The 54,649-nt window shown below is 57.7% G+C and carries 63 protein-coding genes; 23 read left to right on the forward strand and 40 right to left on the reverse strand.

All coding sequences use genetic code 11. The features are described from left to right. The first annotated feature begins 53 nt into the window (after positions 1-53). The 4 genes from AC2FIS_RS16620 to AC2FIS_RS16635 all read left to right on the forward strand — a co-directional run bounded on the left by AC2FIS_RS16620 (position 54) and on the right by AC2FIS_RS16635 (position 4,054). Positions 54-1,238 carry a glycine C-acetyltransferase gene (locus AC2FIS_RS16620; protein ID WP_496774460.1) on the forward strand — a complete coding sequence of 395 codons (1,185 nt, stop codon included), beginning with the start codon at positions 54-56 and terminating at the stop codon, positions 1,236-1,238. Positions 1,239-1,252: 14 nt separating this feature from the next. Further along, the gene (gene tdh / locus AC2FIS_RS16625) at positions 1,253-2,281 is read left to right on the forward strand and encodes an L-threonine 3-dehydrogenase (protein WP_496724273.1); all 1,029 of its coding nucleotides are present in this window, start codon (positions 1,253-1,255) and stop codon (positions 2,279-2,281) included. Positions 2,282-2,344: 63 nt separating this feature from the next. Further along, entirely contained in the window at positions 2,345-3,223 is an 879-nt protein-coding gene (locus AC2FIS_RS16630; protein WP_496774461.1) for a tryptophan 2,3-dioxygenase, read from the forward strand. A 3-nt stretch (positions 3,224-3,226) separates the two neighbouring features. Further along, a complete protein-coding gene (locus AC2FIS_RS16635; protein ID WP_496774462.1) occupies positions 3,227-4,054 on the forward strand; it encodes an alpha/beta hydrolase in 828 nt (275 codons plus the stop codon). Between the two features lie 148 nt (positions 4,055-4,202). On the opposite strand, the gene AC2FIS_RS16640 is transcribed toward AC2FIS_RS16635, so the two are convergent. From AC2FIS_RS16640 to pip, 9 genes are all read right to left on the reverse strand, one after another. Then, the gene (locus AC2FIS_RS16640; protein ID WP_496774463.1) at positions 4,203-5,042 is read right to left on the reverse strand and encodes a hypothetical protein; all 840 of its coding nucleotides are present in this window, start codon (positions 5,040-5,042) and stop codon (positions 4,203-4,205) included. Positions 5,043-5,272: 230 nt separating this feature from the next. Then, positions 5,273-7,756 carry a translation initiation factor IF-2 gene (gene infB / locus AC2FIS_RS16645; protein WP_496774464.1) on the reverse strand — a complete coding sequence of 828 codons (2,484 nt, stop codon included), beginning with the start codon at positions 7,754-7,756 and terminating at the stop codon, positions 5,273-5,275. Between the two features lie 8 nt (positions 7,757-7,764). Next, positions 7,765-8,388 carry an RNA-binding protein gene (locus AC2FIS_RS16650; RefSeq protein WP_496774465.1) on the reverse strand — a complete coding sequence of 208 codons (624 nt, stop codon included), beginning with the start codon at positions 8,386-8,388 and terminating at the stop codon, positions 7,765-7,767. Positions 8,389-8,410: 22 nt separating this feature from the next. Beyond that, positions 8,411-10,018 (reverse strand): transcription termination factor NusA, encoded by a 1,608-nt coding sequence (gene nusA / locus AC2FIS_RS16655; protein ID WP_496723469.1) that lies wholly within the window; start codon positions 10,016-10,018, stop codon positions 8,411-8,413. Then, positions 10,018-10,608: a ribosome maturation factor RimP gene (rimP, locus tag AC2FIS_RS16660; RefSeq protein WP_058276577.1), complete on the reverse strand. Its 591-nt coding sequence runs from the start codon at positions 10,606-10,608 to the stop codon at positions 10,018-10,020. Before rimP ends, nusA begins: the two co-directional genes overlap by 1 nt. A 165-nt stretch (positions 10,609-10,773) precedes the next feature. After that, a complete protein-coding gene (locus AC2FIS_RS16665) occupies positions 10,774-10,944 on the reverse strand; it encodes a hypothetical protein (RefSeq protein WP_496774467.1) in 171 nt (56 codons plus the stop codon). Positions 10,945-10,953: 9 nt separating this feature from the next. Beyond that, positions 10,954-11,871, reverse strand: a complete 918-nt coding sequence (locus tag AC2FIS_RS16670; protein ID WP_496774468.1) for a hypothetical protein — start codon at positions 11,869-11,871, stop codon at positions 10,954-10,956. 93 nt (positions 11,872-11,964) lie between these two features. Beyond that, entirely contained in the window at positions 11,965-12,786 is an 822-nt protein-coding gene (locus AC2FIS_RS16675; RefSeq protein ID WP_496774469.1) for an ABC transporter substrate-binding protein, read from the reverse strand. Continuing rightward, positions 12,783-13,760, reverse strand: a complete 978-nt coding sequence (gene pip / locus AC2FIS_RS16680; protein ID WP_496774470.1) for a prolyl aminopeptidase — start codon at positions 13,758-13,760, stop codon at positions 12,783-12,785. The genes AC2FIS_RS16675 and pip overlap by 4 nt, the downstream gene beginning before the upstream one ends. Before the next feature lie 48 nt (positions 13,761-13,808). Here pip and ubiG point away from each other — a divergent pair, with 48 nt between their 5' ends. Next, positions 13,809-14,555, forward strand: a complete 747-nt coding sequence (ubiG, locus tag AC2FIS_RS16685) for a bifunctional 2-polyprenyl-6-hydroxyphenol methylase/3-demethylubiquinol 3-O-methyltransferase UbiG (RefSeq protein WP_113789146.1) — start codon at positions 13,809-13,811, stop codon at positions 14,553-14,555. Between the two features lie 72 nt (positions 14,556-14,627). Here ubiG and AC2FIS_RS16690 read toward each other — a convergent pair whose 3' ends face one another. Genes AC2FIS_RS16690 through AC2FIS_RS16710 form a run of 5 tightly spaced genes read right to left on the reverse strand, consistent with a single transcriptional unit; the run spans position 14,628 to position 17,714 of the window. Beyond that, positions 14,628-15,398 carry a hypothetical protein gene (locus AC2FIS_RS16690; protein WP_496774471.1) on the reverse strand — a complete coding sequence of 257 codons (771 nt, stop codon included), beginning with the start codon at positions 15,396-15,398 and terminating at the stop codon, positions 14,628-14,630. 7 nt (positions 15,399-15,405) lie between these two features. Then, a complete protein-coding gene (locus tag AC2FIS_RS16695) occupies positions 15,406-15,846 on the reverse strand; it encodes a MarR family winged helix-turn-helix transcriptional regulator (RefSeq protein ID WP_472722373.1) in 441 nt (146 codons plus the stop codon). A 14-nt stretch (positions 15,847-15,860) separates the two neighbouring features. Next, the gene (locus AC2FIS_RS16700; protein ID WP_496774472.1) at positions 15,861-16,691 is read right to left on the reverse strand and encodes a carbon-nitrogen hydrolase family protein; all 831 of its coding nucleotides are present in this window, start codon (positions 16,689-16,691) and stop codon (positions 15,861-15,863) included. Further along, positions 16,691-16,948: a glutaredoxin 3 gene (gene grxC, locus AC2FIS_RS16705; RefSeq protein ID WP_058272991.1), complete on the reverse strand. Its 258-nt coding sequence runs from the start codon at positions 16,946-16,948 to the stop codon at positions 16,691-16,693. Before grxC ends, AC2FIS_RS16700 begins: the two co-directional genes overlap by 1 nt. 37 nt (positions 16,949-16,985) lie before the next feature. Next, on the reverse strand, positions 16,986-17,714 hold the full coding sequence (locus AC2FIS_RS16710; RefSeq protein WP_496774473.1) for a ComF family protein: 729 nt from the start codon (positions 17,712-17,714) through the stop codon (positions 16,986-16,988). 16 nt (positions 17,715-17,730) lie between these two features. Here AC2FIS_RS16710 and AC2FIS_RS16715 point away from each other — a divergent pair, with 16 nt between their 5' ends. Both AC2FIS_RS16715 and hemH read left to right on the forward strand, forming a co-directional pair. Further along, on the forward strand, positions 17,731-18,561 hold the full coding sequence (locus AC2FIS_RS16715) for a methyltransferase domain-containing protein (protein ID WP_496774475.1): 831 nt from the start codon (positions 17,731-17,733) through the stop codon (positions 18,559-18,561). 57 nt (positions 18,562-18,618) lie between these two features. Next, the gene (gene hemH / locus AC2FIS_RS16720) at positions 18,619-19,668 is read left to right on the forward strand and encodes a ferrochelatase (protein WP_496774477.1); all 1,050 of its coding nucleotides are present in this window, start codon (positions 18,619-18,621) and stop codon (positions 19,666-19,668) included. Between the two features lie 76 nt (positions 19,669-19,744). Here the strand turns inward: hemH and AC2FIS_RS16725 are convergent, their stop codons facing one another. Both AC2FIS_RS16725 and AC2FIS_RS16730 read right to left on the reverse strand, forming a co-directional pair. Then, complete coding sequence (locus tag AC2FIS_RS16725; RefSeq protein ID WP_010442520.1) at positions 19,745-19,927, reverse strand: hypothetical protein; 183 nt, start codon at positions 19,925-19,927, stop codon at positions 19,745-19,747. A 140-nt stretch (positions 19,928-20,067) separates the two neighbouring features. Then, complete coding sequence (locus AC2FIS_RS16730; RefSeq protein ID WP_496774478.1) at positions 20,068-20,667, reverse strand: L,D-transpeptidase; 600 nt, start codon at positions 20,665-20,667, stop codon at positions 20,068-20,070. Between the two features lie 169 nt (positions 20,668-20,836). On the opposite strand from AC2FIS_RS16730, the gene dalA reads away from it, so the two are divergent. Continuing rightward, entirely contained in the window at positions 20,837-21,352 is a 516-nt protein-coding gene (gene dalA / locus AC2FIS_RS16735; protein WP_496726756.1) for a divisome-associated lipoprotein DalA, read from the forward strand. Between the two features lie 61 nt (positions 21,353-21,413). Here dalA and AC2FIS_RS16740 read toward each other — a convergent pair whose 3' ends face one another. From AC2FIS_RS16740 to AC2FIS_RS16770, 7 genes are all read right to left on the reverse strand, one after another. Continuing rightward, entirely contained in the window at positions 21,414-21,878 is a 465-nt protein-coding gene (locus AC2FIS_RS16740; RefSeq protein ID WP_058273066.1) for a PTS sugar transporter subunit IIA, read from the reverse strand. Positions 21,879-21,938: 60 nt separating this feature from the next. Next, positions 21,939-22,502 carry a ribosome hibernation-promoting factor, HPF/YfiA family gene (gene hpf / locus AC2FIS_RS16745; protein ID WP_058273067.1) on the reverse strand — a complete coding sequence of 188 codons (564 nt, stop codon included), beginning with the start codon at positions 22,500-22,502 and terminating at the stop codon, positions 21,939-21,941. Positions 22,503-22,755: 253 nt separating this feature from the next. Further along, entirely contained in the window at positions 22,756-23,514 is a 759-nt protein-coding gene (gene lptB, locus AC2FIS_RS16750; protein ID WP_058272996.1) for an LPS export ABC transporter ATP-binding protein, read from the reverse strand. Continuing rightward, entirely contained in the window at positions 23,514-24,005 is a 492-nt protein-coding gene (locus AC2FIS_RS16755; protein ID WP_472722376.1) for an LptA/OstA family protein, read from the reverse strand. The genes lptB and AC2FIS_RS16755 overlap by 1 nt, the downstream gene beginning before the upstream one ends. 3 nt (positions 24,006-24,008) lie before the next feature. After that, positions 24,009-24,608, reverse strand: a complete 600-nt coding sequence (lptC, locus tag AC2FIS_RS16760; RefSeq protein ID WP_496774479.1) for an LPS export ABC transporter periplasmic protein LptC — start codon at positions 24,606-24,608, stop codon at positions 24,009-24,011. 15 nt (positions 24,609-24,623) lie between these two features. Further along, positions 24,624-25,586, reverse strand: coding sequence for a KpsF/GutQ family sugar-phosphate isomerase (locus AC2FIS_RS16765; RefSeq protein WP_282152832.1), 963 nt, complete (start codon positions 25,584-25,586; stop codon positions 24,624-24,626). Then, a complete protein-coding gene (locus AC2FIS_RS16770; protein ID WP_108861705.1) occupies positions 25,583-26,197 on the reverse strand; it encodes a ribonuclease D in 615 nt (204 codons plus the stop codon). The genes AC2FIS_RS16765 and AC2FIS_RS16770 overlap by 4 nt, the downstream gene beginning before the upstream one ends. 134 nt (positions 26,198-26,331) lie before the next feature. Here AC2FIS_RS16770 and AC2FIS_RS16775 point away from each other — a divergent pair, with 134 nt between their 5' ends. From AC2FIS_RS16775 to AC2FIS_RS16810, 8 genes are all read left to right on the forward strand, one after another. After that, positions 26,332-26,595, forward strand: coding sequence for a metal-sensing transcriptional repressor (locus tag AC2FIS_RS16775; protein WP_496774481.1), 264 nt, complete (start codon positions 26,332-26,334; stop codon positions 26,593-26,595). A 3-nt stretch (positions 26,596-26,598) separates the two neighbouring features. Beyond that, positions 26,599-27,831, forward strand: coding sequence for an MFS transporter (locus AC2FIS_RS16780; RefSeq protein ID WP_496774483.1), 1,233 nt, complete (start codon positions 26,599-26,601; stop codon positions 27,829-27,831). A gap of 34 nt (positions 27,832-27,865) precedes the next feature. Further along, complete coding sequence (locus tag AC2FIS_RS16785) at positions 27,866-28,294, forward strand: Lrp/AsnC family transcriptional regulator (protein WP_496774485.1); 429 nt, start codon at positions 27,866-27,868, stop codon at positions 28,292-28,294. 73 nt (positions 28,295-28,367) lie between these two features. Next, positions 28,368-29,057 (forward strand): lytic transglycosylase domain-containing protein, encoded by a 690-nt coding sequence (locus tag AC2FIS_RS16790; RefSeq protein WP_496774488.1) that lies wholly within the window; start codon positions 28,368-28,370, stop codon positions 29,055-29,057. A gap of 9 nt (positions 29,058-29,066) precedes the next feature. Beyond that, positions 29,067-31,154, forward strand: a complete 2,088-nt coding sequence (flhA, locus tag AC2FIS_RS16795; protein WP_496774489.1) for a flagellar biosynthesis protein FlhA — start codon at positions 29,067-29,069, stop codon at positions 31,152-31,154. Continuing rightward, positions 31,151-31,924: a flagellar biosynthetic protein FliR gene (locus AC2FIS_RS16800; protein WP_496774491.1), complete on the forward strand. Its 774-nt coding sequence runs from the start codon at positions 31,151-31,153 to the stop codon at positions 31,922-31,924. The genes flhA and AC2FIS_RS16800 overlap by 4 nt, the downstream gene beginning before the upstream one ends. Then, positions 31,921-33,006 (forward strand): flagellar type III secretion system protein FlhB, encoded by a 1,086-nt coding sequence (flhB, locus tag AC2FIS_RS16805; RefSeq protein ID WP_496774492.1) that lies wholly within the window; start codon positions 31,921-31,923, stop codon positions 33,004-33,006. The genes AC2FIS_RS16800 and flhB overlap by 4 nt, the downstream gene beginning before the upstream one ends. Then, a complete protein-coding gene (locus AC2FIS_RS16810) occupies positions 33,006-33,350 on the forward strand; it encodes a hypothetical protein (RefSeq protein ID WP_496774493.1) in 345 nt (114 codons plus the stop codon). The genes flhB and AC2FIS_RS16810 overlap by 1 nt, the downstream gene beginning before the upstream one ends. A gap of 37 nt (positions 33,351-33,387) precedes the next feature. Here AC2FIS_RS16810 and AC2FIS_RS16815 read toward each other — a convergent pair whose 3' ends face one another. Genes AC2FIS_RS16815 through AC2FIS_RS16855 form a run of 9 tightly spaced genes read right to left on the reverse strand, consistent with a single transcriptional unit; the run spans position 33,388 to position 37,954 of the window. After that, positions 33,388-33,915: a flagellar basal body-associated protein FliL gene (locus AC2FIS_RS16815; RefSeq protein ID WP_496774494.1), complete on the reverse strand. Its 528-nt coding sequence runs from the start codon at positions 33,913-33,915 to the stop codon at positions 33,388-33,390. 10 nt (positions 33,916-33,925) lie between these two features. Beyond that, positions 33,926-34,657 carry a flagellar basal body L-ring protein FlgH gene (flgH, locus tag AC2FIS_RS16820; RefSeq protein WP_496774495.1) on the reverse strand — a complete coding sequence of 244 codons (732 nt, stop codon included), beginning with the start codon at positions 34,655-34,657 and terminating at the stop codon, positions 33,926-33,928. Then, positions 34,657-35,073, reverse strand: coding sequence for a flagellar basal body P-ring formation chaperone FlgA (gene flgA / locus AC2FIS_RS16825; RefSeq protein WP_496774496.1), 417 nt, complete (start codon positions 35,071-35,073; stop codon positions 34,657-34,659). Before flgA ends, flgH begins: the two co-directional genes overlap by 1 nt. After that, positions 35,073-35,858, reverse strand: a complete 786-nt coding sequence (gene flgG / locus AC2FIS_RS16830) for a flagellar basal-body rod protein FlgG (protein ID WP_496774498.1) — start codon at positions 35,856-35,858, stop codon at positions 35,073-35,075. The genes flgA and flgG overlap by 1 nt, the downstream gene beginning before the upstream one ends. Positions 35,859-35,879: 21 nt before the next feature. Further along, positions 35,880-36,590 (reverse strand): flagellar hook-basal body complex protein, encoded by a 711-nt coding sequence (locus AC2FIS_RS16835; RefSeq protein ID WP_496774501.1) that lies wholly within the window; start codon positions 36,588-36,590, stop codon positions 35,880-35,882. Then, on the reverse strand, positions 36,590-36,862 hold the full coding sequence (locus tag AC2FIS_RS16840; RefSeq protein ID WP_496726699.1) for a flagellar biosynthetic protein FliQ: 273 nt from the start codon (positions 36,860-36,862) through the stop codon (positions 36,590-36,592). The genes AC2FIS_RS16835 and AC2FIS_RS16840 overlap by 1 nt, the downstream gene beginning before the upstream one ends. A gap of 4 nt (positions 36,863-36,866) precedes the next feature. Next, on the reverse strand, positions 36,867-37,157 hold the full coding sequence (fliE, locus tag AC2FIS_RS16845) for a flagellar hook-basal body complex protein FliE (protein ID WP_113789169.1): 291 nt from the start codon (positions 37,155-37,157) through the stop codon (positions 36,867-36,869). 11 nt (positions 37,158-37,168) lie between these two features. Next, positions 37,169-37,555 (reverse strand): flagellar basal body rod protein FlgC, encoded by a 387-nt coding sequence (gene flgC, locus AC2FIS_RS16850; protein WP_496774502.1) that lies wholly within the window; start codon positions 37,553-37,555, stop codon positions 37,169-37,171. A gap of 12 nt (positions 37,556-37,567) precedes the next feature. After that, positions 37,568-37,954 (reverse strand): FlgB family protein, encoded by a 387-nt coding sequence (locus tag AC2FIS_RS16855; RefSeq protein ID WP_282120922.1) that lies wholly within the window; start codon positions 37,952-37,954, stop codon positions 37,568-37,570. Between the two features lie 86 nt (positions 37,955-38,040). On the opposite strand from AC2FIS_RS16855, the gene AC2FIS_RS16860 reads away from it, so the two are divergent. From AC2FIS_RS16860 to AC2FIS_RS16885, 6 genes are all read left to right on the forward strand, one after another. Further along, a complete protein-coding gene (locus AC2FIS_RS16860) occupies positions 38,041-39,375 on the forward strand; it encodes a FliI/YscN family ATPase (protein ID WP_496774503.1) in 1,335 nt (444 codons plus the stop codon). An 87-nt stretch (positions 39,376-39,462) separates the two neighbouring features. Next, positions 39,463-40,299 carry a flagellar motor protein MotB gene (locus AC2FIS_RS16865; protein WP_496774504.1) on the forward strand — a complete coding sequence of 279 codons (837 nt, stop codon included), beginning with the start codon at positions 39,463-39,465 and terminating at the stop codon, positions 40,297-40,299. Positions 40,300-40,398: 99 nt separating this feature from the next. Beyond that, complete coding sequence (locus AC2FIS_RS16870) at positions 40,399-41,694, forward strand: flagellar hook protein FlgE (RefSeq protein WP_282152851.1); 1,296 nt, start codon at positions 40,399-40,401, stop codon at positions 41,692-41,694. Between the two features lie 34 nt (positions 41,695-41,728). Next, entirely contained in the window at positions 41,729-43,180 is a 1,452-nt protein-coding gene (flgK, locus tag AC2FIS_RS16875; protein WP_496774505.1) for a flagellar hook-associated protein FlgK, read from the forward strand. A 2-nt stretch (positions 43,181-43,182) separates the two neighbouring features. Beyond that, positions 43,183-44,190 carry a flagellin gene (locus tag AC2FIS_RS16880; protein WP_496774506.1) on the forward strand — a complete coding sequence of 336 codons (1,008 nt, stop codon included), beginning with the start codon at positions 43,183-43,185 and terminating at the stop codon, positions 44,188-44,190. Further along, positions 44,187-45,281 carry a flagellar basal body P-ring protein FlgI gene (locus tag AC2FIS_RS16885; RefSeq protein WP_496774508.1) on the forward strand — a complete coding sequence of 365 codons (1,095 nt, stop codon included), beginning with the start codon at positions 44,187-44,189 and terminating at the stop codon, positions 45,279-45,281. The genes AC2FIS_RS16880 and AC2FIS_RS16885 overlap by 4 nt, the downstream gene beginning before the upstream one ends. Positions 45,282-45,343: 62 nt before the next feature. Here the strand turns inward: AC2FIS_RS16885 and AC2FIS_RS16890 are convergent, their stop codons facing one another. Genes AC2FIS_RS16890 through AC2FIS_RS16925 form a run of 8 tightly spaced genes read right to left on the reverse strand, consistent with a single transcriptional unit; the run spans position 45,344 to position 52,827 of the window. Continuing rightward, a complete protein-coding gene (locus AC2FIS_RS16890; protein ID WP_282152855.1) occupies positions 45,344-45,988 on the reverse strand; it encodes a DUF1523 family protein in 645 nt (214 codons plus the stop codon). 11 nt (positions 45,989-45,999) lie between these two features. Next, positions 46,000-46,266: a hypothetical protein gene (locus AC2FIS_RS16895; RefSeq protein ID WP_496774509.1), complete on the reverse strand. Its 267-nt coding sequence runs from the start codon at positions 46,264-46,266 to the stop codon at positions 46,000-46,002. Then, positions 46,267-47,604, reverse strand: a complete 1,338-nt coding sequence (locus AC2FIS_RS16900; protein ID WP_496726709.1) for a DUF6638 family protein — start codon at positions 47,602-47,604, stop codon at positions 46,267-46,269. Further along, the gene (locus AC2FIS_RS16905) at positions 47,604-48,230 is read right to left on the reverse strand and encodes a hypothetical protein (protein WP_496726710.1); all 627 of its coding nucleotides are present in this window, start codon (positions 48,228-48,230) and stop codon (positions 47,604-47,606) included. Before AC2FIS_RS16905 ends, AC2FIS_RS16900 begins: the two co-directional genes overlap by 1 nt. Further along, positions 48,227-50,158 carry an AAA family ATPase gene (locus AC2FIS_RS16910; RefSeq protein ID WP_496774510.1) on the reverse strand — a complete coding sequence of 644 codons (1,932 nt, stop codon included), beginning with the start codon at positions 50,156-50,158 and terminating at the stop codon, positions 48,227-48,229. The genes AC2FIS_RS16905 and AC2FIS_RS16910 overlap by 4 nt, the downstream gene beginning before the upstream one ends. Positions 50,159-50,211: 53 nt before the next feature. After that, positions 50,212-51,336 carry a hypothetical protein gene (locus AC2FIS_RS16915; protein ID WP_496774552.1) on the reverse strand — a complete coding sequence of 375 codons (1,125 nt, stop codon included), beginning with the start codon at positions 51,334-51,336 and terminating at the stop codon, positions 50,212-50,214. Continuing rightward, a complete protein-coding gene (locus tag AC2FIS_RS16920; protein WP_496774511.1) occupies positions 51,323-51,745 on the reverse strand; it encodes a hypothetical protein in 423 nt (140 codons plus the stop codon). Before AC2FIS_RS16920 ends, AC2FIS_RS16915 begins: the two co-directional genes overlap by 14 nt. 2 nt (positions 51,746-51,747) lie before the next feature. Next, a complete protein-coding gene (locus AC2FIS_RS16925) occupies positions 51,748-52,827 on the reverse strand; it encodes a hypothetical protein (protein WP_113789182.1) in 1,080 nt (359 codons plus the stop codon). Between the two features lie 283 nt (positions 52,828-53,110). Here AC2FIS_RS16925 and AC2FIS_RS16930 point away from each other — a divergent pair, with 283 nt between their 5' ends. Then, positions 53,111-54,586 (forward strand): NAD-dependent succinate-semialdehyde dehydrogenase, encoded by a 1,476-nt coding sequence (locus tag AC2FIS_RS16930; RefSeq protein ID WP_496774512.1) that lies wholly within the window; start codon positions 53,111-53,113, stop codon positions 54,584-54,586. Positions 54,587-54,649: the final 63 nt, after the last annotated feature.

Consider the following 54,649-nt stretch of genomic DNA (forward strand, 5'->3'; position numbering starts at 1 on the left):
TGGGAATTATGTCCGCTATGTTAGATATGCGACTCAGATAAACGGAGACCGCCATGGCAGATGCATTCTTGTCCCATATTACGGACACCCTCGCGCAGATCGAATCTGAGGGTCTTTATAAGCGCGAACGAATGATCACCTCGCCTCAGGGCGGTGAGATTACGGTGGGCGACCGGAAGGTCATCAACCTGTGCGCCAACAATTATCTAGGTCTGGCCGATCATCCTGCTTTGATCGAGGCCGCCAAAGGCGCGATGGAACCCAAGGGGTTCGGCATGGCTTCGGTCCGCTTCATCTGCGGTACGCAGGACATTCACCGTGAGTTGGAACAGAAGCTGGCCAAGTTCCTGAACAAGGACGATTCGATCCTGTTTGCCGCTTGTTTCGATGCCAATGGCGGCCTGTTTGAGCCTTTGTTAGGGCCTGAAGACGCCATCATCTCGGACAGTTTGAACCACGCCTCAATCATCGACGGTGTGCGGTTGTGCAAGGCGAAGCGCTATCGGTACATGAACAATGACATGAACGATCTTGAAGCTTGGTTGAAACAGGCGCGCGAGGATGGCGCGCGACATATCATGATCGCGACCGATGGCGTGTTCTCAATGGATGGCTATCTGGCCAACCTGCCAAAAATTTGCGAGCTGGCGGACAAATACGATGCCATCGTCATGGTGGATGACTGCCACGCCACCGGCTTCATGGGGCCAAACGGGGTGGGCACGCCGGATCACTTCGGTGTCGACGTGGACATTCTGACGGGAACCTTGGGCAAGGCACTTGGGGGGGCTATCGGCGGTTACATCGCCGGGCCGCAGCCAGTGATCGACCTGCTGCGGCAGCGGGCGCGGCCTTATCTGTTCTCAAACTCGCTGCCACCCTCCATCGTCGCCGCCGGACTGGAAGCAATCCGACTGGTCGAAGAGGGCGACATGCTGCGCGCGCAACTGTTCGGCAACGCGAAATACTGGCGTGCAGGGTTGGAAAATCTGGGCTTTGACCTCCTGCCCGGCGAACACCCGATCATCCCAGTCATGTTGGGCGAGGCGCAACTGGCGCAAGATATGGCGTCGCGCCTATTCGACGAAGGCGTCTATGTCTCGGGCTTTTTCTTCCCTGTGGTCCCACGTGGTCAGGCACGGATCAGAACACAGATGAATGCGGCTCTAACAAAGGACGAATTGGACCGTGCGCTGACCGCCTTTGGCAAGGTCGGCAAAGAATTGGGAGTCATCTGATGCGCCCCAACACAATGAAAGCTTTGGAGAAATCCAAACCCGAGGAAGGCCTGTGGATGGTGCAGGCCCCTGTGCCCGAAATCGACGCGGACGAGGTTCTGATCCGCATCAACAAGACCGGCATCTGCGGGACGGATATTCATATCTGGAACTGGGATGACTGGGCTGCGGCCACCGTGCCGATCCCGATGATCACGGGCCACGAATTCGCGGGTGAGATCGTCGAAATCGGGCGAAATGTCACCGGTCTGGAAATCGGCCAGCGCTGTTCTGGCGAAGGTCATCTGATCACAACCGACAGCCGACAGAGCCGCGCGGGCAAGTTCCACCTGGACCCCGGCACACGGGGCATTGGTGTAAATGAACAGGGGGCCTTTGCCCAATACCTGAAACTTCCTGCCTTCAACGTGGTGCCCTTGCCCGAGGATGTTCCGGATGAGATCGGTGCCATCCTCGACCCGCTGGGCAACGCCGTTCATACCGCGCTCAGCTTCGACCTGTTGGGCGAAGACGTTCTGATCACGGGCGCAGGCCCTATCGGCATCATGGCAGCCGCTGTCGCCCGGCATGCCGGCGCGCGGCATGTGGTGATCACCGATATCAACCCGGATCGTCTAAAGCTGGCTGAACACGTCGTGCCCACCGTGCGGTCCGTGGATGTCAGCAAGGAAGACCTGCAAGACGTCATAACCGAGCTTGGTATGCAGCAGGGGTTTGACGTTGGCTTGGAGATGTCCGGTTCGCAAGCTGCACTGGACCAGATGGTCGAGGCGTTGGTGATGGGCGGTAAAATCGCCTTGCTGGGTATTCCCCCCGGAAAATCCCCGGTGGATTGGAGCCGCATCGTCTTCAAGGCCATCACCATCAAAGGTGTTTATGGGCGTGAAATGTTCGAAACATGGTACAAGATGATTGCCATGTTGCAGAACGGTCTGGACGTCAGCCGGGTCATTACGCACCAGATGAAAGTCGACGATTTCGCCGCAGGTTTTGACGCGATGAAATCAGGTCAGTCCGGCAAAGTTGTTCTGGACTGGACTTAACGCTCTGGAATTGCGCGGGATCAGACCCTAAACAGGGATGAACTCGCGCGTTTGGAGGAGCACATGGGCGACAAGGACCGGTATCTGGAACGCGGAATCGAGGACACTCTGGTCACCGATTTCGCGGAAACCCATCGCAAGAGTTATGGCGACTTCCTGCAGCTCAAGACCTTGTTGAACTTGCAAAAAACGTTTCAGGACCCTGCGCAGCCGGATGAAATGCTGTTCATCATCATCCATCAGGTAAGCGAGCTGTGGCTAAAGCTGATGCACCACCAACTGGTCGAGGTGCGCCGGTTCCTGCAACAGGATGAATTCGGCCCCGCGATGAAGAACCTCGACCGGGTCAAGGCGATTCAGCGGCAACTGATCTCGGCTTGGGAAACGCTGCTGACCATGACGCCAGCCGACTACATGACCTTTCGCGAGGCGTTGGGCAGCTCTTCGGGTTTCCAAAGCTACGGCTATCGTCAGATTGAGTTCATTTTGGGCAACAAGGATGCCTCGACCCTGAAGGTTCACGCACATGATCCCGAAGTGATGGCGATGCTAGACGCCGCACTGACGAAACCGTCCTTGTATGACGAAGTGCTGCATATGTTGTCCCGCCAGGGTTTCGATGTGCCGGATGATTTGTTGAACCGGGACTATGCGCAGCCTTATTCCGGCGACAACCGCGTGGTGAAGATATGGGGGCAGGTTTTCCGCGATACGGACCAGTATTGGGACCTATACGCGCTAGCCGAAAAGCTGATGGACGTCGAATCCCTGTTCCAACGCTGGCGTTTTGACCATGTGACGGCTGTGGAACGTGTCATCGGCAACCAACCTGGTACGGGTGGATCCAGCGGCGTGTCCTTTCTGCGCAAGGCCCTGGATTTACGCTTCTTCCACGACCTCTACGATGTGCGCACCGAATTGATGTATGCGGGGCAGGAGTAGGCGATGCTGTATCGAGGGTTCTCACAGGATGAGCTGGAGCGTGAATACTCCCCAAGTTCGATGATCGGTGGCGATCTGACACCTTATCTGGACAGCTACACCGCACTCAGCGCCCAGCACCGGGCAAGGATGGAGGTGCGGGAAAACCTTGCCTATGGCGATTCGCCGGCGCAAGTGCTGGATTTCTTTCCCGCGAAAGGAGCAGGCGCGCCGCTGCACGTCTTTGTTCACGGCGGATATTGGCAAGCGCTCAGCCAGCGCGAATCGGCGATGATGGCCCCCGCACTGATTGAGGCCGAGCAATCCTTTGCCACGTTGAATTACACGTTGGCCCCGGATGCGCGGCTGGATCAGATGGTCAACGAATGCCACGACGCCTTGCTTTGGCTGGCCGAAAACGCGTTCAATTTGGGCTTTGATCCATCGCGGATCACCCTTTCGGGACACAGTGCTGGCGCGCATCTGGTGGCCATGGTCATGGCGACCTCGGCGGATGCGTTGGCCCGCGCGGGTTTGCGCATGCGCGATGTTATTCTGATCAGCGGCGTCTATGATCTGGAACCGATCAGCCTGACCTCGGTGAATGACCCGCTGCAGCTGACCCCGGTCGAGGTACATGATCTGTCCCCGATCCTGCACCTGCCCCCCCCCGGTCCACGCTATCACGTGACAGTGGCAGAACGGGACACGCCGGAATTCATCCGCCAAAGCCGTGATTATGCGGAAGCCCTGCGCAAAGGCGGGCATTCGGTCAGTTTCGATTTGCTAAAGGGCATGCAGCACTTCGATATCATCATGCATCGAGGGACGTTTTTGCCGGCAAATCGGTAGTCAAAGGCATTGAAAATCAACTGATTTGGTATTTTCCCCGGAAATTAACACGACCATTACAACCTTACCTTTGTGGCCAAGGTTCGAACGCCCGGTTCGAGCCCAAAGTGACGCTTAATAATACAGATTCCAGATCGCGGAACTTACACTAATTCGCTTTTTCGGCGCTCTCCAAAAGGCTTTCATGATGTCTATACATCGCGCCTAGAACGTTTGCCGGGCATTGCAGCGAATAGTCTTCTAAGGTGTTTCTACAGTAAGCAGAGGCGCGCAGCAGGAAAGTCAGCTCGCTTTTGTCAGTAAACAATTCGTCGTTGCTTGTTTGCTTGCCGATGCTTTCCGACAAATCCAACGACGAAAAAACCGGTAGCACTCCAAGGGAAGATGGGACCATCCAATCTATGCACGCTTTCTGTTGTGTCACAGAAATTTCCGTGTCCACGACAAGCACGAAGGCATAGACCTCGTTGTTGTCGCTGGCTTTCCATGCCGCGAAGCAACCGGGACCTTGGATCGGCAAGCCTGCCGCAAGTAGCTTTCTGACTTCGGGGCGCGCGTTTTTGACGTTAAGATCAATATCTCGCCCAATGTAAACTACGGTGGCATTTCTGGCCTCCACGCCCTTCAATCGGCCAAAAACGATTACATAGTTCGCGTCCTGCCCAACGGTTTCCTTTGGTGAAAACCATCTTTTGGGCTCCCCCACAACGGTAAGATCGGCTTCGGCATGCCCGGACATTACTTGCAACAAAGATGTCGAATGAAAGCCTAGATCAAGTGGCACCTCTCCGACTGCTTCAAAGGCTATTCCCTCGGGCCAATAGCTTAATGTTAGAAGGTCAGCGTTTTCACGAATATATCGGTCCGTTGGCATTTCGAATTCGGAAAAGTCTTGACCGTAAGCTTGTGTCGCAAAAAGGAACAGGCAGATGAAATTACGGAAGAATGACATTTTGGCTCCTAAACCGGATGCCTCGGTTGTGATCATGCTTTTCAAGCTGGTCAACTCGAAAATCCAGATCTTGCCCAATGACGGCTAAGTCCGCACGGCCGACTTTGAAGTCAGACTCATCTCATAATTAGGACAGGATTGTAAAACGCACCGTACTGAGTGGATTCAGAAAATCTCATACGTACAATCGAAGGCTCGTAACCATTCACAAAAACAAAACAGCGGCCCGAGTGAGCCGCTGTTTTCTGTTTTACTGTACTACCGGATCAGTCCAGCGTCCGGGTGACCTCTTCGCGTTCGAAGATTTCGATCACGTCGCCTGCACGGATATCATCGTAGTTCTCGAACGCCATGCCGCATTCCTGACCCGACTGGACCTCGGCCACTTCGTCCTTGAAGCGTTTCAGCGTCTTCAGCGTGCCTTCGTGGATCACCACGTTGTCGCGCAGCAGGCGGACACCTGCGGAACGACGCGCCACGCCTTCGGTGACCAGACAGCCAGCAACTTTGCCGACGCCTGTAACCTTGAAGACTTCGCGGATCTCGGCGTAACCGATGAATTTTTCGCGGATCTCGGCGCTCAGCAAGCCCGATGCGGCGGCTTTCACGTCATCGACCAGGTCGTAGATCACCGAGTAGTAGCGGATTTCCACGCCCTTCTGGTTCGCCGTGTTCCGCGCCGACGCATTGGCACGCACGTTGAAGCCCAGGATCGGCGCACCGGATGCTTCGGCCAGACCGACATCGGTTTCGGTAATCGCACCAACGCCCGAGTGCAGCACGCGAACGCGCACCTCGTCGTTGCCGATCTTCTCCATCGCCTGAACGATGGCTTCAGCCGAGCCCTGAACGTCTGCTTTCATCAGAATTGGCAGTTCGTTGACGTTCTCGTCTTCCTTGGCCTTCTGCATCAGCTGCTCAAGGGTCGTTGCGGCGCCAGCGGCAGCGCGTTTGTCCTTGGCGGCCTGTTCGCGGTATTCTGCGATCTCGCGGGCCTGCGCTTCGGTCTCGGTCACGTTCAGAACGTCGCCAGCTTCGGGCGTGCCGTTCAGACCCAGAACCTCGACAGGAACCGAGGGGCCAGCTTCCTTGACGCGTTCACCCTTGTCGTTGATCAGCGCACGGACTTTACCGTATTGCTCACCCACGACGAAGATGTCGCCCTGACGCAGCGTGCCGTTCTGAACCAGAACAGTGGCGACCGGGCCGCGACCCACGTCCAGCTGCGCCTCGATCACGGCACCTTGGGCGGCGCGATTCGGGTTGGCTTTCAGCTCCAGAATCTCGGATTGCAGCGCGATGGCTTCCAGCAACTCGTCCAAGCCCTGACCGGTGATGGCAGAGACTTCGACGTCCTGAACTTCACCCGACATTTTCTCGACGATGACTTCGTGCTGCAGCAGATCGGTGCGCACCTTGTCCGGATTCGCGCCCGGCTTGTCGACCTTGTTGATCGCCACGATCATCGGCACTCCGGCCGCTTTCGCGTGGTTGATCGCTTCGACCGTCTGCGGCATCACCGCGTCATCAGCGGCAACAACCAGAACCACGATATCCGTGACCTGAGCACCGCGCGAGCGCATCGAAGTAAAGGCCGCGTGGCCCGGCGTATCCAGGAAAGACAGCGTGGTGCCGCTATCGGTTGTCACCTGATAGGCACCGATGTGCTGGGTGATGCCACCCGCTTCGCCTGCCACAACCCGCGCATCGCGGATCGCATCCAGCAGCGAGGTTTTGCCGTGGTCAACGTGACCCATGATGGTGATGACCGGCGGACGCGATTTCAGATCTTTGTCGTCGTCTTCGACCTCTTTGATGACGTCCTCGACATCCGAATCAGAGACACGGGTCACTTTGTGACCGAATTCTTCGATGATCAGCTCGGCGGTATCGGCATCAATGGTCTGGTTCTGCGTGACCATCATGCCCATGTTCATCAGCGATTTGACAACGTCTGCCACACGCTCGGCCATACGGTTGGCCAGCTCTGACACCGTGATCGCCTCGGGCAACTGTACGTCGCGGATTACCTTTTCGCGCTCGACCGTACCACCCATGGCTTTCTGGCGCGCCCGCTCCTGCTTGCGCTTCATCGCCGCCATAGAGCGGTGACGATTACCTTCGCCGCCCGTTGCCTGACCCAGTGTCAGCTTGCCGGACCGGCGGTTATCATCACGGCTTTTGCCACGATTTCCGCGCTGTTCACGCTCGCGATCGTTTTTCCGCGGCGTTGCAGCCGGTGCTGGCTTGTTGGCCGGGCTGCGCGGAGCAGCCGCCTTGGGCTCTGCCGGTGCAGCCGGAGCGGCAGCGCGTTGGGCCGCTATTTCAGCCTCTTTGCGCTTGCGATCTTCTTCTTCGGCCTTGGCACGTGCACGTTCTTCGGCCTCGCGCTGTTCGCGTTCCTTAGCCTCTTGCTCCGCACGACGACGGGCGCGTTCTTCTTCACGCGCTTTTTCAGCTGCCTCGCGGGCGGCGGCCTCTTCGACCTCGCGGGCCTTCGCGGCCTGCAGCGCCTTCATCCGGCGGGCCATCTCCGCATCGGAAATCCCGGCAGGGCGGCGCGACGGATCACCCGAGGGCGTTGCTCCGCCACCCGGTTTGCCGGCACCCGGCTTGGGAACCACCACGCGCTTGCGTTTGGTCTCCACCACGACATTCTTGGTACGTCCGTGGCTGAAACTTTGTTTCACATTTCCGGGGCGTGCCCCGCCACGAAGACCCAATGTCTTTTTGCCGTCATTATCGCTCATAAAGCTTCTTACCCTTCCGCGCGGCCCCTGCCGCCGTCATCCGTTTCGCGCAAGCCACGCAGGCGCTGCGCTTCCTCTACAACACGTTTGGCGAGTCCGCCAGAGGCGAGCGCCGCATGAATCACGGTTTGGCGCCCAAATGCCTGTCCCAGCTCGTCCGCCGTCAGCCAGCCGATGTATGTTCCGAAGTGCGGCGTGCTCAGTTTCGACTTGCCGCGCCCTGATCCATCAGAGGCTTGTATCAGTACCTGGGCCTCTTCCCGGTCCAGCCACGTCTTGACCTTTTCGTAACCGGCGATCGCATCACCGGATTTGCGCGCAAGGCTCACCAACTCGATCACACGGCGCGCAATCTGACGCTCAACTTCATCCGCGAGATCGTTAGGCACACTGACTTGCGCCTTGAAACCACGTGCAAACAGCTTTTTGCCCACGGCCTTGTCCAGCGCGCTGCGATCCGCCGCGACATAGACGCCACGTCCCGGCAGTTTTGCCGCGACATCCGGAAAGACCTGACCATCCGGCCCCGTCACAAAGCGGATCAACCCATATTTAGGTTGAACCTCGCCCGTGGCGATGCACTTGCGTTCAGGTCCGTCAGACCGATCCTTATGGACGCCACCGCGACCCATTTGCGCCACCCGAAGCCTGAGATCAGGCCTCGGCCTCCTCTTCGGTAACTTCTTCTTCGGCCTGCTCCAACTCAGCAGGATCGACCCAGCCCAGCATGATCCGAGCTGTCATGACCAGATCCTGCGCCTCTTCCAGCGTTACACCGAAAGGTTCCAGAACACCGTCATCTTTGATTCGCTGGCCGTCGACCGTGGTCCAACCACCGGCCAGTTCCCAGTCAGCGCAGGTGGCGAAGTCTTCCAGGTTCTTCACATCGTCCTTTGCCAGCGCTTCAACCATCTGGGGTGTCAGGCCTTCGAATTCAATAAGACTGTCTTCGACACCCAACGCGCGGGCGCTTTCCAACGCTGCCTTGGCCTGTGCTTCCAGGTGTTCGCGCGCCCGTGTTTGCAGCTCTTGCGCGGTGCCTTCGTCAACGCCGTCGATCACCAGCAGTTCTTCGATCTCCACATAGGCTACCTCTTCGAGGTTGGTGAAGCCTTCGGACACCAGCAACTGGGCAAAGAACTCATCCAGATCCAAGCTGTCCATGAACAGCTGGGTGCGGGCTTCGAATTCTTTCTGACGACGCGCCGATTCTTCGGCCTCGGTCATGATGTCGATATCCAGATTGGTCAGCTGGCTAGCCAAACGCACGTTCTGACCGCGGCGACCGATGGCGAGCGACAGTTGCTCCTCAGGGACTACAACTTCGATCTTGCCGGCCTCTTCGTCCAGAACCACCTTGGAAACCTCAGCAGGCTGCAGCGCGTTCACCAGGAAGGTCGGCTGATCTTCGTTCCACGGGATGATATCGATCTTTTCGCCCTGCAGCTCGTTCACAACGGCCTGCACGCGGCTGCCGCGCATACCAACGCAAGCACCAACGGGGTCGATCGAACCGTCATAGGAAATCACGGCGATCTTGGCGCGCGAACCGGGGTCACGAGCCACGGCCTTGACCTCGATAATGCCGTCATAGATTTCCGGCACTTCCATCTTGAACAGCTCGGCCATGAATTCCGGCGCGGTGCGCGACAGGAAGATCTGGTGGCCACGAACTTCGCGACGCACTTCCTTGATATACGCACGCACACGGTCATTCGGACGATAGCTTTCGCGACCGATCTTGTCATTGCGGCGCAGAACGGCCTCGGCACCGCCCAGATCGACGATGACATTGCCAAACTCTTCGCGCTTGACCGCACCGTTGATGATGGTGCCTGCACGATCCTTGAAATCTTCGTACTGACGGTCGCGCTCGGCTTCGCGAACCTTCTGCAGGATCACCTGCTTTGCGGATTGCGCCGCGATACGGCCCATTTCAACTGGCGGCACTTCTTCAACGAAGACGTCACCAACCGAAGGCGTTTCCATATACTGTTTGGCCTGCTCGACGGTCATCTCGGCCTGATAGTTTTCCAGCTCTTCATCCTCGACCACAGTGCGAACGCGGGTGAATGTCGCTTTGCCGGTCTTGCGATCGATGCTGACGCGGATGTCCATCTCGGCGCCGTAACGGCTCTTGGCGGCACGGGCGAGCGATTCCTCCATCGCTTCGACAACCAGACCGGGGTCGATCATCTTTTCGCGGGCCACGGCCTCGGCGGTCTGCAGCAGCTCCAGCTGGTTGGCTGAGGTGATTGCCATCAGTTCGTCTCCTCTTCGGACCCTTCGGTCTCAATCTCGTCGAAAGCGTTTTCGTTCAGGGCACCGGCGTCTTTGCGCTGGCGCAGCATTTCCTTGATCAGGTCGTCGGTCAGAACCAGCTTGGCATCGCTTAGCCAGTCGAATTGCAGTCCGATGGTGATCGTCTCGTCCCCCTCGGCGAGATTGATCAGGACCTCATCGCCTTCGATTCCGGCCAGCTCACCCTTAAAACGGCGGCGCCCGTCGATCAGTTCGGCGGTTTCGATCTTGGCCTCATACCCTTCGAACGCCTCAAAATCCTTGAGACGGGTCAGGGGGCGGTCGATGCCGGGGCTGGACACTTCCAGCGCATAGGCGTCAAGGATCGGATCCTCGACATCCAACGTGGCGCTGACCGCGTTCGAAATCTCGGCGCAATCATCCACTTCGATACCGCCATCAGGCTTGTCAGCCATGATCTGCAGCGTGGTTTGTTTGCCGCTCATCAGGCGAATACGCACAAGCTCATACCCCAGATCCTCGATCACGGGGGTGATGATCTCGGCCAGTCGCCGGTCGATGGCTGCTTTGGCTATCAGGTCATTTGTCATCTGGTACTCTACCCTGTCAGTCGGGCACAAAAAAACGGGCGCGCGGCCCGTCGATCTTTTCCGGTGGAGCCCCGGACCGAAGCCCGACACGCCGCTGTTAACGGCCATATAGCTGCCCACATGCGAGATTGCAAGCCCACAACACCCCCATCGGATATCACAATGTCATTCTGCGAGAACCCATTCGCCATCCATGCAGATATAAGGACCAACGCGATCCCCGTCTTCGTAGACTTCACCGTCAAATAGACATTGCCTGTACTGTGCCGCTGCACTGACGGATAAAGTGACTGTCACAAGCGAGATGAGAACGCAAAGAACAACAATCATCTTCATCAAAAACTCCTATTTCGCCGATGACGCAAAACGCGCAGGCTGCGTGTTGCGCGGGTAAATGATCACCGACAATGTGCCGCTGCCATAAAACTGCTCGGCGTCCGCAAACAGTGGTGGAAAGAGCAGATCGAAGGCTGCGCGATTCAACCCCAACTTCACTTTTGATCCGGACAGGAACTCCAAGGGTGTCACCGCGGAGCAGGCATGGAAAACCGCGTCCTGTTGTACCGTGAACTGACGCATGTTGTTGGAAGAACCACCCGTCGGTTTTACCAGAACGGTAATCCCCTGTTTCAGCAAACTGTCGGGACAGGTGAACACCATCGGCTTGTCGGATTCATCCGTGTCGGGCAGCAAGACACCCTCGGCCGTTATCTGGTGCTTGTACGGGCTGAATACGGTATCCTGTTCAATAAAATTTGTGTAAAGAGTCGCAAACAACTGACTGTCGTCATGCGGCTCGGCTTTTATCCCGTCATACAAATCGGCAATCGCTTGCCACATCCGAGAGTCGGCACCGCGCAAGGTTCCGGGTAACTTGAAGGGACCCTCCAGATCATAAAGCACATCCCGCAACTGGGCGGACAGAATATGATCTTTATCCAGACCGCGGATCCTGTGTGCCAGGGCCGAATCGTCCAGCGCATAGTATCCATGTGACTGTAATGTGCGCGTGAGCGCCCGCATTTCGGACTTCTTTCGTGCCTTGGTCGCAGCATCGTCTTCCGACGTCACTTCAACTGCCTCAAAACCCTTATCCAGCAACTGAGTCAGCGACTGCCCTTCGCGGGCATCCAGCTCTATCGTCCCGTTTTTGCTGACTTTTACGGTAACGTTTTTACCTGACTTCAGGGCAAACACCGCAACAACCGCCAATGCTACGGACAAAATGGAAATTGATATATTCTTTAAGCCTTCAACCCTCATGGGAATTCTCCCATTTTCGAAACAATTAAGCTAATACAGCGCGTACAATAGCAAAATTTTGCACAAAGTAGAAGTCAGGCGAAATTTCGGCGCTTAAATCAACCACCAACGCTCGGCAACACGGCCATCATCCAGGGGGCGATCCGTTCCGATCTGACGGGGCATGCCGACATGCCCTGCTACAGCCAGCGCCACATCGGATTCGCTTGGGAAAAAGCGCAATCCGCGGTGCGGGCTGAACCCTTCGCCCTGTGGCAGCGCCGCGATATCCACAAAGCCGTCCCGCAGCGCCTCGGTACGCACGCGAGCGTCAGGAATCACGATAACCTCCAGGGTTTCGGCCCAGCCAGCCAATCCATCCTTGTAGTGGCCCGCCACACGGCGCCCAAGGAAATGACGATCATCCTCCGCCCGTTCAACACGGTAGCATCCAGTGCCATTCGCGGCCTGCAAAGGCGTGACACCTTGCCCATTGCGCGTGATAACGAACCTGCTGTCGGCCAAAAGGAAGGGTAGACCCGGGTTGGCCTGAGCCAACTCCAGACGCACGCGATTATCTGACAAGGCGTCGACCTGCCCGACATCGCCCAGAACCGCCATCACATCCTTTACATCAAGGACTGCACCATCGTGAAAACGAGCGTTCTCGCGCAGATCAAAGCTCCAGATGCGGGCTTGGGAATCAGTTTGCCAACCGGTCGCAAGCTCTCCGCGCAAGGTGCCGTCGGGTGCAATCTCGGTCAGGGTGTCAAACACAGCCCCGCGGGCGACCTGCTCCAAACTGTCATCGCGCGGCACGGCAAGGCGCAGCGTACCACCCACCTTGGGCGTATCGGCCAAAGACGCACCGGTCGCCGCGAGCAGAGCGGCAGCAGCACCGGAAGCAAACAAAGCACGACGGTCGATGCGGGTCATAATGCGCCCTCCGCCACTCGGTCCATGATGCGAACCAATTCCGCGCTAATTCCGGGTTCGGACAGCGCATGCCCGGCTTGGCGCACCATCTTCAGCTCGGCATTGGGCCATAGCTGGGCAAGGTTCCACGCGGCCTGAGGCGGACAGATCATGTCATACCGCCCCTGCACGATATGCCCGGGGATATGTGCGATTCTGTCCATCTGGTCCAAAATCTGCCCGTCGCGTTCAAGGAACGCGCGGTTGATGAAATAGTGATTCTCAAGCCGCGCAAAGGCGCGCGCGTATTCGCCGGGGCTTTCCCCGGTTGCGCCATGTGAATGGATTGACGCCAGCGCATTTTCCCAACTGGACCAGGCCCGGGCATACAGGATCTCGGTAGCGCGATCCCCCGAGAACAGGCGCTTGTTAAATGCGCCTATGGTGTCACTCAGCTCATTGTCGGATAGCAGAGCGGTGAACTTCGCCCATTGCTCGGGCCAGAACTTGCCCGCGCCGCCGCCGTAAAACCAATCCAACTCGGCCTGCGTCGCTAGGAACACACCGCGCAGTACCAGTCGATTGACCCGATCCGGGTGGGATTGCGCATAGACCAGCGCAAGCGTCGCCCCCCAGCTGCCGCCAAAGACGATCCAGTCGTCGATATCCAGCAGGGTTCGCAGCCGTTCGATATCGTCCACCAGATGCCAAGTGGTGTTGTCCGTGACCGACGCATGCGGGCGTGACCGTCCGCATCCGCGCTGATCAAACAGAATCACCCGGTAAGCGTCCGGATCAAAATAGCGCCGCATCGCGGGGCTGCAGCCACCGCCCGGCCCACCGTGCAGAATCACCACCGGAACCCCGTTGGGATTGCCGCATTGCTCCATATAAATACGGTGCCCGTCGCCCACATCGACCATCCGCTGATCGAATGGATCGATCGGCGGGTACAGATATTGAACTGCGCGCTTTTGGTCCGGGTACTTGTCCATTATGGCCCTATATAGTCCTTAAGCGTAAAAGAGCATACGGAGACAGGAATGCAAGCGCATCCGAACACGGTTGACCCTTCTGAGATCGCAAAATTCGAAGCGATGGCCGCAGAATGGTGGGACCCGCATGGAAAATTCAAACCACTGCACATGCTCAACCCCTGTCGGCTGGATTATATCACACAGCAGATCGCGGGCGAATTCGATCGCGATTTGAAGTCGCCAAAGCCGTTCGAGGGCTTGCGTTTGCTGGATATCGGCTGCGGCGGCGGGCTGCTGAGCGAACCGATGGCCCGCCTTGGGGCCGAAGTGGTCGGAGCGGATGCCGCCGAAGGCAACCTGCCCGTCGCGCGCATCCATGCCGAACAATCAGGGCTGGAGATCGATTACCGCCACACCACAGCCGAGGACATGGCCGCTGCGGGTGAACAATTCGACGTGGTGCTGAACATGGAGGTGGTAGAGCACGTCGCCGACCCCCTTGGCTTTCTGACCGCATCGCAAGACTTGCTGAAACCGGGCGGATTGCTGATCTGTTCCACCATCAACCGCAACCCGAAATCTTATGCGATGGCCATCTTCGGGGCCGAGGTCGTCATGCGCTGGCTGCCGCGCGGTACGCATGAATGGAACAAGTTCATCACCCCCGATGAGCTGTTTGACCTGCTACGTCAGGCAGGGCTGGAGCCGGTGGATCGCAAGGGGTTTGTATTCAACCCAATCCTGTGGAGCTGGTCGATCTCGGACCGGGATTTGAGCGTCAATTATGTGACGGCGAGTGTGAAGCCGGGGTAGGATGGCTGCTTGCAGCCATCATTCCAACGACGATACAGACGCGATGGGTACAAGCACCCATCCTACGATTTCTTAAAATTCTAAACGGGTCAGTCCAAAAGCAGGGCCAAAACCAGCAGCTGTTAGCTCGCTGCCAAGTGCGTCACTAAGGAAAAAATACCTGAACATATTGGGATCAATCCAGACTGCCGGACCATTTACCGCGCTGGTATCTGGCACAAGGCAATCAGCAAATGAGGCATCTGGCTTAGGCTTAAACACCTCGCGCCCCGGCCACACAGGCACGACATCGCTCTTTGCTATATCGATAGCATGACCTTGATTCTGGAAAATCAGAGCATATGCAACATAATCAAGCGGGGCTTCCGCATCAGAACCAAAAAGTTGCGTTTTTTGCAGACGCGCCTGACCCAAATCATAGTGCTCAAAAATCTCTGCAACATCCGCACGCAACATTGGGTGCCCTGCACTGAACACCGGAAGTATAGTGCTCGGTGGTGCCTCGCTTAGGTTCCAATAGAGTTCATTCGGCACTGCTTCTGGGTCGACATGCTCGCCACGGGCATTCTTCTTATTTCCATCACTATGCTTCTTGGCGATTTCGACATCTTCGTCGCGAAACTTGATCGAAGTGATCTTGTTTCGCATTGGTTCAGTGACAAAACCAATGCTGAGCTCATGTCTTTGGTAAACATCGCTGACCCAGATTGCGCCACTCGGTTTTGCAGTCTTCAGGTGAGATCGATTTTGTTGATCTTCGTTAGCGGATGCCGCCGAAGATGTTGGCGAAGTCACGTTCTCTGAAAGCGCACTGGATTTCCGTCGCTTCCTAAACCAACGCATGACCTTCCTACTCCCCCTCCAACTGCAACCGCAAATCCCGCAACACGGGCAGCGTGCTGCGGACGCGCTCCAGCCCCAGCTCTCCGACCACGCGGTTGATCAGCGGGGCGATTGATGCAATCGCCTGATCCCGTGCCCTGCGGCCGGCAGGGCTGATCGCCACCATCTTGCGGCGGGCGTCGTCCCAGTCGGGGCGGATGTGGATGTATCCGGCCCATTCCAGCTTGGCCAAGGTGTTGGTCATCGCACCACGCGTGACGTGGAACGTATCAGCCAATTGCGCCGGGCTACGCTCGTTCCCGACAAAGACCAGATGGTTGAGCACCGAGAAATGCGAAATCTCCATACCCTTGGGCAGCACCCGGCTAAGCCGATTACGCAACAGCTGGTCTGCGGTCAGGATTTCGCTGAACAGCGTGACCGCAAGGGCATTGTGTTCGTCAGTCATGGTCCGGTTCTGGATCAGGGTCCGTCAAAGCGACGGACGTGAGTCAACGAGGGCACCCGACGGCGCGCCTCAGACACAGAACTATCATGCATATCGAAAATGTGAATGCCCGGATCGGTCCCTGCGTCGATGACGACCTCGCCCCACGGGGCGACAACCATGCTGTGGCCATAGGTATAGCGCGTCTTGCCGCGGGTTTTAGGGTGTTCGCCAGTTTGTGCGGGGGCCAGAACCCAACAGCCGGTCTCAATCGCCCGGGCGCGCAGCAACGATTCCCAATGGGCCGCACCCGTGACCGGCGAAAACGCGGCCGGAACCGTCAGGATTCGCGCCCCTGCGTGCGCCAACGCCGCATAGAGCGCCGGAAACCGGACGTCATAGCAGACTGTCATGCCAACCTTGCCAAAATCGGTGTCGGCAAACACTGCCTTGTCGCCAGGGCGGTAATTTTTGGATTCGCGGAAGGTCTCGGTTTCGGTGACCTGCACGTCGAACATGTGTATCTTGTCATACCGCGCCACGACCTGCCCTTGCGGGTCGATCATGAAGGACCGATTGGCAAACCGGCCGTCCGCATCATGGGTTTTGATCGCCAAAGACCCGATCAGCAGCCAAACACCCAGCGCGGCGGCCTGATCCCGCAGGCCGGCCAGCGATTGGTCATCTTCTTCGTGCTGCAGGACTTCGCGCTGCCGCGTGGTGCTGGTGGACACGCAATTCGTCACCTCGGGCGTCAGGATGAACCGCGCGCCTTGCGCCGCCGCTTCGGCCATCATGGCGCGCACCCTGTCCAGATTTTCGGCCGGATCATCCGACGAGGTGATTTGCAGCAGCGCGGTCTTCATCAGGCCGCGAGCAGGCGATCCAGCTTGCCCTGACGCTCCAGCTCATACAGTTCGTCACAGCCGCCCACGTGCTGCGCACCGATAAAGATCTGTGGCACGGTTCGTTTGCCACCGGCACGCTTGATCATCTCGGGCTTGCGCTTGGGGTGCATCAGCACGTCGACTTCCTTGAATTCGACGCCTTTCTGTTTCAGCAAGCGTTTGGCCGCGTGACAAAAGCCGCAGAGCGGCGAGGTGTAGATTTCTACCGGTTTCATATTCCGTACCTTCGCGTTTCGCATAATCTTGGGCGAATTAGGCATCCTTGGCAACGCGCGCTAGGGTCAACACGGAAATATGATTTGCTCCGGATGCAAGGCAGACACGCGCGCAAGCCGCCAGTGTTGCGCCGGACGTCATCACATCATCCACCAGCAGAATATCGCGGCCTCGCAAGCGGTCTTGCCGCTTTGGATGGGCGATGATCGAGCTTTTAAGAATTTCAGCCCGCTCTGCCGCTGTTTTGCCATCCAGAACAGGCGTCTTTCGGTGGCGAAGCAAAAGGTCCGGGCACACCTCAAGCCCAGCCTCTTTCCCAAGGTGTTGCGCCAAAAGGGCGGACTGGTTGTACCGGCGTTTCAACAATCGGGACCAGTGCAAAGGCGCCGGTGCAAGCAGCATACCCTCGCGAAACAGTTCTTGCCCTGCCCACGCCAGCCAGCGTGCGGCGGGGCGCGCCAGTTCGGGCCTGTCACCATGTTTCAAGGCCAGCACCAGCGACCGCGCTTTGCCATCGTACAAAAGAGCCGAACGCCCATCTTGCCACGGGCGCGGCGCAGCCAAGCAATCATCGCACTCAATCCGGTGACCGTCTGCGACCCCCGGTAACGGCACCCCGCAGCTTTCGCAAACAACTCCACCGATAAAGGGCGTCTCGCGCCAACATGACCCACACAGGCCGAAATCCGATTCGGTCAGGTCCCCGCATCCCAGACAGCGCGGCGGATAGATCAGCGCGACGGCGGTTTGAATCCGCTGCCACATGCGATAATTGCGCCCTATGAAACTGCCTGAGTCCAATGCACCCTCTTTGTTTGATCGCCAGGTCCTTGCCCTGCATCGCGTCCGCGCGAAGGATGAGGCCCTGTTCCTGCATCGTGCCGCTGTGGACGAAGTGCAGGATCGGCTCTCTATGGTTAACAAAACCTTTACGGCCCCGGCGATCGTGACACCATTTGCGCATATCTGGCAGGACGTACTGCCCGGGACACGGATCGTTGCGGATGATGAGGTTCTGGCCCTGACCCCCGGCGCGCATGATTTGGTCATCCACGCCATGGCGCTGCATTGGGCCAATGATCCAGTGGGGCAACTGATCCAATGTCGCCGCGCTCTGCGCCCTGACGGATTGCTGCTGGTTGTGTGTCTGGGCGGCGAAACCCTGCATGAGCTGCGCGCCGCACTGGGACAGGCCGAAATCGAAGTGGCCGGAGGCCTCAGCCCCCGCATCGTCCCGATGGCCGAGCTGCGCGATCTTGGCGGGTTGCTGCAACGGGCGGGGTTTGCGCTGCCGGTCGCCGACACCGCGCGCCTGACGGCGGAATACCGCGACTTGCTTCACCTGATGCATGACCTGCGCGCCATGGGTGAGACCAACAGCCTGTCCGGGCGCATGAAACAACCCACCAATCGACAGGTTTTTACGCGCGCACAGCAGGTCTATGCCGACAACTTCTCAACGCCCGGGGGACGGTTGGCCGCCACCTATGAATTGATCTGCCTGACCGGCTGGTCTCCCGATGACAGCCAACAGAAACCATTGCGCCCCGGATCAGCCAAAGCCCGGCTTGCGGATGCGCTGGGCACAAAAGAAGGTAAACTGTCCAATTGACGACCGGGCTTTTCCGGTTATCTCAGGCCAGTACAGAGAAATCTCAGGAAGCATCAGATGTTTGACGCCACTCGCCCCGATCATGCCGCCGCAGACCATCCAAAGGTCAAAATGGGCCGCGTCGGCATTCTGCTGGCCAATCTCGGTACGCCGGATGACTACAGCTATTGGCCGATGCGCCGGTATCTGAATGAGTTTTTGTCGGACCAGCGCGTAATCGACTATCCCAAGTGGAAGTGGCAGCCGATTCTGCAAGGCATCATCCTGTCCAAGCGCCCGTTCAGCTCGGGTGAGGCCTACAAGTCGATCTGGAACCACGACAAGGGCGAAAGCCCGCTTATGACGATCACCAAGGACCAGACAGCCAAGTTGCGCGATGCGATGCAAGAACGGTATGGCGATCAGGTGATGGTCGATTTCTGCATGCGCTACGGCAATCCCTCAACCAAATCCAAAGTACGTGAAATGGTGGCCGCGGGCTGTGATCGAATTCTGTTCTTCCCGCTCTACCCGCAATATGCGGGCGCGACCACGGCAACGGCCAATGACCAGTTCTTCCGCGCGTTGATGGACGAAGCCTGGCAACCTGCGTCTCGCACCGTTCCAGCCTATTTCGACGAGCCTGCTTATATCGACGCTTTAGCCGGGTCAGTGGAAAAAGCCTATACGGCACTGGAGACCAAACCGGACGTCCTGGTCTGTTCTTATCACGGCATGCCAGAGCGCTATTTGCAGCAGGGCGACCCCTATCATTGCCAATGCGCGAAAACGAGCCGATTGCTGAAGGAACGGCTGGGCTGGTCGGACGATCAGCTGGTCTCAACCTTCCAGTCGCGATTCGGTCCCGAGGAATGGCTAAAACCCTATACCGTGGATCATGTGGCTGATCTGGCGCGGCAGGGAAAGAAGAACATCGCCGTGATAGCGCCCGCGTTTTCCGCCGATTGCATCGAGACGCTGGAAGAGATCAACGAAGAGATCAAGGAAAGCTTTGAAGAGGCCGGCGGCGAGAGCTTTACCTATATCCCCTGCCTCAATGACGATGATTCGCACATTGGCGCACTAGGCAAGGTAATCGAAGATAATCTGAAGGGCTGGCTCGACTGACCGTTTCCCATCATCAAGAAATGAAAAAAGGCGGTGGATCGCTCCACCGCCTTTTCTCTAGATTTAGCTCGTCAAATTAGCTTGCTGCAACAGCTGCGGCAACTACGACCAGCAGGATCAGCGGCAGGATGATACCCTGCGACGAACCCTGAGTTTCCTCTACAACAACCGGTGCTTCAACAACCGGCTCTTCCAGGTTACCGGCATAAGCGGTCGAAGCAGCAGCAGTCAATGCAGCGGCGAGAACGAGTTTTTTCATATTAACCTCCAGAGTTTGCACGGCTCCATCAATCGGATCCGCACACCTAAGACTTACCTCGTGGTTTTTTTCTAATCAGCTATATGGCTGGAATGCAATTGCAACTTGAGCCACAAGCGGGTTCGTGCGCGAAAATGTCGTCAAATAAGCAACACTTGCGTGCCGACCTTCGCCATCGAGAACAGCTCAGCGATATCTTCGTTGAATAGGCCGATGCATCCGTTCGATGACCGGCGACCAATTTTGCGCGTGTCATGCGTTCCGTGAATCCGGTAGTATTTCCAACTCAGGTATAAAGCATGTGTTCCTAATGGGTTATCCGGGCCCGGCGGAATATGGTCCGGCCATTCGGGATTTCGCTTCTTCATAGAAGGTGTCGGCGACCAGCTGGGCCCTTCAACTTTGCGGATGACGCTGGTGCGGCCCCGGCGGGTCAATTCTTCGGTCAGCGGAACGGATGAGGGGTAGAGTTTGTATACAGATTGATCATCTGACCAATAATGCAGCGCTCGGGACACCGTATCGACCAGAATGGCCCCATTATTCGTATTCGAGAAATACGGCTGCCAATCCAAGGCGCGGAACCCCGAGACATTGCGACGCACGTCTGGCTCGGCCTCGGGTGGTGGGCGCAGTGGGTCACCTGGAATGTACTGGGCAATCGCCGGCGATGCCAGCAGGGCCGAAGCACCGGCCAGAAATCCTCGGCGGCTTGATGAGTGAATGGGTTTCTTGACCATATTGAACGGTCCTTTGCGAAAGATGACCTGAAATTTTCACGTATTTTATTGCCAGAATGCGTCAATCGCAAATCAAACCGGCAGAAACATGCAAGAATCAGCCATTGCAGGTTTGCCGAAGGCTGCATGGCGCGCTATGCCGTATGTCGACACAATAATCAGGTCGATCATGACGCGTATTATCACATTACTGTTTCTTTGCTTTGTTGCGCTGGCTGCATGTACCCCAAGCGGCACCCCAACTTACGGATCAGATGGCCGTCCACTACCATCGGTCTACAAGATTCGCGGCAACCCCGAAAAGCTCCAGTTCCGTATGCTGGATTCGGTAAATGCCTTGCGCCAGGCTCAGGGTTTGCAGGCGGTGCAGCTGAACTCACAGCTGAATGCTGCGGCCGCGACCCACTCCAAGGATATGGCGCGCCAGAACCGCCCATGGCACTTCGGTTCGGACGGATCGTCTCCCATAGATCGCGCGCAACGCGTCGGTTATTACGGGACTTTCCTGGGTGAGGCGATCTCGGAAACCTATGAGACCGAAACCGAAACCTTGGCCGCCTGGATGCAGGAACCTGGCCCCCGAGCCGTGATCATGGACCCCAAAGCCTCACAAATGGGCTTTTCCTGGCATCAGGAAGGTGGCGGGAAAATCTGGTGGACACTGGAAATGGGAGCAGGCGGGTAACAAAAAGCCGCCTCGAAGAAAAAAGCCCCCAGCTTTCGGGGGCTTTTTTATTTCAGCAAGATCAGGCGGCCTGCATGGACTGCGCTTCGGTCAGAATCGCGTAAAGCTTGACCGGATCAGGGTTGGCCCGCAGCTTTGTGCAAACAGACGTGTCGCGCAGTGTACGCGACACCAGCGCAAGCGCCTTAAGGTGATCGACCCCCGCCTCTTCCGGCGCAAACAGTGCAAATGCGATGTCCACCGGCTGCCGGTCGACCGATCCAAAATCAATCGGTTTTTCGAGCATTACAAACACACCCGAGACACTGTCCAGATCTGTCAGCCGAGCGTGCGGCAAGGCGACACCGTGTCCAACCCCGGTCGGCCCCAGACTTTCGCGCTCCAGCAAGCAATCGACGACAGTCTGCGCATCCAAATGCAAAGTTCCGGCGGCAACATCGCCAATTTCCTGAAACAACCGCTTCTTACTAGAAGCGGCGGACAACACACGTACTGCTTCGGGCTTTAATATGCTCGAAAGCTCCATCATCACGCTCCATGGCGGGGCCCCTGCAATTGCAGGGGCGTGCCTTGCTAGTCTTGCCTGTTACGGATCAATCCAGCCGATGTTACCGTCTTCGCGACGGTACACGACATTCAATCCGTCCTTGTTTTCGTTCCGGAACACAAGCACCGGCGCACCGGCAAGTTCCATCTGCATGACCGCCTCTCCAACACTCAGCGATGGGATCTTGGTTTCCATCTCGGCCACGATCATGGGCTGCAGAGTATCGGGCTCGTCAGCCGTCTCCGATTCGTCAGAGGCGAGGATATAAGACGACGCTCCGAAGAGTTCAACAGGCTCGGACCGATCCTTGTGGTGGTCTTTCAGTCGGCGCTTATAACGGCGCAGTTGCGTTTCCATCTTGTCGCAGCATCCCTCAAACGCCGCGTAAATCTCGGTTGCGTGTGCCTTGGCCTGAGCGGTCAGACCAGTGGAAAGATGCACTGTGGTTTCGCATACATATTCATGCGCTGAACGGGAAAAGACGACGTTGGCATCTGTCGGACGTTGGGCATATTTGCCCACGACCTCGCCCAGTTCGGTCTGCACATGAGTCTGCAGGGCCGCACCGATGTCGATCTGTTTTCCGCTGATTTGGTAACGCATGTGATCTCCTTCACAATTCACACCCATTTCTGACGTCACGTAATGCGACGCGCTTGTTTTTATCGGGTGGGGGACATCGGCAAATCCTGCGGTAACCGCACCGGCCCCCCTTCCAGGAAGGGACGTCGAGATCCAGTCGGGAACCGAAGAAATGCCATAGTCCAATTGAGGCAAGAGACGGGGGGAGAGTCAATCAAAACAGGCGTGTATATACGTGATTTCCGCCATGCGCCCGGCGAATATCTGCGCAAGCTCATGAAATACGGAAGTTTTCACCCAGATAAACCCGGCGCACGTTTTCGTTTTCAACCACTTCGTCGGGTGTGCCGGACATCAGGACCTGACCGTCATGCAGGATGTACGCACGATCCACGATCTCTAGTGTTTCGCGCACGTTGTGATCGGTGATCAACACACCGATTCCACGCTTTTTTAGGTCCGCAACCAGATGGCGGATATCCCCGACGCTGATCGGGTCGACCCCCGCAAAGGGTTCATCCAACAACAGATATTTCGGATCTGCTGCCAAACAACGCGCGATCTCGACCCTGCGGCGTTCACCGCCCGACAGGGCCAGCGCGGGTGCGCGGCGCAGGTGTTCGATCGAGAAATCGGACAACAGCTCTTCCAACCGCTCTTTTCGGCGGTGGGCATGATTGACAGTGATATCCAGAACGGCGGCGATATTGTCCTCGACACTCATGCCACGGAAAATCGACATCTCCTGCGGCAGGTATCCGATCCCAAGACGCGCGCGGCGATACATAGGCAGCGTTGTGACAACCTGACCGTCAATCGTAACAGTGCCGGCCTCAGGAAACACAAGGCCCGCGACCGAGTAGAATGTGGTGGTCTTGCCTGACCCGTTCGGACCCAGCAACGCCACGACCTCGGATCGGCCCAAGGTCATGGAAACGTCACGGATCACTGTCTTTTTTCGGTAAGACTTGCGAAGTTTTTCGATTTTCAGGCCAGAGGCGCCTTCGGCCACCGTCAGGTTTGGCTGAGCCATCAGTTGGCCCCCTGCTGCAGGATGGTCTTCACGTTGCCTGTCACCGTCGCTTTGCCAGTGGTCAGGTTGGCGTTCATCTGGTCGCCGCTGATCGTGCTTGGCCCCTGCAACAGCAGAACGTTGCCCTTCATGACGATCTCACCTGAATCGATGGTGTATTCCGCCCAGTCGCCTTCGGCCGCATCCGGAGGGCTGACCAGAATCACATCCTCGGTCGCTTCCATCCGTTCGATGCCTGAACGGTCTTCGTTATAGATGACAAGCACGCGTTCCGCCGTCAGGCGCATTTCGCCCTGAATGACGATCACGTTGCCCAGAAACTCGGCCGAGCCGTCTTCCTGATTTACGTTCAGCTTTTCCGAGGTCACCTCGACCGGCAGGCTTGGGTCGGCATTAGCCGAACCGAAAGCAACCTGAGTTTCCTGCGCTGTCGCAGAGATCGCACCAGTTACCAGAGCAGCGCTTACAAGGGCTAATCGAAAATAGAACACAGGTTATCTTTCTGCTTTTTGAGGCTCATACACCAACTTCACGCCATCTGTAAAAATAATATGGACCGGTCCATCTTTTTTTTCAGTCCCAAATGTCATTCTGCCCGCGGTAAAATCACCAATAATACCGGTTCCGTCGACCTGACTGGGCGTGTCGCCCTGAATTTCGTCCAGCGCGGTGTTCAACAGATCGGTCGTGACAACGATGCCGTCCGTTGTTGTTATAACCACATCCCCGACAAAGGTAGCTGTATTCTTGTCCGGACGGATCATGCCAGTGTTGGAGTCCAAAGTGATCACGCCGCCATTCAACAGGCCAAAACGGCCCCGAAACTCGGCCGCTGTTGGCGCTTCGCCCTCAGTACCCTGCGTTGCCCGACTTGCCTCGATCTGAACGTCTTCGCCTTTGCGGGTCGTTCCTTGGTAGTTGGGCTGCGTCACCACCTGATCCGCCAAACGTTCATCGATATCCTGCTGGTTGAAGGGCACGGACACATTGGTTTCGATGCTGCGCGACAGCAGGAACACAGTCGACAGCATAGCAATGGCCACCAGAGGCAGCACCACCTTGAAGAACTGTACCCTGCGTGAGTGTCCGTCCAACGCGCTACCCTCCGCCTAGCCCAATCCGACGCGCAGGCAGTCGTGGATATGCAACAGCCCCTCGGCTGGGCCTTGCGTCTCGGGGTCGACCACAAACAGCGAAGTGATCTTGCGGTCGTTCATGATCGCCACCGCCTCTTCCGCCATTGCGTTCGGGGAAATGGTCAGCGGATTGGTGGTCATGACCTCTTTGGTGGTCTTGTCCAGAAGACCGTCCATGTTCCGGCGCAAGTCGCCGTCAGTCACGATGCCAATCAGGCGGCCCGTCTCGTCCGTCACGCCGACAACGCCAAAGCTTTTCTGGCTCATGACCAGCAGCGCCTCGCTCATGGGGGTGCCCTCAGAAACAACTGGCAGATCAGCGTGCATCAAATCCCGCACGGTTGAAAGCTGCGCCCCCAGCTTGCCGCCAGGGTGGAAGGCGCGGAAGTCCTCGGGCTTGAAATCACGGTACTTCATCAACGCAATGGCCAGCGCGTCGCCCATCGCCAACGTCAACGTGGTTGAAATCGAGGGCACCATGCCAAAACCGCAAGCCTCGCCCAGTGATGGGATCAGCAAATGCACATCCGCCTGCGTCATTAGCGTGCTTTCCGGCTTGCTGGACAAGCCGATCAAGGGAATGCCAAAGCGGCGCGTAAAGGCCAGCAGATTGACCAGTTCCGGCGCTTCGCCCGAATTGGAAATCGCCAGAACCACATCTCCCTTCGACACCATGCCCAGATCGCCATGGCTGGCCTCGGCAGGGTGTACGAAATAAGCCGGCGTGCCAGTGCTGGCCAGCGTGGCAGCAATCTTGTGGCCGATGTGACCAGATTTGCCGATACCGCTGATGATGATGCGGCCCGGAGCCTGCAGGATCATCTGCACGGCTTCGGCAAAATCTTCATTCAGGCTTTCGGCCAGCACGTCCAGCGCGCGGGCCTCGTCGGTGATGACCTGACGTGCGGTTCTCAGGAATGCTTCGGTATCGGTCATGAGTGCGCAAAAATATCCGTTTCGGGCCAACCGGCGAGGTCCAGTTTCGCACGCATCGGCAGGAAGTCAAAACAGGCCTGCGCCATTTCGGTGCGGCCTTCGCGGGCCAGGCGTCCGTCCAACGCCTCGCGCAACTGATGCAGGTACAGAACATCAGAAGCAGCATAATCCAGCTGCGCGTTGGTTAGGGTCTCAGCTCCCCAGTCGCTCATTTGCTGCTGTTTTGAGATATCAACGCCGATCAGCTCCTGACACAGGTTCTTCAGCCCGTGTCGATCCGTATAGGTGCGCACCAACCGACTGGCGATCTTGGTGCAATAAACTGGTGCGGCCAGCGCGCCAAACGCGTGGTACATCGCAGCGATGTCGAAACGTCCAAAGTGGAATAGCTTTAACACGTCGGGGTTTTCCAGCATCGCACACAGGTTCGGGGCCTCTGTCTGCCCCTTTTCGACCTGGACGATGTGGCTGTTTCCGTCGCCGCCTGACATCTGGATCACGCACAGCCGGTCCCGATGCGGGTTTAGCCCCATAGTCTCGCAGTCAATGGCCACAACAGGGCCCATATCCAACCCGTCCGGCAGGTCGTTTTTGTAAAGATGGTTTGCCACGGGGCTTGTCCTTTGTCCGGTATCGTCCCCGAGATAGGAGGTTTGGTCTCTAAACTCAACGCTATCCATGACAGTGCGGCAGGGACCCGCAGGTTACGTTGACCATATCCCTATGGGGGGGATAGGGTTATTGCATGACACAACACAAACACGAGTCGCACCCGCAGATCCATGCGCGTCTGAAACGGGCACACGGGCATCTGGCCCGGGTAATATCCATGCTCGAAGATCAAGAGCCCTGCACCGACATCGCACAGCAACTTTTTGCGGTTGAAAAGGCGATTACCAACGCCAAACGGGCCTTGATCCACGATCATATTGATCACTGCCTGTCACCAACGACCGCAACCAAAAACCCGGACATGGAAGACTTCAAAACCATCACAAAGTACCTCTGACCGATGCTGAGCGTCCTGAAGAACCGCGTCTATCGGCATTTACTGGCGGCTCAGGTGGTTGCGTTGATGGGAACCGGGCTGGCGACGGTTGCCTTGGGGTTGCTCGCCTTTGATTTGGCCGGTGACGCGGCGGGTATGGTTCTGGGAACCGCCCTGACCATCAAGATGGTGGCCTACGTGGTTGTCGCCCCGCTCGCCGCTGCGTTTGCAGAACGGCTGGACCGACGCAAAATGTTGGTGGCGCTGGATCTTGTGCGTGCCGCCGTTGCGCTTTGTCTGCCGTTCGTGACCGAGATCTGGCAGATCTATGTGTTGATCTTCCTGCTGCAATCGGCCTCTGCCGGCTTCACCCCTGCCTTTCAGGCCACGATCCCGGATGTTCTGACAGATGAGCAGGACTATACCAAAGCCCTGTCGCTGTCCCGGCTGGCCTATGACCTCGAAAGTCTGCTCAGTCCCGCTCTGGCCGCAGCGCTGTTGTTGATCATTAGCTTTGACAGCCTGTTCTGGGGCACAAGCTTTGGGTTCGTTGCCTCGGCAATCCTTGTCGTGTCGGTCGCCCTGCCTTCGCCCAAACCGACGAAACGGAGGGGGATTTACGACCGGACAACCCGGGGCATTCGCCTATACCTTGGTACGACACGGTTGCGCGGTTTGCTGGCGCTGACGTGGACTGCCGCGTCACTCAGCGCGATGGTCATCGTCAACACTGTCGTCATCGTGCGCGCCGATCTTGGGCTGTCGGAAAGCGCTGTGGCCGTTGCATTGGCCGGGTATGGGGGTGGGTCGATGCTGGCCGCCTTCATCCTGCCGTCTCTTCTGAACCACTACGAGGATCGCAGCGTTATGCTGGCTGGTGCAGCATTCGGGACACTTACGATGGCCGTTGCAGCGGGGTTGTTCGCCTCGACCCAGATGACTTTGTGGGGGCTCGCGGTGTTATGGGCGGGTGCTGGCTTTGGCTATTCAGCCACTCTGACACCGTCCGGCCGTCTGCTGACACGTACGGCCCGCCCGGAAGACAGACCAGCAGTTTTCGCCGCGCAGTTCACCCTGTCCCATGCGTGCTGGCTGGTGCTGTACCCGCTGGCCGGGTGGCTGATGACCACCAAAGGAACCGAACAGGCATTGATCTGGATGACCATGGCGGCCATTTTGGGGCTTGGTGTTGCGCTTCTGATCTGGCCGCGCTCCAAGCAGAAAATCACGTCGGGCGAACACGCTGACAAACCTTGAGCATCCCAAGGTATTTGCACTACACCTTGGCCCTATGGATCAGCTTGACCGTCGCATAATCTCGGCTCTGCAGCACAACGCCCGCGAATCTACGACTAAGATCGCGGCGAAACTGGGTGTGGCCCGGACCACCGTGCATGAACGCATTCAGCGGATGGAAGAACGCGGCGTGATTGCCGGGTATTCGGTGGTTCTGAGCGCCCCTGAAGACGCCCCGCGCGTTCAGGTCGTTGTCTTGCTTGAGGTTCAGCAAAAAGAGACCAAACGTATTATCAAGCGGCTGGAAGCCTATCCCGAGGTCAAGCTCTGCCTATCGATCAATGGCGAATTCGACCTGCTGCTGTCCGCCGAAGCCCCCAGGATCGAGGATCTGGACATTCTGGTCGACGAATTGGCCAAGATCCCCGGGGTTTTGCGAACCAACACCAGTGTCGTGTTCGGCCGCCGGATCGACCGAAACTGAGCGGCCGATAACCCTCTGTAAACCCTGACACAGCTAGCTTGGCCCGGACTGATCAGAATCCCGGACTGGCAGAATGCCTTATCGAACAATCTTAGGACTGGCCTTGGCGGCGCTGTTGGTGGCACCGCCGGGTTTTGCCATGCCCAACACCCAAACGGCCCGCATCTGCGACCACGCCGCCCAGCGCGCCGCCCGGTCCGAAGGTGTGCCACTGGATGTAATGCGTGCAATCGCCCGGGTTGAGACAGGCCGCACGGCTGACGGGGCACTGCAACCTTGGCCCTGGACAGTCAATGTTGAAGGAAAGGGCGTTTGGTTCACCTCAGAGTTCGAGGCAAAATCATATGTGTTCGAAATCTTCAAAGCAGGCAAACGCAGCTTTGATATCGGGTGCTTTCAGATCAACTACCGCTGGCACGGCAAAGCCTTCCGCTCGATCGACGCCATGTTCGATCCCGACGAAAACGCCGCATATGCCGCGCGGTTTCTGAAAGAGCTGTATGCCGAACTGGGTTCGTGGAACGCCGCCGCCGGAGCTTATCACTCGCGCACGCCCGCTTTGGCAAACGCCTACGTGATGCGTTTTCAAACCGTTCTGGCTCATTTGGATCAGCAAACTCCAAACGCATTTGCGACGCGCGATCCGTTTACCGGGGCTGCCGATCCATTAATTCCACCCCGAGCAGAACCCACCAACACTGGCGCGATGGGATCGCTGGTGCCGGTGGCCGGCGCTGCGACCGCTTTCATCCAATTCAACTAGGAGCTCTGTGTGCCCAAGATCGACGCCCGTTCGCTTTTCTCTCCGACCGTGCTGCTGGCGCTGGCGTTGATGACTGTCATCGTGATGATGATCCTGCCCATGCCCGCGTGGGTGCTGGACGTCGGCCTGTCCGCCTCATTTGCATTGGCGATTCTGATCTTCACACTGACGTTGTTCATCGAACGCCCGCTGGATTTCTCGTCCTTTCCAACGATCCTGCTTGCCTCGCTGATGCTGCGGCTGTCGCTGAACGTGTCCTCGACCAAGCTGATCATCGGTCAGGGCCATACCGGCCCCAGTGCTGCCGGAGACGTGATTGAAGGGTTTGCGAATTTTGTCATGGGCGGCAGCATCTTTCTGGGCCTGGTTGTTTTTGGTGTGCTGCTGATCGTGAACTTTATGGTCATCACCAAGGGTGCGGCGCGCATGGCCGAAGTCGGCGCGCGGTTTGCTCTGGACGGAATGCCCGGCAAACAACTGGCCATCGACAGCGACATGTCCGCCGGGGCCATTGACCATCAGCAAGCGAAAGAGCGCCGCGAACGTGAGCAACAGGAAACGACGTTCTTCGGCTCGCTCGACGGGGCCTCGAAGTTCGTCAAGGGGGATGCGGTTGCGGGGCTGTTGATCACGCTTCTGAACCTTGTGATGGGCCTGATTATGGGCGTGATCGTGCAGGGAATGCCTATCTCTGCCGCGTTTGAGACCTATGCCATTCTGACTGTCGGCGACGGGCTGGTTTCGCAAATTCCCGCCGTGATCATCTCAATCGCCTCAGCGCTATTGCTGGCGCGGGGTGGTACTCAGGGCGCAACCGACAGCGCGATTTTTTCGCAATTGGGTCGGCATCCGGCCGCATTGGGCACAGTGGCCATGCTGATGGTCTTGTTTGCGCTGGTGCCCGGCCTGCCCTTTCTGCCCTTCATCCTCGGCGCGGGCGTTCTGGGGTATGCAGCATACTCGGTGCACCGCAAGCAGAAGGCCGAAACAGACGCGGAACAGGCACCTTCATCCGAGGATGAAACCCAGGTTTCCCAAGCCATCGGGGACATTCTGGATCTGGACGACGTTCACCTGGAGTTCGCCCCTGATCTTGTCAGAATGGTTCTCAACCCCGGCACCGGGCTGGACGCACGAATTGCCAATATGCGCACATATGTCGCCTCAGGCTTTGGACTGATCCTGCCTGACATCCGCCTGACGGACCGGGCGGAACTGCCACTGGGAACCTATGTGATCAAGGTACAGGGGGTCGAGCAGGCACGCGGTGTTCTCAACCCCGATTTGGTATTGGCGCTGGTGCAAGACGGCCATGACATGCTGCCCGAAGGCAATGATGTGACCGAACCTGTTTATGGCGCCCCGGCGCGCTGGATTCTACCAAAGGATCAGGAAGCCGCGGCGCTGAGCGGCGCGACCATCGTTTCTCCCCCCGAGATTTTGGCGACCCATCTGCTTGAGATCATCAAACAGAACTTCGCGCGGCTGCTGACTTTGAAATCCCTGCGCCGATTGTTGTCCGAGATGACACGGCTTAGCGATCCGGTCCGGGCCGAAGCGAACCGCAAGCTGCTAGACGAGCTGATCCCGGACAAGGTGCCGATCGACACGTTACATTCTGTATTGCGACTACTGCTGGAGGAAAAAGTCTCGATCCGTAACATGGCCCTGATCCTTGAAACTGTGGCTGAGGCGCGCCTGACCACGACCCAACCCGAAGGGATTTGCGAGCTGGTCCGGCAAAGATTGGGATTCCAGTTGGTTGCCGACATGAAGCGGGGAGACGGTTCCATTCCGCTGATCCAGCTTGCGCCTGAATGGGAAGACACGTTTGCCTCGTACCAGATCGACGCGCCCAACACCGGATTGGATGTCGCCCTGCCGCCGAACCTGTTCAACAAACTGGCAGATGGTGTCGTCGAAACCGTCGCGCAATCCGCCGATCACGGGGTGTTCCCGGCGGTCGTGACCTCGACCCGCCGACGTCGATTGCTGCGCACGATCATGCAGGCGCGGGGGGTGTCGAATCCGGTCCTGTCCTTTGAGGAAATCGGGCTCGAGGCCAGACCCGCATTGGTCGGAACGATACCCGCATGATCGCCGTGCCTCCAGCGTTGCTGCCGGAACTGGCAGATGGTCTGTGGCACCTCTTTGCCGTCTTCCTGCGCATGTCGGCGCTGGTATCGCTATTACCCGCCTTCGGGGAACGCAGCATTCCAACCCGCGTCAAGCTGGGGATCGCCGCGGCATTTACACTGATCGTTACGCCCGCCGTTCCTGCGCCCGACCATGGCCAAGGGTTGTTGCCTTTGGTGCGGATGATTGGCACCGAAATACTTGTCGGACTGGCAATGGGCATTGGTTTGCGTTTGTTCGTGCTGGCCTTGCAAACTGCGGGATCCATTGCGGCGCAATCGACATCGCTGTCGCAGATTCTAGGCGGGGCCGCTGTCGATCCGGTTCCTGCAATGGGATATCTGTTGACACTCGCAGGTCTGACATTGGCGGTTCTGCTGGGCCTGCACATCCGCGTCGCGCAATTTCTGATCCACAGTTACACGCTGTTTCCAATGGGCGTTGCTCCGCTGGCACCGGACCTGTCGCAGTGGGGCGTTAAACAAATCGCGCGCAGTTTTAGTCTGGCGTTCAGCCTGGCCATGCCCTTTGTCATCGCGTCGCTGATCTATAACCTTGCGCTTGGGGTCATCAACCGGGCGATGCCTCAGTTGATGGTGGCCTTTGTCGGCGCCCCCGCGATCACCTTCGCGGGTTTGTTTCTGCTGTTTGCAGGCACCCCTTTGATCCTGTCTGTTTGGTCCGATGCCCTGTTCGCCTTCATTGTGAATCCGCTTGAGGCCACAAGATGAGCGGTCAGGACGACGACAGTGACAAGTCCTTTGAGGCCACACCGCAAAAGCTGCAGAAGGCGCGCGAAAAAGGGGAAATCGCCAAGTCCAACGATCTGAACGTCGTGGCGGCCTATGTCGGTTTGCTGATTGCCATGCTTGCTGCGGGGCAATTCGCTGTGGACCGTATGGGCACATTGTTCATCGTATTGATTGATCAGGCAGATGATTTTGGCCAACTGCTGACAACAGGTTCGGCTTCCAGCCCTGTGGGAGGGATGCTGCAGACGGCTGCTTGGTCTATTTCGATCCTGTTTGGCCTACCTGCTGCCGCCGTCCTGCTCAGCCTGATTTCGCAACGTGCGCTTGTTTTTGCGCCCACCAAACTGAAACCCAAGCTGTCGCGCATTTCGATACCGTCCAATGCGAAGAACAAATTTGGACGCAGCGGCTTGTTCGAATTTGCCAAGAGCTTTGCAAAACTGGTGATCTATTGCACATGCCTGGCGCTTTTTCTGCGCGCCAACCTCAGCGAGATTCTGTCTGCAAGCGCGACGCAAGCCCAGTCTTCAGTGATGTTTATGATGAATCTGCTAATTCGGTTCATGTCCATCGTCATTGCGGTGGCTCTGACCATCGGGGTGATCGATTATGTCTGGCAAAACGCCGAACACATGCGCAAGAACCGGATGTCGCGCAAGGAAATCCAGGATGAGACCAAAGATACCGAAGGCGACCCGCATGTAAAACAGCAGCGCCGCCAGCGCGCCCAGGACATCGCAACCAATCAGATGATGGCCGAGGTACCAAAAGCCGATGTCGTGATCGTGAACCCAACCCATTTTGCCGTCGCGCTGAAATGGTCCCGGACCGCCGGATCGGCACCGGTCTGCGTGGCTAAGGGCGTGGATTCCGTCGCAGCCGCCATTCGCGAGGCCGCCGGGCAGGCCGGCGTCCCAATCCACCCGGATCCACCAACGGCTCGTGCGCTGCATGCCACTGTTGAGATCGGGCAGCAGATCTCGGAAGAACATTACCGCCCCGTCGCCGCTGCGATCCGGTTTGCCGAGGCGATGCGCAAACGGGTGAAGGGGCAAATCTGATGAAACGCACACAGCTGCAGGATCTGGCCAAAGTGACCGAAGCCTCGTTTCAGCGAGAATACCAATCCCTGCGCCCGGTGCTCGAGGCCGAGGCACGGGTACAACAACAATTGGCCCGACTTGACGCCCAAGTCCAACAAACCCGGCAAGAGACAGCGTCTGCAGAAGGTTACCGTGTTACCGGCACAGATGTTCTCTGGAACGGGTGGGAATCGGCGACACGCAGGCAGCTCAACATGCAACTTGCGCGGTTACGAGCACAAAAGCTGACAGCCATTGCGAATCTGCGCGTCGCATTCGGGCGCAAGCAGGCGGTTTCAAATTTATGCAAAAAACCCCAGTAAGGACCTGCCTGTGATCCAACCAAGGCCCGCCGACCCGTCACGTATCCTGACGGTTCACACTCATGATCAAAACCTTTGAAACATCGTCCCCCAAATCCTTGCGCGCCTCATCCAGCAGCGCCTCGCGTAAGACGGCCAGGTTATCCGAGCGGGTGAAGTTCCCGTCAAAACCACCGGTATTGGCGTGGTCGAACAGCACCTGTAAAAAGCGGTCACGCAGCTTGGGTTCCGAGGCATAGAACGGCTCGGCCATTCCAGGTGTGACCTCAAGGCTTAGCGACATGGTGACGAGTGCTGCAATCCGATCAGATTCCACGATCGGAACCACGAATTGCTTGGTCAGCTTCAGATACTCATAAGAACCCGAACCTTCCTTTTTGTCCGCTTTGCCGGACTTCTTTGTTGTGGTATTCGGGTCTTTCTTCCTAGTCTTGTCTTGTTTTGACTCGACGTTCATATCTTTGGCAACGTCTGCCTTTTTGTCCGAAGGGGCCAGAAACACGCCTGCCGCGATGCCGCCACCCAAGCCCGCGAAAAGAAGGACGACCGGGATCAGTTTTTTCATCACTCTCTCCTCAGAATGGCAAAATTGAATCCAGGATTTGCTGCCCGTAACGGGGCTGCTGAACGTCAGTGATCTGACCGCGACCACCGTAGGACACGCGCGCCGACGCGATCTTGTCATAGGTAATCTCATTCTGGCGCGAGATATCCTGAGGGCGCACGTAGCCCGCGACCAAAAGTTCACGCAGCTCAAAGTTGACGCGCAATTCCTGCGAACCCGAGATCGAAAGCACCCCGTTTGGCAAAACATCAATCACGGTTGCGGCCACCCGCAGGGTCAGCTTTTCCTTTCGCTTTACTGATCCTTTGCCTTTGCTGGTCGACGAGGAATCGATCGAAACAGCTTCGTCCAGGGATGCGCCGTTTGGCAGGTGCTCGGCCGCGCGTTGCGGCAAGCCAAACAGCCCGGGCACCTCAAGACTTTCCGAACCGCTACGGGATCGGTTTGTGTCGTTGGATATCTCAGCCTTTTCGTCCAGCTCGATAACGACCGTCATGATGTCCCCTTTCTTGATCGCGCGCTGATCCCCCAGCAGGGACTGCTGGCCACCGCTCCAAAGCGAGGATTTGTCGACACTGCGCGCCGGCTGCGTATGCAAGGGCAAGCCCGGCCAAAGCATCGCCACGTGTTCCGGCGACTCATCATTGGGGGTAAAGCTTGGTGGTTTGCCAAGGTGATCCACACGGCCACAGGCCGACACGGTGAGAACGGCAACCAACAGAGTTTTAGGAAGTGCTGACATCAATTTACCTCGATCTGGCCGTTCGACCGGATATGTCCGGTTACGGTTGTGCGTGACGACAGGTTCATGACCCGGATACGATCCCCGACCGCGCCGCGGCCCAATGCGCGACCCTCGGCGGTGATGGACAGGGAGCGGCGGTCAAAAACAAGAACGACAAGATCGTTTCGATCCACAATTGCCGGCGGACCGAAATCGCCCTCGCGAATCGGACGCCCGGGGTACAGTGCGACGCGCGCCTCTTGCCCGACCAGAAAGTCCACATTGCTCACCGCGTTTGGAACCATCTGATCCTTGGTTTCCAGATCAGTGGCTGAAATGATTTCCTTGGCCCGGATGGTGCGTTTCGACACCACGATTTCAGCCATTGCCGGGATCGGAGCCGCCAAGGCCAGAACAAAACTCAGAACCCGCATCACCGCACCTGCGTAGTTGCGCTCATCATCTGATCGACAGCGGATATGACCTTGGCATTCATTTCATATCCTCTTTGTGCCTCGATCAGTTCGGTGACCTCGCGCACCGCATCGACCGAACTGTCCTCAAGATAGCCCTGCCGCAGCGTGCCCACCCCATCCTCTCCAGGTGCGCCAACCACAGGCGCGCCCGAAGCTTCGGTTTCCTTGAACAGGTTGCTGCCAATCGCCTCGAGCCCCTTGGCGTTGGAAAAACTGGCTAGGGTGAACTCTCCCAGCAGTTGCCCTTCTGGCGCGTCGTCGAAATAGGCATAAACCTCGCCCGCGGGGTTGATCGAGATCGACCGTGCATCGTCAGGAATGGTGATTTCGGGTGCGATGGCAAACCCGTCCGAGGTTACGATCAACCCTTCGGCGGATCGTTTCAGGCTGCCATCGCGGGTATAACCGGACTGGCCGTTGGGCAGCGTCACCTCCAGGTAACCGCGCCCTTCGATTGCAACATCCAGATCGCTTCCGGTGGCTGACAGGGCGCCCTGCGACAGCTGCGCGGTCACCGCCGCCGGACGGACACCCAAGCCTAATTGGATACCAGTAGGAAGCACTGTTCCGTCATTGGCATTGACCGCACCCGCCCGCGCCATCTGCTGATAGTGCAGATCGGCGAACTCAGCGCGCCGGGCGTTGTACCCCGTGGTGTTCATGTTCGCGAGGTTGTTCGAGATCGTCTCGACCCGCATTTGCTGCGCCGTCATTCCTGTTGCCGCAATTTTCAAAGCTCGCATGTCAAATTCTCCTTGTTCAAATCAGCGCATCAGCGCCTTGAGCGCGCCGCGCACCCGTTCGTCTTCGGCCTCCAGAAAGCTCTGACCCAATTCATAGGCGCGCTGAATTTCGACCATGCGCGAGACCTGCGCGATGGCATTCACATTCGATCCTTCGAGAAAACGGTGAACGACCACGGGTTCTTCGACTGGTTCAATGTCGCCCTCGGCCCGGAACTGCGTGCTGCCTTCACGCATCAACGTTTTGGGATTGGCAACGCGGTAAACCCCGATCTGGCCCAGCAATTGCCCGTCGACACTCAGCGTGCCGTCGCTGCCGACATCAATGGATGCCGCGTCCGGCGGGATAAAAACGGGCGCGCCATTGCTGTCCAGCACGCGGTGCCCATCCATGGTCACCAGATCCCCGTCCGCACTGGACGAGAAAGCACCAGCCCGGGTCAGCCGATTGCCCGCCGGGGTTTCGACCATAAAGAACCCATCCCCTTCGATGGCAAAGTCGAACTGCCCTCCGGTTTCGGTCAGCACGCCTTGCTGCAGCGAGGTATTGCGCACTTCGGCGCGGCTCATGGACAGGGACGGGTTTCCGGGCATATCGCGTACGAATTCCGAGAACACCAAACCTTGCGCGCGGTAGCCGGTGGTGTTGGCATTGGCGACGTTGTTCGCGACCAGCCGCATTTCGTTCATCAGACCCGATTGCCGGGACAGGGTGACATAGGCGGTATCCATCAGCGACCTCCTGCGATTAAAGGGATGAGTGTTCCTGCGAAGAACGTGACCAGCGTCTGGGTCATGAATCCCATGGAAATCCAGAACACGATCACGATGGCGATCAGTTTGGGCACGAAGGTCAGCGTCATCTCCTGCACCGAGGTCAGCGCCTGGAACAGACCAACGATCAGGCCCGAAACCAGCGCCACCGCCAGGATCGGAACCGAGGTGATGACCGCGACCCAAAGCGCCTGACGCACGATGTCATAGAACAGACCTTCGCTGAGCATTGCGTCAGACCGGCATCCGCAGGATTTCCTGATAGGCCTCGACCACCTTGTTGCGCACGATCACAGCCGTTTCCACGGCCAGTTCGGTCTGCGCCAGCGCCTGCACCAAAGCATGCGGATCGGCTTGTCCTGTCATCGCGGCCTGCGACATCTGCTCGGACTGTTTCAGCGTCGCGGCAAAGTCCTGAAACCCTGCCCGCAGCCCCTGGGCCATTCCGGCATGGTCCGGATCAGCTTGCGTTGCCGGGCGCGCGCCCGCGTAACTCTGGGCTGCATTGATTGCTCGGATATCCATTCTGGTGCCCTTTATTTTCTGAGGAGGTCCATCAGGCTCGACGACATCTGACGAGTCTGATCGAACATCTTGAGGTTGGCTTCGTAACTGCGTTGCGCCTCGCGGGCGTCGGCGATCTCGATCATCAGATCGACGTTCGAGCCACGATAGTGACCCGTGTCATCGGCCATCGGGTGGCTAGGGTCATAGATGCGCGACAGCGCGCGACGGTCCAGCTTGACCCGCCCTGCCTGCACCATTTCTTTGCCGTCTTTGTTCACGGCTTCAAACGGGACTGTCTTGCGGCGATAACCCGGTGTATCCGCGTTCGAGATGTTTTCGGACACATGGCGCAAACGCGCGGCCTGCGCGCGCAAGGCGCTGGCAGAGGCGGTCAGAGAATGGGAAAAGTCACTCATCCTACGGCCCCCTTATGCCCGGCCGACGCTGCTGCGCAGAATATTCATTGAAGATTTGTAGATCGCCAGGGCGCGGTCATGCTGACGCTTGACCTCGACGCCCTTTAGCATCTCTTCCTCGACGGAAACGCCATTGCCATTTGGGTCACCCGAAGGAGTGGCTTCAATCTCAGCCCAGGGCTTTGGGCCACCAACACCATTCAGATGTCCCGCCCGCGTGGCAGTCATTGCGACCTCACGACCCGAGCTTTCGAATGCTTTTTGAAAGGCCTCGATATCGCGGGGCTGGTAGCCTGGCGTATCCGCGTTGGCCATGTTTCGTGCAATGACGGATTGCCGTTGCCCGGCATGGGTTGCCATTGCGTACGCGGTCTTAAAGACGTTCAGGTCATAGAACATCGGGGCTTCTCCCTCGATCAATTTCAATCAAGGCTTAACCCCGATTCCTTTAAAAACCGTTTTCAGAAACCGTTGGAGAACCCACGATGTCCGATCTCGACCCGATGCTTTTGAAATGTGAAATCGACCGCCTGACTGCCACACGCCATATGGGGCATGTGGCCGGCGTCGCGCGAGGGGTTATAGAAGTTGAAGGCCTCGCAGCGCATGCGCGGATCGGGGATCATGTGACCTTACGCCGACGCAATGGGCCGGATCTGGCAGGCGAGATATTGCATGTCGAATCGGATCTGATTCACATGCTGCCCGCCACGGCACCGGACGGGGTCTGCCTTGGTGACAGAGTGATTCTGAACCAAACACCAGCCTTTGCGCCGGGAATGCACTGGTTGGGACGGGTGGTCGACCCGTTTGGCATTCCATTGGACGGAAAACCACTGCTGTCAGGAGTTCAGGAGCAGGACATAATGCAAGCCCCTCCACCTGCGGTCGATCGCAAACCTTTGGGTCAACGAATGGAGACTGGTCTTGCGATGCTGAACACTATGCTGCCCATCGTTCAGGGTCAGCGCATTGGACTGTTCGCCGGCTCTGGCGTGGGAAAGTCCACGCTGCTTGCAACGCTGTCGCGGTCGATGCAGGCGGATGTGGTAGTCGTCGCGCTGGTCGGTGAGCGTGGGCGCGAAGTGAACGAGTTTGTCGAACACGCGTTGGGTGCCGAGGGGATGAAGCGGTCGATCGTAGTGGCCGCAACGTCTGATCAATCCGCCCTTGCGCGCCGCCGTTGTGCCTGGTCTGCGATGTCGGTGGCGGAATACTTGCGCGATCAGGGCCTGAACGTCCTGTTTCTGGCCGATTCTGTCACCCGTTTTGCCGAAGCGCATCGCGAAATTGCTGTTGCTACAGGTGAACAACCGTCGCTTCGCGGGTTTCCACCTTCAGTGACCCCATTGATTGCGGGCCTTTGCGAGCGCGCGGGTCCGGGCACTGGCGAACAGGGCGACATCACGGCCGTGTTCAGTGTTTTGGTCGCAGGATCGGACATGGATGAGCCAATCGCCGATATCCTGCGCGGTGTTCTGGACGGCCATATCGTCCTGAGCCGCGAGATTGCCGAGCGTGGGCGGTTTCCGGCGATCGACCTCAGCCGCTCTGTCTCGCGCAGCTTGCCCGGTGCGGCCACAGTGGAAGAAAACCAGTTGATCTCGCAAGCCCGCCGACTGGTTGGCAGCTATGAACAGTCCGAGGTGATGATCAAAGCCGGGCTCTATTCCGAGGGTTCCGATCCGCTGTTGGATCAGGCCGTGCGCGTGCATGATGAGCTGGACGCCTTTTTCGCCAAGCCCGAAACGGATGGAATCAAAAACAGCTTTGATCGCCTGCAACTGATCCTGCACCGCGCCGGAGCCGCCTTGGTGTAGCAGCGATATCGCGACAGTTTTAAACGTTAAGCCCGCCTTAAGACCTGCACTGCTACCCCGGTAGCGGGTGATAAAAAGGTGGTGGAGATGGGTGCGCAATCCAATGCGGCGCCAATCATCATCAAGAAGAAACGTGTGTCCGGTGGCGAAGGTCACCACGGTGGCGCGTGGAAAGTCGCGTATGCCGACTTTGTCACGGCCATGATGGCGTTCTTCATGTTGATGTGGCTGCTGAATGCAACGACAGAAAAACAACGCAAAGGGCTGGCGGATTATTTCTCGCCAACGATTCCTGTAAATCCGGTGTCAGGCGGTGGTGACGGCGCCTTTAGCGGCAATAACATGTTCTCGGAAAAATCCATGGTGATGGATGGCTCGGGTGCCAGCCAGAAAAGCCCGACGGTCGCCCGGCAGGCCCGCGGATCGGTTGGCGTGAACGCAGACGGCGGCAAAGAAAACCTCGAAGATTTCTCCTCTCTCGAGGCCAAGCTTCTGGGACGCGCAGGTGAAAGTCTGGTATCGGACAAGGTCTTGAAACATATCGTCACGCGGGTCACCGACGAAGGTTTGGTGGTCGAGCTGTTCGATACCGAGGATCAGCCGCTGTTCGAATCGGGTACCGACAAGCCAACCGCCATGATGCGCGCGCTCGCCTTGCTGGTGGCGCGATCTTCGGACCTGGTGCAGAACTCCATTGCTGTCGAGGGACATGTGCGTGCCTCGCCGGTCGTTCTGGCGCAAAACCCGGCCTGGGATTTGTCGACGACCCGCGCTCAGGCCGTGCGCCAGATGTTGCAAGGCAAGGGTCTGGCTGCCGAAAGGCTGGATCGGGTCACGGGGCACGCAGACCGCGAGTTGACGGCCAAAAACCCGATGGCGGTTCGCAACAACAGGATCGAGATCATTTTTCTGCGCACGCCGTAGAATTCAAAAGGATAGAACGCATTTTACCTGTTAGCGTGCTGTTAAGGGCCAGTACGTTAGCTGTTGCATCACGTTTTGACGCAACAGAAGGGCGTGCCAATGACAATTTCCTCTTCGCTGAATGCCGGTGTGGCCGCTTTGAAGGCCAACGCGAACCGGCTGGCGACCATCTCTGACAATATCGCCAACTCGTCCACCTTTGGCTACAAACGGGTTGAGACCGACTTTCACTCGATGGTCACCTCCGGTCAGGGCGGAAGCTATTCGGCAGGTGGTGTCAGAACCACAAGTCAACGCATGATCGACCAGCGCGGATCGCTGGTCACAACGAACAATTCAACCGACCTGGCAGTGCGCGGCCGTGGCCTGCTACCCGTGCGGCCCAGCTCTCAGGTGGCGTCAAACTCGAATGAAATGCTTCTGACCACAACCGGCTCGTTTCGCACCAATGAGCAGGGTCATCTGGTAACGCAATCGGGGCTTGTTTTGTTGGGTTGGCCCGCTGGCCCGGACGGATCGATCCCTAATGTGCCAAGGGATACACCAGCTGCGCTGGAACCCGTCAAACTCAGCGTCAATCAATTGACCGGCTCGCCGACCACAAGCATGAACCTGCGCATGAACCTTCCGGCCACGGCGACGGATGCCGGCGCACCGGGTGACGCACAGCCTTTGTCGGTTGAATATTTTGACAACCTCGGAAAATCAGAATCCGTAAACATTGAACTGGTCCCGACTGTGCCCGGAACAGGATCCAGCAATGAATGGACCATGACGCTGCGCGATACCGCATCTGGCGGTGCGGTGATCGGAGAGTACCGCCTGACCTTCACCGACAGCCGAACCGCAGGCGGCACGCTGGCCAGCGTGACTACCATTTCAGGTGGTGCTTACGATCCGGCAAATGGCAGTTTTGTGGTAAACGTAGATGGTGGGCCGATGGAGATCAATATCGGTCAGATCGGCGACAAAAATGGGATTACGCAGCTGTCTGATACGTTTGCCCCGGTGTCGATCACACGCGACGGTGCCCCGGTTGCAACAATGACCGGCGTAAAGGTGGATGAAAACGGATATGTCTACGCGCAATACGACAGCGGTGTCAGCCGGCGCGTGTATCAGATACCGCTTGTCGATGTTCCCAATCCCAATGGGTTAACGGCGCTGGACAACCAGACTTACGCCCCCTCCCGCGATAGTGGAACGTTCTTCCTGTGGAACGCGGGCGATGGGCCGACCGGCGATCTGGTATCCTTTGCGCGTGAGGAATCCACGACCGACGTCGCAACTGAACTGACCTCGATGATCCAGACGCAGCGGGCATTTTCTTCTAGCGCCAAAGTGATCCAGACAGTCGACGAGATGCTTCAGGAAACGACAAACATCAAACGTTGATGCAGGGCTTTGAGCTAGAGAAAGGACCTGTCCGATGAACATGACGACAGCATTGAACAACGCGTTGGGCGGTCTGACCGCCGCAAGCCGCAGGGCCGCAGTTGTCTCGGGCAACATCGCCAACGCCCTGACACCGGGCTATGCGCGTCGCTCGCTGGAATTGGCGACAAGTCCGATCTCAGGCAACGGCGTGCGCACCGTCGGTGTGACGCGCCATCAGGACCCGGCCCTGGTCGCCAACCGGCGCGATTCCGACGCAAATCTTGCCGGTGCAAGCGCAACCTCAGAGTTCTACACACGTTTTGAGAAGGCCGTGGGTTCGGTTGATGACCCCAAATCCTTCGCCTCTCGGTTGACCGATTTTGAGAACAGCATGACAACGGCCGCTAGCCTGCCCGATTCCAAAGTGCGGCTAGATCAGGCGGCCCGCGCCGCACGGGATTTGGCGGACAGCCTTAACGCGGCATCCGAAGGTCTACGTCAGGCGCGGTCGGATGCGGACAGGACCATCGGCAAGCAGGTCGACCGCCTGAACCAGTCATTGCAGGATATCGAAAACCTGAACAACAAGATCCCCAGCATCAAGAATTCTGGCGGCGATATCAATGCCTTGCTGGATCAGCGCCAAGTATTGATTGATCAAGTGAACGAACTGATGCCGGTCAATGTCGTAGCGCGGGATAACGACCGTGTGTCGTTATATTCAGACGGCGGCCTGATCCTTTTAGAGGGGCAGGCAGCGGAATTCAGTTTTACGACAACCGGCGAAACCAAGCCGCACATGACAATTGCCAACAGCCTTTTGTCCGGGCTTGAAATTAACGGGCAGCCTGTGCGTACCGGCGGCAATAGTGCGCAGCTTAGGGGCGGGGTCCTGGCGGCTCAGTTCGAGATTCGCGATGAACTGGCGGTTGAGGCTCAAGTACACTTGGACACCGCAGCCCAAGACCTGATCGAACGGTTTGAGACCGCCGGTCTTGATCCGACCGTCACAGCAACTGATCCCGGCGTGTTCACCGATGATGGCAATCGCTACGACGCAGCTGCAATAACCGGATTGGCTTCGCGCATACGCTTGAACGTGGCGGTGGACCCCGATGCAGGTGGTAAAAGCTGGAAATTGCGGACGGGCCTCGGCGCCGCCACTCCAGGGGATCCGGGCGATGCAACGCAGCTGAGGGCCTTTGGAGCAGTCCTGAACGATGCCCGCCCCGTTGCCGGGGGGCTCTATGGCACCGGCAACATGCGGGCTGCGGAGATTGCCGAGGCGCTGCTGTCTAAGGCCGGAGCTAACGCCCATGCCGCTGAGGGGCGCATGACATTCGCCAAGCACTCACAACTGGAAATGGCCAAGATCGAAGCCGAACGCGGCGTGGATACTGACACCGAACTGCAAAATCTGATGCAGATCGAAAAGACATATGCCGCGAATGCGCGGCTCATCTCGACCGTGGATGAGATGATGGACACTCTGCTGAGGTTATGACGATGAATTTGACATCCATTGGTGATCTGGCGCGTGGTTTGACGCTGAGAACCCGGTCGACCGAGATCAAAAACCAGATCGAAACATTGTCCTACGAATTGTCGTCAGGACGGGTTCAGGACTTGTCTGGCCATCTGGACGGTGATTACTCTCATCTGCTGGATCTGGATCGCAGCCTGTCCAGACTGGATGCGTTCAAAGTATCGACCGCCGAAGCCGGGTTGTTCACGGATGCAATGCAGCTGAGCCTGAATACAGTTGCCGGCGCTGTTGAGGGGATTACCGCCTCACTTCTGTCCTTTGGCACCTCAAATCAGGCGGTGACCCACGAAAACGCATCGGCTCAGGCCAAAAACGAACTGGACGCAATCGTATCTGCGTTGAACACCCGCGCCGGAGGGCGCAGCCTTTACTCGGGCACCGCAACGGATGTCTCTCCGCTTCCGTCCGCTGACACGCTGATCACCGCGCTAGAGGCCGAGTTGACGGGCGCAGCTACTGTCGCGGACATCCGGCAGAGGGCAGAGGATTGGTTCAACGATCCTACCGGGTTCGATGCGGTAATTTATCAGGGATCTGGCACAAAACTGGCCCCCATGCAGATATCCGAGAATGAAAGCGTTTCAATTCCTGTGACAGCGACCGATCCAGCCATCAAAGCCGCACTTCGCGACATCGCAGTCGCAGCGGTGGTCGCGGACAGCGGTCTGAATGTCCCGATGCAACAAAGAACGGCCTTGTTCAAACAATTGGCCGTCGATCTGGTCAACGCCAAGGATCAGTTGGTGGGGCTGCGCGCCGATGTCGGCGCGACCGAGGCCCGAATCGAACAGGCGCAAACGCGAAATAATGCGGCGCGGACTAGCCTGCAAAGCAGCCGAAGCACATTGATCGCGGCGGATCCCTATGAAACCGCCACTCAGTTGCAAACCGTGCAGTTCCAACTGGAAAGCCTGTATTCGGTCACCGTTCGCAACGCGAACCTGTCGCTGGTGAATTTCCTGAGATGAGAGTTCTTGTTTTTCTTCTGATGTTGCTTCCTGGCCTGGCCTCCGCCGGCGCGATCCGACTGAAAGATCTGGTGAACTTCGACGGGGTTCGCGGAAACGATCTGGTCGGCTATGGTCTGGTTGTGGGGCTGAATGGAACCGGTGACGGGCTCAGGAATTCGCCCTTTACCGAAGAGATCATGTCCAACATTCTCGAAAGGTTGGGCGTCAACGTCAACGGCGAAGATTTCCGCCCCAAAAACGTGGCCGCCGTTCTGGTGACTGCAACCCTGCCGCCTTTTTCGCGCGTTGGGGGGCAGATCGACGTGACGGTCTCTGCCATCGGGGATTCTAAAAGTCTGCTGGGCGGTACGCTGATCATGACGCCATTGAACGCTGCTGACGGGCAGATTTACGCCGTTGCGCAAGGTACCGTTTTGGCAGGCGGCGTGTCGGCTGAGGGAGAGGCCGCCTCTGTTGTGCAGGGCGTTCCTACATCCGGCGTGATCCCGTCCGGGGCAAGGGTGGAGAGAGAGATAGACTTTGAACTTTCGGCGCTTACCCAGATGCGCCTTGCTTTACGAGAACCCGATTTTACAACGGCAGGCAGGATCGAGCTTGCCATCAATACCGAGTTCAACAGCGCAGTGGCCATCATGCGCGATTCCGGGACGGTTGAGCTGAACATCGCGGCAACGCAGGCAATTTCGACCGCCCACGCGCTTGGGCGGATCGAGAACATTCTGGTTGAACCCGAAACCAAGGCCCGCGTCGTCGTTGATCAGCGTTCGGGCACGATTGTGATGGGGCAGGAAGTACGGATATCCCGCGTGGCGGTCTCGCAGGGCAATCTTACGCTCACGGTCGAAGAGGCGCCGATTGCGGTTCAACCCAACCCCTTCGCGCGTGGCGAAACTGTTGTGGTGCCCAGAACAATCGCGGGAATAGAAGAAGAGGAAGGCACCGGGTTGGCTGAAATACCCGAAGCGGCAACCTTGTCCGAAGTCGTGGCAGGTCTGAACGCGCTTGGAGTGTCGCCCCGCGACATGATCGACATTCTGAAAACGATCAAAGCCGCCGGAGCGTTGCACGCCGAATTTATCGTACGCTGAGGAACTCAGATCAGCAGGTCACTGCCAAGACTGGCGGAGGGGCCAAACGGCCCCTCAAAAACTTATTTGGATTTCCAACTGTTCAGCCATTTTCGGAACCTGCTGCCCTGCTCTTCTATGGCGTCGCCGGCGGCATAAAGGCCATCTTCCATATTCTCGATCACGGGATCGACCCGCGCCTCGCGAAACCGGCGCCAGCGGACCCAAAGGGCCCAAACTATCGCGAAGAATACGGTCAGGAAAATGATATTGAACCAGGGAATAATCCGAACGTCAGGACTGTCGACTGCCCAGATCTTTACTGCATTCGGGAAAATTGAAAGGAACTCACTGCGCCAGCCATAATGGCGCACGACAACCCAACGGGGCGCCTCGGTCGTCGATTTCTGGTCCGCCGCTTCGGCTTGCAAGTTCGAGGAATTCAGCTTGAAATAGGGCGGCCAGCCCCAGCCCGTGTCTTCGTTCCGATACACCATGACCTTGCCGTTGGTCTTGCGGGTCTGAATGAAAAACACATCGCGGTTTGGCGTTGTCGCATCACTGCCGACGTCATGAACCGACCAGAAGATGCTGTTCTCACCGGGGTCGATCCGTTTCTCATAGGTATCCGAAATCCGAACCACATCGTGCTGCGGAAGGGTGTAATTCAACACCGCCGCAATTGTGCCCCAGAACAGGATGATGATAGCCCATTTGACGTAACGCATCAGCGAAACCCTCACATGAAGTTCGTAACATAAATCAGGATTCCGATCAGGCCCAGCGGCACCACGTAAATCCCAAGGATCAGTTTGCGGCGAAACGATCCGTCGTATTTTTTTAGTCCGCGCTGGACAAAGGTATCGCGGTCGCCGGTCAGACCCTTTTTCTCCCAATGGGCGATCAGTTTGCCACGTCGAACCCGACGGGAATAGATTGATACGCCCACGTAAATGACCGTCAGAACGACCAGCAACGGGATCAAAAAGCGCAGTGCGACGAACATTTAACTTCTCCCTACTGCGCCCCAAGGGCCGACGCGTGCGATGATGTCTTCGCTGACCCGGTCGTTGCCGTTCATATCCGGTTCGTGGCCGAATAGTGCGGCCCGGGCGCCAGCCTTATCCACCTGATACTCGCGCGCAAGGAAGTCGGCAACATAGGCTTTCTTGGCCTCGGGCCATGTCGCATAGGTGCGGTAGAACAGCTCCTTATGGCAAATGAATACCTGACGCGGGTCCAACGGGGCCAGTTCCGCCAACAACATGTTCACCAGATCGCGGTTCGGTGTGTTGGTTGCGCGCAGCGTATAGAAATAGGCCGGGTGATCTGACGTGATGCGCGGCCACGGCCCGCCATCCTTTGCCCAGCGCAGCAATTGCGCCAGACCGTGATAGGCGTCGGGCAGACGATCCGAATGGTTTCGCGCCAACCTTCGCATATCGCCACGGTCCAACCCTGTTAGGTCAACGCCTGCATCGGCTGCGGCATCCACGGTCAGGAAGTCCATTTTCTGCTGCAGGATTGCAGCGGAATTGACACCGCGCGCCTCGATGATCGTTTCGACTAAGTCGTTTAGCCCGAGGAACTTGGCAATCTGGTTCCGCTGAGATGGGTCAAAAACGTATTTGATCGGCATATCGTCGGGTCTGTCGCCCATACAGATCACCGCCGGATGATCCAGATCGGGGAATAGGTAGAGCCCGTCGAAGTGCGCCGTCCAGAAGTTGCGCTGCTCAAATGCGGTATGGCGCAAGCGAACCGGGTTGCGGGTGACGTCGCCGGTTTCTTTGGCCGTTTCGATCATCCTGGCGATCAGCACATCGTCGAACCAGGCATCCTCTTCGGTCTTGAACCGTTCGACCATGCCCGCCAGTTGCTGTGCCTTGCGCAGGGTGCCGCCAGCGGTGTCAGCCTCAACCTCGATCTTGCGCAGGTTCAGCAGATCGCGCGGGGTGGTGAGTTTGATGACCGAGTTCACCAACTCTCCGGCCACTGCATCGGTGGCGGTCAGGGCGAACAGCTGCGCCTCGTTCATTTCGATGAATTCGCGCAGGATATCGCGCGAGGTCGAGAATTTGACGTTCAGCAGAGGCGCGCGTTTCTGCTCGGTCGTCAATAGGATGAACTGTCGGTTGACCCCGTTGGGGTTGAGGTAGAGCTCATCCTCCAGCTCAATCCCCACCTCTGGTGAATAGCCCGAGATATCGACATGGAAATCCGTCAGCGCCGTGGTCTTGCCCGCCAGATGCTGCAGCGCGCGGTTATACCGCTCGACCAGAGCCGGGCTGGAGATGTGGACGAGGTTGCCGAACATCAGGCCTTTTTCGATGAGGCGGATCATCAGCTCAACTTCTTTCTAAGCTTCGCTTCGATTTCTACTAAAGCTTCCTGATATCGATTTCGGAACTCATCATCGTCGGAAAATCTGGCATACATTACTCGCCAATCCTTCCAATAACTTCTCTGTGCGATATCTCGATCCTCAGTCGATAATGAAGGGTTTTTCGCTCTCAAGTGTTCCTGGATTACTCTCCGCAATTCTGCTTCAAGTTCGAAAATTGGATTCAACAAACTGCTGTAGGCCGCTCCCCAAACGGCATCTGCTTCAAGCGACAATGGATAAAGCTCTGATCGAATTTCTACGACTTTCGCCCATCTCTTCTCATACTCTGCTGCCGCTTGACGGTAGCGATTGAGTTCAATCTCACTTTGGTTTGGATGCGAGTCACTGTTCTTCGAGGCAAAAGTTTCACTGTAATCAAACGCAGGGTGTCTCGCTTCTTCGACTGCGTCTCTATGCCTATAAATATGTTTCAGAATCGCTGTTACCAGATCGTGGTTGGTTTGGAATGTTATCTGGGATTTCCAGGTTCGCAGCCCACGACAAGCGGCAACAGATGCCACTATCGCTGCTATCGCCATTATAATGTTGGCCACCGCAGAAATTTCTTCTGACACAAATGTCACTCCTTCCCCTCCAGATACCGCCGCTTGGCCTCTTCCATCCGGCCCATCTCGCGGACCGCGTTCTCGATGGCGACCTCGTCGCTCTTGTCGGCATAGCGGAACTCGCTGTCGGCGTAGCGGTTGATCTCCTGGATCACCATCTCGACGGTGATCGGCTGACGCAGGTCCTCGATCATGGCCTTCTTGGTGTCGTAGTCGCGAAACAGGAACAGGTCGGGGTTTTCCATCCACTCGTCGGGCAGTTCGAAATCCATCGCGCGGACTTTCACCGCGTCGGTGATGTTCTTGATCGCCCGGCCGGTGAACCGCTCATCCGCCTGTTGGATCGCCTTCAGGTAGGTGCCCATCTTGGCAATCGTATCCATCTGGCCGATATCGCCGGACACCCGGTCATAGACCTGCAGCAGAGCCTCTTCGTGCGGGCGGGAATGACTTTCGAAACTGGCAGCGACAGCCTTTTTGATTTCCTGCGCGGCATAGGCCTCGTGTTCGCCCAGCGGGATGTCGTGGTTGCGGCCCATCAGCAGGTGCAGGATGTCGATGTAATCCTCGCGCGTTTGCGGACCATCCACCAGGAACCGCGCGCCGGCCCGCTGGCGCAGCGCGTCGTCCACATTCTCGGGGTAGTTCGAGAACATGCCAAAGGTGCAGTTGCCGCGCACGACGGTGTTGGCGCCCGCAAAACTCTCCATCAGCACGGCGGTGATTTCCAACTGCCCGGCCGAGGATTGCCGGTCACCGCGTTTGCCCGCCAATTGGTCGATGTCGTCGATGGTGCCGAAGCCGATGACCGAAGGGTCGATGATCGTATTGATAAAGGCCTTGGCGTTCTGGCCGGATTTGCCCTGATAGCTGTCGATATTATCGGTGCTCAGGTTTTGATAGCGGAACGGATAGCCCGCGTTCTGGCAATAGTCGTTGATCAGCCCGGCCATCATCTGGATCAGGGTGGTCTTGCCGGTGCCCGGTTTACCGTCGCCCATGAAGGTGAAGATGAACCCGCCAAGTTCGGCAAACGGGTTCAGGCGACGGTCAAAATCATAGGCCATCACCATCTTGGCCAGCTTCATCGCCTGATACTTTGCGATATGGTTGCCGACCACCTCGTTCGGTTTCTTGAACGTCATGGTCAGGGTGGTGGATTTGGCCTTGGAGGCCGGTTCGAACCCCCGGATCGTCAAATCATCGGCTTCAATATGCCAGGCGGCGTTCTGGAACGGGGCCAGATGACCTGCGGATTGGGCGCGCAGCGCAGCCTTTTCCATCAGTTGCTCGGCATAGGCACTGGTGGCGGCAATCAGGTGGGCATCGTCGGGGGCGTGTTTGGCAAGGGTCTGGTCCAGCTCCCACAACGCGCCATGCAGGGCGAGTTGGCCGTTGTCGGTCAGAACCTCTTCGATCTCACCAATATCGGCGGTCGTTTCGCCCAGATGCGAGGAGATCAGATAGGCCAGCGCATTTCCAAACGTGTGCGAGGTGATCAGAGCCTCAGCCGTCAGCAGTTCCGAGAATTCGGTCTTGCGCGCGGCGGGCAAGTCTCCAGCAAGATTCGCGCGTTTCAGATCAGCCAGAGAGGTCTGTTCCGCATAGGTCTCAGCCACAGCCAAGGCGATGGCAATGGCGCGGCGGATGGCCTGCTGCGTGGTCGCCTGAGGCGGCGAGACCAACACATCGCCATCATCCGAGGCCTCAATCCGTTCGACCAGATGCACTCCGGCTGCGCGCACGGTTCGGCGTGTCACCAGCCCCGGAGTCGTGGAGCGGAACCGCCGCCCAGTTGAAACGCCCGGAGACCGCTCGACCGCCACCTCAACCGCTTTGGCAATCCGCGGCGCGTGTTCAAAGCCGTTCAGCAAGGCGGTCGCTGCCGGATAATGCTTGCGAATATCGTCTTCGCGCAATTCCATCTGATCTGACGTCAAACTCATTTCAAAACCGCCCTTGCTTCATCTTTTCAAAAACACTCCCGCCGGAGGCCAAACTAATAGAGCAACACCTGCCCGGCTTTGCTGACCACGAATTTGCGCACATCCCCAAATCCCGGCGGGTTACGCTCAGCCAGCACCTGAAACGGGCGCTGGGGCAGAATGATCGACCTCTGAGTACGGGTGGCCCCGGTTTCGGCCCCTTGCCCGCCGAACGGGTCGAGCGCGAAGACCTCGCGCTCGACTGTGGAAAACCACCCGGCACGCTCTTCGATCACCTCTTCGCTTTCCAGCTCTTCTGTGGTCCAAGCCAGTGCCCAGTCCTGACCTTGCGGTGCCTGTGCGTCCTCAAGAACCTGCCGCAACGGGCCGGTTTGCTCGGTGTAGGCCGAGGAATACATCGGACCTACGTGGATGCGGCGCAGGTGTTTGGGGTGCAGGTCGTCGAAATCCTGATCGAAGCCTTTGGCAATTGTCACCAGTTTCAGCCCACCTAAGCTTTGCGCCATCAGATGCGACTGAACTTCGGGCCAACGACGTTGGTCCTTGGGCAGGGCGGTTTTGCCGCTGTCCTCCAACTGCATCAGATAGATGACCGGCAGGTTGATCTGGCTGTCATAGACTGCCCAGTGGATCATGAACTTGCGCCGCTCGCCCTCATTTCCGATCCAGTGGCATTCGGGATCATTGCGGGCCCAGAACAGCTGACCCTTTAGCAATTCCTCGTAATAGAGCCTTTGCGACAGGGCGAATTGCAGCTTGGTGGGGATTTCCTGATCGCCGATGATCGTCCGTACCATGTCGGTTTTCAGATCATCTTCCGAGGGCATATTTGCCAGATGCACCTGCGCCTGTTGCGCGTCATTGGCCATGGTCAGCAGCTCGGCCGCCACCGGAAACCCGCTGTCTCGCTTGTCCATGGCGAGGCTCCCGAAGAACCGCCCCGTATCGCGCCCGACCAGCAGGTATTTCATACTCAGTGCGCGGAAGGTGTAGAGCAGCCCCGAGAGGTAACGAGACACGATCCGCACCTCTTGCTTGCTGATCGCGCCCTCCGCCTCCATCGTTGCGGCCACGCGCAGGAGATGGACGGTGATCACTTCGAACTTGCGGAAATAGCGGCGCGAGGCGAAGGTGTCAGTCAGGCCGACATGGTCTTGGATGGGATCAGTGTTCAACAGCTTTGTCCCATAGCCTGCGAAGGTCGGCAGACGCAATCTGTCGATGGGTGCGCGCCATTTCAAGAAGGTCGCTCGGAGAAAAACGGTGCAAGTACTGACCGAAAAACCCACATCGCCGAAATAATCCTACAAATGTCGGCCCAATAAACCTGATCATTTGCCAAACGAGGAATGTTATCGACAATGGGGCAAACAATAATGCAGTGATCCCAAGCGCGCCTTCGCCGTTACCCGTAAGGAAATACACAAGCGTTGCGCAAAGTCCGAACAACGCCAACAAAGGAGCTGAGAAAAGAAAGTACCAGCCCATCGTATACATCATGACAAACAGTAGACCGACGTTGCCAGCTAACCAGCGATAGAGCGTCCAACTGGTTTGTTCAGATCGGCTCAAGCTCACTTCGTCCAAGCTCAACCCCCATACAAATTCTTATCATGCTTCTCGACAATCGAGGCGAAGCGGCGGGCAAAGCGTTCATCCGCCTTGGCCTTTTTCTCCAGCACGTCGCGGGCAAAGACCATGTGGTCCTCATGCGCCTCAAGCATGTCGGCCATCTTCTGGTTGGTCGCGGTGCCGATGGCGGCCATGGCGGTTTGCGCCTCTTGGTCGGTCTGCACACCGATCTCGTTGATACGGTGGGCCACGTCCTGCTGCTGTGCGGTTTTCAGCGATTTGGTCAGGGCGTCATACAGCACCACGCGCTGTTGCGTGTCTGTCTGCAGCTTGTTGATCAGCACCATCTGCGTCGCCGCCTGGTTCTGTAGGGAGTCGACCCAGGTCTTGCCCTTTTCGATGTAGCGCTCCAGCGTTTGCGACTTGGCCAGCTTGACCTGCTCTTCCTGAACCTTGGCATTGTACTGCTTGTTCAGCTCGGCCAGTTCGGTTTCCAATTGGGTCCGCGCGGCCGCGTCCTGTTCGACGCTGATTTTGTTCTCCAGAGTGATAATCGTCGGGTCCATGCCCTGAATTTCAGCCCGCAAAGCCTCCAGTTCGGCCACCGTCGCCTCGCGGTCGTCCAGCGTGCCGGTCAGGTTTTCCTCGACCTTCACGCGCTGTTCTTCCAACACGGATAGCTGCCCTTGCAGCAATTGAACGATAACGTCGGATTTGGCGATCAGGTCCTGCAGCTTGTCGTCGATATTGGCGGTGCGCATGCGTTCCTGCCGCATCGACTCGGATTTGCCCTTGGAGAAGATGCCGACAAACGTCTCCCACCCGGATTTCGAGCGCATCTCGTCGAAATCCTTGGAAAAGGCGCTGGTGACGTCGTCCAGACCCATGATCAGCTCGGCGATATTGGCGTTCATCACCTCGGTATGGGCGTGAACATCCTCAAGCGTGGCGTTTTCGATGTCGATGTCGGCCTCGGCAGAGCCGATCTTAGAACGCGCGGCTTCGATCCGGGATGTCAGCCCTTCGATCTGAGACTGGCTTTCGCGCACTTTTTGCTGCGTTTCCTCAATCAACGCATCAAACTGCTGGTTCGACATCTGTCCTATTCCTTTTTTAATTATGCACCCAACAAGATAGGAGATGTTACGATCATTTACATCCCCTTGGGCATCCAATCCTGTGGAACTTTGGCAAACTCCGCGAAAAAAAGATAGGCGGGTTGACACTTTGACCTCAGATCGCATGAATGCGCCCCGGTAGGCAAAAAACGTCACGTTTACCATACGAAAACTGGATTGATCTGACCCCACGGGTGGCCATAGACAATCCGGGAGGCACATGTTTGAGTGCTAACAAATTTTTATTGCCGGAGGCTGACCCATGCTGGACGCGACAACCGACCTGAAATCAATCCTGAAAAACCCCGATCTGCTTGTAACCAAAGCCTATATCGGCGGTCAGTGGGTCGACGGGGACAATGGCACCTTTGCCGTGACCAACCCTGCGCGCGGCGACGTCGTAGCCGAAGTCGCAGACCTGAGCCGCGCGCAGGTCGCCGGCGCGATCGCACAAGCTGAGGCTGCGCAAAAGGAATGGGCCAAGCTGACCGGCAAGGAACGCGCCGTGATTCTGCGTCGCTGGTACGACCTGATGATGGAAAACGCCGAAGATCTGGGCAAAATCCTGACCGCCGAGCAAGGCAAGCCGCTGGCCGAGGCCGTTGGCGAGATCGGATATGGCGCGTCGTTCATCGAGTTCTTCGGCGAAGAGGCCAAGCGCGTTTATGGCGAGACGATCCCCGGTCACCAGCGCGACAAGCGGATCATGGTGCTGAAGCAGCCGATCGGCGTTGCAGCCTCGATCACGCCGTGGAACTTCCCCAATGCGATGATCACCCGCAAGGCAGCTCCGGCGCTGGCGGCAGGCTGTGCATTCGTCGCACGTCCGGCCAAGGAAACACCGCTGTCCGCATTGGTCATGGGCGTTCTGGCCGAACAGGCTGGCATCCCGGCTGGTGTGTTCAACGTATTGCCGTCCTCCAGCGCCAGCGAGATCGGGAAGGAATTCTGCGAAAACCCCGGCGTGCGCAAGCTGACCTTCACCGGCTCGACCGAAGTGGGGCGCATCCTGCTGAAACAAGCCGCTGATCAGGTCATGAAATGCTCGATGGAACTGGGCGGCAACGCGCCATTCATCGTGTTCGACGATGCAGATCTGGATGCGGCAGTCGAAGGCGCAATGATGTGCAAGTTCCGCAACAACGGCCAGACCTGTGTCTGTGCCAACCGCATCTATGTTCAGGCCGGTGTCTATGACGAATTTGCTGCCAAACTGAAAGCCGCTGTCGAGGCGCTGAAAATCGGTGATGGTCTGGCTGAGGGCACAACAACCGGCCCGCTGATCAACGCCGAAGCAGTGGTCAAGGTCGAAGAGCACATCAAGGACGTCACCGACAAAGGCGGCGCGGTTCTGACCGGCGGTCTGCCGCACGATCTGGGCGGCACCTTCTTTCAGCCGACTATCGTAACCGGCGTAACGCAGGACATGATGGTGGCGCAGGACGAGACCTTTGGCCCACTGGCGCCCCTGTTCAAATTCGATGACGAAGACGACGTGATCGCCATGGCAAATGACACGATCTTTGGTCTGGCGTCTTACTTCTACGCCAAGGACCTCAGCCGCGTCTACAAAGTGGCCGAGGCGCTGGAATACGGCATCGTCGGCGTCAACACAGGCATCATCTCGACCGAGCTTGGCCCGTTTGGCGGCGTTAAGCAGTCCGGCCTGGGCCGCGAAGGCAGCCACCACGGTTTGGAAGACTATCTTGAGATGAAATACGTCTGCTTGTCGGTCTGATCTGAAAAGGCCCCGGTGCTGTGTGCCGGGGCCATTACGTTTGTCACAAAACTGCAAACAAAC

It is taken from the genome of Ruegeria sp. CDSB113 (assembly GCF_059611045.1).

Excerpts from the sequence above, each read along its gene's own strand:
- AC2FIS_RS16620 (WP_496774460.1), top strand. The coding sequence starts at position 54 with ATGGCAGATGCATTCTTGTCCCATATTACGGACACCCTCGCGCAGATC.
- tdh (WP_496724273.1), top strand. The coding sequence starts at position 1,253 with ATGAAAGCTTTGGAGAAATCCAAACCCGAGGAAGGCCTGTGGATGGTG.
- AC2FIS_RS16630 (WP_496774461.1), top strand. The coding sequence starts at position 2,345 with ATGGGCGACAAGGACCGGTATCTGGAACGCGGAATCGAGGACACTCTG.
- AC2FIS_RS16635 (WP_496774462.1), top strand. The coding sequence starts at position 3,227 with ATGCTGTATCGAGGGTTCTCACAGGATGAGCTGGAGCGTGAATACTCC.
- AC2FIS_RS16640 (WP_496774463.1), bottom strand. The coding sequence starts at position 5,042 with ATGATCACAACCGAGGCATCCGGTTTAGGAGCCAAAATGTCATTCTTC.
- infB (WP_496774464.1), bottom strand. The coding sequence starts at position 7,756 with ATGAGCGATAATGACGGCAAAAAGACATTGGGTCTTCGTGGCGGGGCA.
- AC2FIS_RS16650 (WP_496774465.1), bottom strand. The coding sequence starts at position 8,388 with ATGGGTCGCGGTGGCGTCCATAAGGATCGGTCTGACGGACCTGAACGC.
- nusA (WP_496723469.1), bottom strand. The coding sequence starts at position 10,018 with ATGGCAATCACCTCAGCCAACCAGCTGGAGCTGCTGCAGACCGCCGAG.
- rimP (WP_058276577.1), bottom strand. The coding sequence starts at position 10,608 with ATGACAAATGACCTGATAGCCAAAGCAGCCATCGACCGGCGACTGGCC.
- AC2FIS_RS16665 (WP_496774467.1), bottom strand. The coding sequence starts at position 10,944 with ATGAAGATGATTGTTGTTCTTTGCGTTCTCATCTCGCTTGTGACAGTC.
- AC2FIS_RS16670 (WP_496774468.1), bottom strand. The coding sequence starts at position 11,871 with ATGAGGGTTGAAGGCTTAAAGAATATATCAATTTCCATTTTGTCCGTA.
- AC2FIS_RS16675 (WP_496774469.1), bottom strand. The coding sequence starts at position 12,786 with ATGACCCGCATCGACCGTCGTGCTTTGTTTGCTTCCGGTGCTGCTGCC.
- pip (WP_496774470.1), bottom strand. The coding sequence starts at position 13,760 with ATGGACAAGTACCCGGACCAAAAGCGCGCAGTTCAATATCTGTACCCG.
- ubiG (WP_113789146.1), top strand. The coding sequence starts at position 13,809 with ATGCAAGCGCATCCGAACACGGTTGACCCTTCTGAGATCGCAAAATTC.
- AC2FIS_RS16690 (WP_496774471.1), bottom strand. The coding sequence starts at position 15,398 with ATGCGTTGGTTTAGGAAGCGACGGAAATCCAGTGCGCTTTCAGAGAAC.
- AC2FIS_RS16695 (WP_472722373.1), bottom strand. The coding sequence starts at position 15,846 with ATGACTGACGAACACAATGCCCTTGCGGTCACGCTGTTCAGCGAAATC.
- AC2FIS_RS16700 (WP_496774472.1), bottom strand. The coding sequence starts at position 16,691 with ATGAAGACCGCGCTGCTGCAAATCACCTCGTCGGATGATCCGGCCGAA.
- grxC (WP_058272991.1), bottom strand. The coding sequence starts at position 16,948 with ATGAAACCGGTAGAAATCTACACCTCGCCGCTCTGCGGCTTTTGTCAC.
- AC2FIS_RS16710 (WP_496774473.1), bottom strand. The coding sequence starts at position 17,714 with ATGTGGCAGCGGATTCAAACCGCCGTCGCGCTGATCTATCCGCCGCGC.
- AC2FIS_RS16715 (WP_496774475.1), top strand. The coding sequence starts at position 17,731 with ATGAAACTGCCTGAGTCCAATGCACCCTCTTTGTTTGATCGCCAGGTC.
- hemH (WP_496774477.1), top strand. The coding sequence starts at position 18,619 with ATGTTTGACGCCACTCGCCCCGATCATGCCGCCGCAGACCATCCAAAG.
- AC2FIS_RS16725 (WP_010442520.1), bottom strand. The coding sequence starts at position 19,927 with ATGAAAAAACTCGTTCTCGCCGCTGCATTGACTGCTGCTGCTTCGACC.
- AC2FIS_RS16730 (WP_496774478.1), bottom strand. The coding sequence starts at position 20,667 with ATGGTCAAGAAACCCATTCACTCATCAAGCCGCCGAGGATTTCTGGCC.
- dalA (WP_496726756.1), top strand. The coding sequence starts at position 20,837 with ATGACGCGTATTATCACATTACTGTTTCTTTGCTTTGTTGCGCTGGCT.
- AC2FIS_RS16740 (WP_058273066.1), bottom strand. The coding sequence starts at position 21,878 with ATGGAGCTTTCGAGCATATTAAAGCCCGAAGCAGTACGTGTGTTGTCC.
- hpf (WP_058273067.1), bottom strand. The coding sequence starts at position 22,502 with ATGCGTTACCAAATCAGCGGAAAACAGATCGACATCGGTGCGGCCCTG.
- lptB (WP_058272996.1), bottom strand. The coding sequence starts at position 23,514 with ATGGCTCAGCCAAACCTGACGGTGGCCGAAGGCGCCTCTGGCCTGAAA.
- AC2FIS_RS16765 (WP_282152832.1), bottom strand. The coding sequence starts at position 25,586 with ATGACCGATACCGAAGCATTCCTGAGAACCGCACGTCAGGTCATCACC.
- AC2FIS_RS16775 (WP_496774481.1), top strand. The coding sequence starts at position 26,332 with ATGACACAACACAAACACGAGTCGCACCCGCAGATCCATGCGCGTCTG.
- AC2FIS_RS16780 (WP_496774483.1), top strand. The coding sequence starts at position 26,599 with ATGCTGAGCGTCCTGAAGAACCGCGTCTATCGGCATTTACTGGCGGCT.
- AC2FIS_RS16785 (WP_496774485.1), top strand. The coding sequence starts at position 27,866 with ATGGATCAGCTTGACCGTCGCATAATCTCGGCTCTGCAGCACAACGCC.
- AC2FIS_RS16790 (WP_496774488.1), top strand. The coding sequence starts at position 28,368 with ATGCCTTATCGAACAATCTTAGGACTGGCCTTGGCGGCGCTGTTGGTG.
- AC2FIS_RS16800 (WP_496774491.1), top strand. The coding sequence starts at position 31,151 with ATGATCGCCGTGCCTCCAGCGTTGCTGCCGGAACTGGCAGATGGTCTG.
- flhB (WP_496774492.1), top strand. The coding sequence starts at position 31,921 with ATGAGCGGTCAGGACGACGACAGTGACAAGTCCTTTGAGGCCACACCG.
- AC2FIS_RS16810 (WP_496774493.1), top strand. The coding sequence starts at position 33,006 with ATGAAACGCACACAGCTGCAGGATCTGGCCAAAGTGACCGAAGCCTCG.
- AC2FIS_RS16815 (WP_496774494.1), bottom strand. The coding sequence starts at position 33,915 with ATGAAAAAACTGATCCCGGTCGTCCTTCTTTTCGCGGGCTTGGGTGGC.
- flgH (WP_496774495.1), bottom strand. The coding sequence starts at position 34,657 with ATGTCAGCACTTCCTAAAACTCTGTTGGTTGCCGTTCTCACCGTGTCG.
- flgA (WP_496774496.1), bottom strand. The coding sequence starts at position 35,073 with ATGCGGGTTCTGAGTTTTGTTCTGGCCTTGGCGGCTCCGATCCCGGCA.
- flgG (WP_496774498.1), bottom strand. The coding sequence starts at position 35,858 with ATGCGAGCTTTGAAAATTGCGGCAACAGGAATGACGGCGCAGCAAATG.
- AC2FIS_RS16835 (WP_496774501.1), bottom strand. The coding sequence starts at position 36,590 with ATGGATACCGCCTATGTCACCCTGTCCCGGCAATCGGGTCTGATGAAC.
- AC2FIS_RS16840 (WP_496726699.1), bottom strand. The coding sequence starts at position 36,862 with ATGCTCAGCGAAGGTCTGTTCTATGACATCGTGCGTCAGGCGCTTTGG.
- fliE (WP_113789169.1), bottom strand. The coding sequence starts at position 37,157 with ATGGATATCCGAGCAATCAATGCAGCCCAGAGTTACGCGGGCGCGCGC.
- flgC (WP_496774502.1), bottom strand. The coding sequence starts at position 37,555 with ATGAGTGACTTTTCCCATTCTCTGACCGCCTCTGCCAGCGCCTTGCGC.
- AC2FIS_RS16855 (WP_282120922.1), bottom strand. The coding sequence starts at position 37,954 with ATGTTCTATGACCTGAACGTCTTTAAGACCGCGTACGCAATGGCAACC.
- AC2FIS_RS16860 (WP_496774503.1), top strand. The coding sequence starts at position 38,041 with ATGTCCGATCTCGACCCGATGCTTTTGAAATGTGAAATCGACCGCCTG.
- AC2FIS_RS16865 (WP_496774504.1), top strand. The coding sequence starts at position 39,463 with ATGGGTGCGCAATCCAATGCGGCGCCAATCATCATCAAGAAGAAACGT.
- AC2FIS_RS16870 (WP_282152851.1), top strand. The coding sequence starts at position 40,399 with ATGACAATTTCCTCTTCGCTGAATGCCGGTGTGGCCGCTTTGAAGGCC.
- flgK (WP_496774505.1), top strand. The coding sequence starts at position 41,729 with ATGAACATGACGACAGCATTGAACAACGCGTTGGGCGGTCTGACCGCC.
- AC2FIS_RS16880 (WP_496774506.1), top strand. The coding sequence starts at position 43,183 with ATGAATTTGACATCCATTGGTGATCTGGCGCGTGGTTTGACGCTGAGA.
- AC2FIS_RS16885 (WP_496774508.1), top strand. The coding sequence starts at position 44,187 with ATGAGAGTTCTTGTTTTTCTTCTGATGTTGCTTCCTGGCCTGGCCTCC.
- AC2FIS_RS16890 (WP_282152855.1), bottom strand. The coding sequence starts at position 45,988 with ATGCGTTACGTCAAATGGGCTATCATCATCCTGTTCTGGGGCACAATT.
- AC2FIS_RS16895 (WP_496774509.1), bottom strand. The coding sequence starts at position 46,266 with ATGTTCGTCGCACTGCGCTTTTTGATCCCGTTGCTGGTCGTTCTGACG.
- AC2FIS_RS16900 (WP_496726709.1), bottom strand. The coding sequence starts at position 47,604 with ATGATCCGCCTCATCGAAAAAGGCCTGATGTTCGGCAACCTCGTCCAC.
- AC2FIS_RS16910 (WP_496774510.1), bottom strand. The coding sequence starts at position 50,158 with ATGAGTTTGACGTCAGATCAGATGGAATTGCGCGAAGACGATATTCGC.
- AC2FIS_RS16925 (WP_113789182.1), bottom strand. The coding sequence starts at position 52,827 with ATGTCGAACCAGCAGTTTGATGCGTTGATTGAGGAAACGCAGCAAAAA.
- AC2FIS_RS16930 (WP_496774512.1), top strand. The coding sequence starts at position 53,111 with ATGCTGGACGCGACAACCGACCTGAAATCAATCCTGAAAAACCCCGAT.